Source organism: Devosia elaeis (genome assembly GCF_001650025.1).
GTDB classification, from domain to species: Bacteria; Pseudomonadota; Alphaproteobacteria; order Rhizobiales; family Devosiaceae; genus Devosia; species Devosia elaeis.
The window spans coordinates 1-47,584 of record NZ_LVVY01000141.1; the positions used below are offsets into that span (position 1 = coordinate 1).

Consider the following 47,584-nt stretch of genomic DNA (forward strand, 5'->3'; position numbering starts at 1 on the left):
GCCGTGGCCTCGCGGCGGGTGCGCGAGCCGGTGGCGCGGGGCAGCATGCCATATTCGGCGGTGACCCAGCCCTGGCCCTTGCCGCGTAGCCAGCCCGGCACGCTGGTCTCCACCGAGGCGGTGCACAGGACCTTGGTATTGCCGAAGGCGACCAGGCAGGAGCCCTCGGCCTTCATGGCGACATTGCGCTCGAGGGTCACTGCCCGCATATCGGAAGGCTGTCGGCCGGATGGGCGCATCATGATTCCAGTCGTTCTTGGCGTTAACCGCCTCTTAACCCTCATCGGGGCGGCTCACAAGCGCCGGGCGCTTGGCGGCTGGGGAGGAAGGGCTTAAATGAGAGAGCAGGGTTAAAGTGACGAGTTTATTCAAACCATCATGACCAGAGCGGCCGAAGACTTTCTCTCCGTGCTCAATGCGCGCAGCCAGGAGATTTTCCGCCGCCTGGTGGAGCGCTATCTCGATACCGGGCTGCCGGTGGGCTCGCGCGATCTGAGCCGGTTGCTGCAGGTGGAGCTGTCGCCGGCCTCGGTGCGCAATGTGATGGCCGATCTCGAGGATCTGGGATTGATCGCGGCGCCGCATACCTCGGCGGGACGCGCCCCCACCCAGCAGGGCCTGCGCTTTTTCGTCGATGCCATGCTGGAAATGGGGAGCGTGGACGAAAGCGAGCGGACGCAAATCTCCCGCCATATCGAGGGCAGCGCGGGGCATGGACAGGTGGAGGACCTGCTCACGGAGGCCTCCTCGCTCCTGTCCGGGCTGAGCCAGGGGGCGGGCGTGGTCATCGCGGCCAAGGCCGACATGGTGCTCAAGCATATCGAATTCGTGCGGCTGGATGCGAGCCGGGCCATGGCCATCCTGGTGGGGGAGGACGGGCAGGTGGAAAACCGCATCCTCGACCTGCCGCCGGGCTTTACCGCCAGCGCCCTGGCCCAGGCCGGCAATTACCTGGCCCATTACGTGGTGGGGCGGACGCTGTCGGAGGCGCGGCGCGTGCTGCATGAGCGGCGCGCCGAACAGCGGGCGGAGCTGGACGAGCTGACGCAGAAACTGGTCGAGGCCGGCATCGCCACCCTGACCGATACCAAGGGCAATGGCGCCCCGACCGTGATCGTGCGGGGCCGCGCCAACCTGATCAACGACGCCATGGCGAGCGACGAATTGATGCGGATGCGCCAGCTCTTCGACGAGCTGGAAAGCAAGGACGGGCTGCTGGACCTCCTCGGCGACGCCGAGCGGGCGCAGGGGGTGCGCATCTTCATCGGCTCGGAGAACAAGCTGTTCTCGCTCTCGGGTTCATCGGTGATCCTCAGCCCCTACAAGGACGCCAATGACCGGATCGTGGGGGTTCTGGGGGTGATCGGGCCGACGCGGCTCAATTATGCGCGCATCGTGCCGGTGGTGGACTACACCGCCAATGTCATCTCCGCCATGATGGCGCGCAAGCGTCAATGACCGCCATTCGATCAGAGCTCATATGGCCTTATCGCCTGAAATTGGTCCACCGGACCAATTTCTGAACGGCGACAAGCTTGAATTAGGATGCCGCTTGGCCGATATGGCGGGCAAGACTTTTACCTTTTCACGGAAGATGACGAAATGAGCGACGAAAACGCCGCCCAGGGCGAAACGCCGGAAATCGAAGTGCCGGAGACAGAAGCGCCCGAAGTCGATCCCGTCGAAGCGCTGACGGCGGAAAACGCCGACCTCAAGGACAAGCTGCTTCGCACCATTGCGGAGATGGAAAACCTGCGCAAGCGCACCGAGCGGGACGTGGCCGATACGCGCGCCTATGCCATTGCCGGCTTTGCCCGCGACATGCTCTCCGCCACCGATGCGCTGAGCCGGGCGCTGGTGGTGATCCCGGCCGAGACGCGCGAAAATGCCGAAGGCACGCTGAAAAGCCTGATCGAGGGCATCGAGCTGGCCGAGCGGGAAACCCATCGCCTGCTGGCCAAGCACGGCGTCAAGCCGATCGAGGCGGCGGGGCAGAAATTCGACCCGCACAGGCACCAGGCCATGTTCGAGGTGCCGAACCCCAATGTGCCCGAGGGCACGGTGGTGCAGGTGGTGCAGGAAGGCTTCGCCATCGGCGAGCGCGTGCTGCGGCCGGCCATGGTCGGGGTGGCCAAGGGCGGGGCGGCTCCCGCTGCGCCGGCGGATGGCGAGGGCGTCGACAAGAGCGCCTGAGGCTTTCGGGATTTTAGGGAAAAGGGCGCCGATGGGCGCCCTTTTTGTTTTGGGAAGGCTGAGCCGTCCCCCTCATCCGGCCCTTCGGGCCACCTTCTCCCCGAGGGGGAGAAGAATGGTCCGGTGACCACCTCTTATTCCTCTCCCTCTCGGGGAGAGGGTGGATCGGCCGAAGGCCGAGACGGGTGAGGGGGCCACCCCGCCTTCGCTAACCGACCTAGCCGAGAATTTCCCGGCTCATCACCCGCTCCACCCCGGCCTCTTCCATGTCCGCCCAGGCCTGTTCGAGGGAGCCATCGGCGTCGATGGGGCGGGTGGCGTCTTCGATGACGGTGACGTCGAAACCGCCGGCAGCGCCGTCGAGGGCGGTCCAGGCGACGCAGAAATCGGTGGCGAGGCCGGTGACGAAGAGCCGGCCGACATCGCGCTCGTTGAGATAGCCGGCGAGGCCGGTCAGGGTCTCGCGATCGGCCTCCTGGAAGCCGGAATAGGAATCGATGGCGCGGTTAAAACCCTTGCGGATGACGAGCTGGGCGTGGGGGATGCGCAAATCCCGGCTGATCTCGGCGCCATGGCTGTCCCAGACGCAATGATCGGGCCAGAGCACTTGGGGGCCGTAATCGAGCGCAACGCTCTCAAAGGGCGCCTTGCCGGGATGCTGGCTGGCAAAGGAGATGTGATCGGCCGGATGCCAGTCCTGCGTCAGCACGACATTGCGAAACCTGGTCGCCAGCTTGTTGATCAGCGGCACGATCTCGTCGCCGCCCGCCACCGCCAGGCTGCCGCCCGGCAGGAAGTCATATTGCACATCCACGACGAGCAGGACGTCATCGGGCCGGATTTCAATCATGGTCTTGGTTCCTTACCCATTCGGCCGGCACCAGGCCGCGCACGGAATTGCCCAGGAAGATTGCCTCGGCCCGGGCGAGATCGGCAAGGGTCAGCACACGCTCTTCCGCCCGGCCGGACGCCAAAAGCTCGGCGCGCAGGGTGCCGGGCAGGAGGCCCGAAGCGAGGGCCGGCGTCAGCAATCGGCCGTCCCGCTGGAGAAAGAGATTGGTGAAACTGCCCTCGGTCAGCTCGCCGCGCTCGTTCCGAAAAACCACCTCGTCCAGCCCATGGGCGTCATGGGCGCGCTGGCGCGGCTCGTCGTAGAAGGCGCGATTGGTGGTCTTGTGGGCCAGCCAGAGCGAGGTCGAATCGAGTTTTTCCGCGGCGATGGCGAAGCGGAATTTTTCCGGGCTGGGGGGCAGGGGCACGGCGCTGAGGTCAAGGCCGGTTTCGGCCAGGGTCAGGCGGACGCGCATGGGGCCGGTCCAATCCCGGGCCCGGTCATCGAGATAGGCATGGGCCTGCTCGCGAGTGACGGGCAGGGCGAAATAGGCGGCCGAATCGATGAGGCGATCGAGATGCCTGTCGCGCAGGGCAAAACCCTGTTCCGGCGTCCATTTGAAGGTTTCAATCAGGGTGACGGGCGGCGCCGGATCGGCGAGAAAGCGCAATTTGAGCAGGGCCTCCTGATATTCGTCCGCGGCCAGCGAATCGGCGACGATGCCGCCGCCGATGCCGATTTCGCCCCGGCCGGCCGAATCGATGATGGCGGTGCGGATGGCGACGTTGAAGGCGAAATCGCCATTGGGGGCAATATAGCCGATCGAACCGGTATAGAGCCCGCGCGGGCCGGCTTCGACCTCATGGATGATTTCCATGGCCCGCAATTTGGGCGCGCCGGTGATGGAGCCGCAGGGAAAGAGATTTTCCAGCAATGCATGCATGCCGATGCCCGGCCGCGTCCGCGCCTCGATGCCCGAGGTCATGGTGTGGAGGCTGCGATAGGTTTCGACACTGAACAGGTCCGTGACCCGCACCGATCCGGTTTCGGCGATGCGGCCGAGATCGTTGCGCAACAGATCGACGATCATCAGGTTTTCGGCGCGGTTCTTCTCGTCGCGGGCGAGGGCCAGGCGGCCGGCTTCGTCCTCGGCCCTGGTGCGGCCGCGCTTCAGCGTTCCCTTCATCGGTCGCGCCTTCAAGAGGCCATCGGTGCCGGAGACGAACAATTCGGGCGAGCGGGACAGGACGTGGTGATCGCCGGCATGGATATAGGCGCCATAGGCGGTGGGCTGGCTCTGCGCCAGAACCCGGTAAAGGCCCAGGGGATCGCCGTGGAGCCGGAAATCGGCCTTGAGAGTGAGATTGACCTGATAGGTATCGCCGGCGGCAATGAGGCTTTTGACGCGCTCGAAGGCCCGTCTATAGGTGTCGAAATCGAGCCTCGGTTCGATATCGGTGGCCAGGCCCTGGCCAGCGCCGGCCAGAAGGGCATCGGTCTCGGCCCGGTCCGGACGCCGGGGGGCGTCGTAAAGGCCGAACCAGAGCAGCGGCGTCTCGCTATATTCGGGCAGGCGGGGCGCCAGGCGCTCCTCGAACAGGAAACCCAGTTCATAGGCGAGATAGCCCGCCGCCCAGAGCCCTTGGCCGGCAGCGGCGGAGAGCCGACGCAGCGCCGCGCGGGCCGCAGCCGAATCATAGGCGACCAGCACTTCGCGCGGCGCGGTGAAGAGCAGGTTCTGGCCTTGCGGAGCGAGATTGTCGTGCAACAGCACGGTGCCGGGGGCGAACATGGCGTCAGATTTAGGAGATTTCGGCGTCAAGCGGAATCACCCCGGCGCGCAAAGAGCGGAAATCTCGGCAAGGCCATGCTTGAAGCCCTTCCCGCACCCCCCTATATACGCCCCGAGGCCCGGCAACGGGCGAAGGTAAAACCTACGAGGGACCCGACCCGAGAGGGGCACGAAGCTGCTTTGAAGGGCTTCGCCGCGGGTTCGCTGAAAGAGAGGCTAGTTTAATGGCAAAAGTTATCGGTATCGACCTCGGTACGACCAATAGCTGCGTCGCCGTGATGGACGGCAGCAATCCCAAGGTCATCGAAAATGCGGAAGGCGCGCGCACCACGCCCTCCATGGTCGCCTTTTCCAAGGACGGCGAGCGTCTGGTCGGCCAGCCGGCCAAGCGGCAGGCCGTGACCAATCCGGAAAATACCCTGTTCGCGGTGAAGCGCCTGATCGGCCGCCGTTTCGACGACAAGGTCGTCGCCAAGGACAAGGACCTGGTGCCCTTCAAGATCACCAAGGCGGACAATGGCGACGCCTGGGTCGAAGCCAATGGCGAAAAATATTCGCCCAGCCAGGTTTCGGCCATGGTGCTGCAGAAGATGAAGGAAACCGCCGAAAGCTATCTCGGCGAGACCGTTACCCAGGCGGTGATCACCGTTCCCGCCTATTTCAACGATTCTCAGCGCCAGGCCACCAAGGACGCGGGCAAGATTGCCGGCCTTGAAGTGCTGCGCATCATCAACGAGCCCACCGCGGCCGCGCTGGCCTATGGCCTCGACAAGAAGAACAGCGGCACCATCGCGGTCTATGACCTGGGTGGCGGCACTTTCGACGTGTCGATTCTCGAAATCGGCGACGGCGTGTTCGAGGTGAAGTCCACCAATGGCGACACCTTCCTGGGTGGTGAAGACTTCGACATGCGCCTGGTCGATTACCTGGCCGACGAATTCAAGAAGGAACAGGGCATCGACCTGCGGAGCGACAAGCTCGCCCTGCAGCGCCTCAAGGAAGCCGCCGAAAAGGCCAAGATCGAGCTTTCGAGCGCCACCCAGACCGAAATCAACCTGCCCTTCATCACCGCCGACGCCTCGGGCCCCAAGCACCTGACGCTGAAGCTGAGCCGCTCCAAGCTCGAATCGCTGGTCGACGACCTGATCGCCCGCACCATCGAGCCGTGCAAGCAGGCCATGAAGGATGCCGGCGTTTCGGCCAGCCAGATCGACGAGGTCGTCCTGGTGGGCGGCATGAGCCGCATGCCCAAGGTGCAGGAAGCGGTCAAGCAGCTCTTCGGCAAGGAACCCCACAAGGGCGTCAACCCGGACGAAGTGGTGGCGCTCGGCGCGGCCATCCAGGGCGGCGTCTTGCAGGGCGACGTCAAGGACGTGCTGCTGCTCGACGTGACCCCGCTGAGCCTGGGCATCGAAACCCTGGGCGGCGTGTTCACGCGCCTGATCGACCGCAACACCACGATCCCGACCAAGAAGAGCCAGACCTTCTCGACCGCCGAGGACAACCAGAGCGCCGTGACCATCCGGGTGTTCCAGGGTGAGCGCGAAATGGCGGCGGACAACAAGCTGCTCGGCAATTTCGACCTGGCCGGCATTCCGCCGGCGCCGCGCGGCGTGCCGCAGATCGAGGTGACCTTCGACATCGACGCCAACGGCATCGTCAACGTGTCCGCCAAGGACAAGGGCACCGGCAAGGAGCAGCAGATCCGCATCCAGGCCTCGGGTGGCCTCAGCGACGCCGATATCGAGAAGATGGTGAAGGACGCCGAGGCCAATGCCGAGGCCGACAAGCGCAAGCGCGAGGCGGTGGAAGCCCGGAACCAGGGCGAATCGCTGATCCATTCGACCGAGAAGTCGGTCAAGGATTACGGCGACAAGGTCTCGGCCGAGGACAAGGCCGCCATCGAGACGGCAATCGCCGACCTCAAGGGCGTGCTGGATGGCGACGATCCCGAAGCCATCAAGGAAAAGACCGCCAGCCTGGCCGAAGTCTCGATGAAGCTGGGCGAGGCCATGTACAAGGCCAGCCAGGAAGAAGCCGAGGCCAAGGCCAATGGCAGCGCCGACGACGATGACGACGACGTGGTCGATGCCGACTTCGAAGAGGTCAAGGACGACGACGACAAGAAATCGGCTTAAGCCTGTTTCGCGTGATTGCGAGGCCCGGTGGCGACACCGGGCCTTTTTTTGCTGCCTTGGCCTTCCCTCTCCCCTTGTGGGAGAGGGTGGATCGCGCGCAGCGCCCGAAGACTGGATCACACCCCCTCATCCGCCCTTCGGGCACCTTCTCCCACGAGGGAAGAAGGGAAGAGAGGAGGGCTTCGGGACAAATGTTCCACGTGAATCCGTCTCGGTTGATCCCGGTGCCTCCCCTTGCTAAGACGCGGCTTCCTGCCCATATGCGGGACAAGAGGCCGGCAAAGCCGGCTTTGTTCGTTTCATTCCAGCGCGACGACCGGACCGGCGCGACCCAAGAAGAGAGTTTACCTTGGCCAAACGCGATTTCTACGAGGTGCTCGGCTGCCAGAAAGGCGCCGATGATGCCGCCCTCAAGAGCGCCTATCGCAAGCTCGCCATGCAATTCCACCCCGACCGCAATCCGGGCAATACGGAGGCCGAGCACCAGTTCAAGGAAATCAACGAGGCCTATGACACGCTGAAGGACCCCCAGAAGCGCGCCGCCTATGACCGGTTCGGCCATGCCGCCTTCGAGAATGGCGGACCGCGCGGCGGCCCCGGCTTCGGACCGGAATTCGCTTCCTCCATGTCCGACATCTTCGAGGATATCTTCGGCGATTTCATGGGCGGCGGGCGGCGCAGCGGCGGGGGTGGCGCGGCGCGGATGCGCGGCTCGGACCTGCGCTACAATCTCGAAATCGACCTCGAGGAGAGCTTCGAGGGCAGCACGGTGGAAATCGACGTGCCGACGCTGGCCAGCTGCGAGACCTGCGAGGGCTCGGGGGCCAAGCCGGGCACCGGCACCCATACCTGCCGGCAATGCAATGGCCATGGCAAGGTGCGCGCGGCGCAGGGCTTCTTCACCATTGAGCGCACCTGCCCGGTCTGCCAGGGACGCGGGCAGATGATGGACCAGCCCTGCACCGATTGCGGGGGGCAGGGTCGGCGCCAGCAGAACCGCAAGCTTTCGGTCGATATTCCGCAGGGCATCGAGGACGGCACCCGCATCAGGCTGGCCAATGAAGGCGAGGCCGGGCTGCGCGGCGGACCGCCGGGCGATCTCTATATCTTCGTCTCCATCCGGCCGCACCAATTGTTCCAGCGCGACGGGGCGGATCTGTTCGCCCGCGTGCCCATCGCCATGACCACGGCGGCGCTGGGCGGGGAATTCGAAGTGCCCACGCTCGACAATGCCCGCGCCAAGGTGAAGGTGCCGGCCGGCACCCAGCCGGGCCAGCGCGTGCGCCTCAAGGGCAAGGGCATGCCGGTCCTGCGCAGCAAGGATGTGGGCGACCTCTATGTGCAGCTCGACATCGAGACGCCGCAGAACCTCTCCCGCCGGCAGCGCGAATTGCTGGAGGAATTCGCCCAGCTCGAGACCGCCGATACCAGCCCCAATTCGGGCGGCTTCTTCGACAAGCTCAAGAAAATGTTCGAGGCTTGAGCCCGGCGCTTCGCGCCAAATCACGCCGGTGGCGTGATTTGAGGGCTCAAGGCCTGGAGAGCTAAGCTCGGAAGGCTGGCCGTAAAAATCGCCCAATGGAGCGATTTTAGGCTTTAAAGCCATGAGAGCTATGCTCGAATGGCACGGAGATCGCGGCTTTCCAGAAGCACGCTCGAATACCTCATGGTGAGCTTGTCGAGAACTCGCCACGACCTCGTCCTTCGACAAGCTCAGGATGAGGTCTGCTGAAGCAACGTGCTATGCTTCCGGCGCGCCGTTCATGTCCATCCAGACATATTCCCAGACATGGCCATCCACGTCGGCGACGGCGCGGGAATACATGAAGCCCATGTCCTGGCGCTCGCGCACTTCGCGGCCTCCGGCCTTGAGCCCGGCATCGGCTATGGCGTCGACCGCCTCGCGGCTGTCGCGCGACAGGGCGTAAAGCGCCTGGGTCTCGGCCTTGGGATCGGGGATGGGCAGAGGCGAGAATTCCTTGAACTTGGCATGGGTCAGCACCATCACGAAAATGGTGTCGCTGATGACGATGCAGGCGGCGGTCTCGTCGGTGAAGTCGGGATTGTGGTCGAAGCCCAGGGCCTTGTAATAGGCCATGGAGGCGGCGAGGTCGCGAACCGGGATATTGACGAAGATCATGGAGGACATTTGGCGTTCCCTTATGCTTAAGTCATTACTTAAGTGACTAGGACATTGCGGCTTTTCCGTCAATGCTCTTGCCTAGACGAATGAGGCGGGGCACTTTCGACAGGCTCGGCCAGATGGAGGCAAAATGAAGACGGCGCTGACCCTGTCCGGGTCGATCCGCAAGGGATCGGACAATCGCAAATTGCAATTGCATATGGGGCGCAAGCTGGCGGAGGCGGGGGTGGAAGTCACCGATCTCGACCTGGGCGATTTCCCCATGCCGATCTTCAACGAGGACCTGGAGCCGGACCATGTGCCGGAAGCGGCGCGGGAACTGGCCGCGCTCTGGCGCAGCCATGACATCATCTTCATCGCCACGCCCGAATATAATGGCGGCCTGCCGCCGCTCCTGGTCAACACAATCGCCTGGCTCAGCCGGCAGAGACCCAGCCCGTTCCGGCACGCCATATTCGGCATTGGCGGGGTCAGCTCGGGCAAATACGGGACCATCTGGTCGCTGAGCCATCTGCGCGACAGCCTGAGCAAGATCGGCGCGCTGGTGGTGCCGGGCCTGCTCGGCATCGGGCCGGCCGAAGAGGCTTTCGACGAGAATGGCGACCCTGTGGAGCCGGCCATTATCCGCAAGGTCGAGACCATGGTGCACGACCTCACCCATTTCAGCCGGGGCTAGAATGCGCGCGCTCTATCTCACCCATCCGCAGGTGAAGATGGACCCGAACGTGCCGGTGCCGCTCTGGGGCCTGTCCGATATCGGCCGGGCGCGCGCCGAGGCGCTGGTGGCCCGCAGGATCGTGCCGGGCGGCGCCGTGGTTTTTGCCAGCCGCGAGGCCAAGGCGCTGGAGCTGGCCGAAATCATCGCCGGGGCCACCGGGACGCCGGTGCTGACCGATCACGACATGGGCGAGAACGACCGCAGCGCCACCGGCTTCCTGCCGCCCGCCCTGTTCGAGGAACATGCCGACCAGTTCTTCGCCCATCCCGACCGGAGCATCAGTGGCTGGGAACGCGCGATCGACGCGCAAAGACGGATCGTGGGCAGCGTCCGGACGGCTTTGGACAGCGTGCCGGCCGATGCCCAGGTGATCTTCTGCGGCCATGGCGCGGTGGGCACGCTGCTCAAATGCCATGTGGGCAAGAAGCGGATTTCGCGTGACGAAGACCAGAGCCGCATCGGCGTGCTGGGCGGGGGCAATGGCTTTCTCTTCGACCTGGCGGCAGGGGAATTGGTGACCGACTGGACGCCGATGGAGGCGATCGGACCGGACTGGTTTGCATGATCCGCCTTGCCGAAACCGGACTTTTGGTCTAGGCGAGGTGGAATACGGACATCGCGGGAGAGAAGAATGGCCAGCCAGTTGATCGTGGGCCTCGACGTTTCGACGCGCGCCCGGGCCGAGGAGATCGTGGCCCTGCTCGGTGACGATGTCGATTTCTACAAGATCGGCTATCAATGCTTCTACGGCGCCGACGGCTATGCGCTCGGCAAGGCGCTGCTGGCGGCAGGCAAGAAGGTGTTCTTCGACCTCAAGCTGCTGGATATCGACAATACGGTCGAAAAGGGCGTGGCCGCCATCGCCGAAACCGGCGCGACCATGCTCACCGTCCATGCCTATCCCAAGGCGATGCGGGCGGCGCAGAAGGCGGCCTCGGGCTCCAATCTCCGTGTCCTGGGCGTCACCGTTCTGACCTCGATGGACGATGCCGATGTCAAGGAAGCCGGCTATGAGCGCGATGCGGCCGGGCTCGTCGCCCTGCGTGCGCAGCAGGCGCGCGAGGCGGGAATCGGCGGCGTGGTCGCCTCGCCGCATGAAGCGGAAATGGTGCGCACCATCGTGGGCCCGAAAATGGCCGTGGTGACGCCCGGCATCCGCCCGGCTGGCAGCGCCAGGGGCGACCAGAAGCGGGTGATGGGCCCGGCGGAGGCGCTGGCCGCCGGCGCCAGCCATTTGGTGGTGGCCCGCCCGATCATCGAGGCTTCCGATCCCGCCGCCGCGGCGCGGGCGATCCTGGCGGAAATGGCGGGGAACAGGGTGAGCGTCGCCTGAGGACCGGTCCGAGTCGGAATTCTCTCTCCTTCGCCCCCAGGGAGACGTGAGGATCCTTCGGCAGGTTCTCCAAGCTGAATTCCTCATCCGGCCCTTCGGGGCATCTTCTCCCCTCAGGGGAGAAGGAAGAGGGGCTATCCGGCAAGGCCGTGCTGCTTGCTCAGGTCCTCGAGATCGAGCAGCGGCCTTGCACCGATATGGGAGATAACCTCGGAGGCGGCCAGGCACCCGGTCTTGAGCGCCGAATCGATATTCTGGCCGCGTGCCAGGCCGAGCAGGAAGCCGGAGGCGAAGAGGTCGCCGGCGCCGGTGGCGTCCACCACCTTGTCGACGGGGAAGGCGGGAACCGAAACCACTTCGCCATTGAACACGGCCATGGCCCCGTCGGCGCCCATGGTGATGGCGGCGACTTCCGCATCCTTGGCGATTTCGCGCACCGCCTCGCCCAGGTCGTCGGTCTGGTAGAGCGATTTCAGCTCATGCACATTGGCGAAGACGTAATCGATGGTCTTGGAGCGGATCAGGTCGAGGAATTCGGCGCGGTAGCGATCGACGCAGAAGGGATCGGAGAGGGTGAAGGCGGCGGCGCGCTCATGCTTGTGGGCGTAATGGGCGGCCAGAACGAAAGCCTTCTTGGCCTCGACCGGGTCCCAGAGAAAGCCTTCCATATAGGTGACGGCGGCGGCCCCGATCTCATCGGGCTTGATATCGCGCTCGGTCAGCTCGTGGCAGGCGCCCAGATAGGTGTTCATGGTGCGCTCGCCATCTTCGGACAGGAAGATCATGGAGCGGGCGGTCAGCGCCCCGTTCTTGAGGCGGGACGTGGCATAATGGACCCCGATATCGGTGAGGTCGGCCTCGAAGACGTCGCCCAGGGGATCGTCGGCGACCTTGCCGACAAAGGCGGCGCGACCGCCCAGGGAGGCCACGCCGGCGGCGGTATTGGCGGCGGAACCGCCAGAAATCTGCTGCCGGGACAGCGGCATCTTGGCGTAAAGGTCCTCGGCCCGATCGGTATCGATCAGGTGCATGATCCCTTCCTGCATGCCTTCGCGCGCGATGAAGCCCGGCTCCACCGGTGCGATGATGTCGACAATCGCATTGCCGATGGTCAGGACGTCGAAGCGGGTCTGGGTCATGTGCAGGGAGTCCGGCGCGTTGCTGAAAAGGCCGTCAGCCGGTTTAGAGCAAGAGCGGCCAGCGGGCAATCTTTTCGGGGCAGGGCGGGGCACGGCTTCGCCCTTGGAGACGGCGCTACGCGCCTCCTCGGGATGAGGTCTGCTGGTGCCCATGCGAATGGCAATGAATCTAGAGCGAGCCGATGATCTCGGCGACCAGGGCTTCGCTGTCCTCGCCGGCGCGGATGGCGATCTGGCCGTCGAGCAGCAGCACGGCCAGGCCATGCACCTTGGCCCAGGCGGCCAGGGCACGGATGCGACCGTCCAGGGCCGTGCCGCCCACGGCCTGGCGCAGGGTATCGAAGGCGGCGTCGGCGGCCATGCGCAGGCCCGGCCGGGCATCCTTCTTCAATTGCGGCGAAAACATCAGCCGGAAGAGATTCGGATTCTGCAGGGCGAAGACCACATAGGTCTTGCCCATGGCGGCAAGAGGATCGTCGGGCGCGCTCGCCATGACTGCCTGCATGCGGGCAGTAAAGCGCTGGAAACCGGTGACCGCCAGGGCCTCGAGCAGGGCGGCGCGGCTGTCGAAATGCCGATAGGGCGCAGCGGGGGAGACGCCGACCGCCCGCGCCAGATCGCGCAGGCCCAGGCCGGCCTCGCCCTGCTGTTCCAAGAGGCGCAGGGCCGCTTCGAGCAAAGCCTGGCGCAGATTGCCGTGGTGATAGGGGGCATTGGGCAATGTTGACATTGTTCACATTCTGGTCGAGAATGTAAGCGTTGTCAACATGAGGGGACGCAATTGGACTGGGATTTCCTTCTCGCTTCGGCGCATCACCTGGCGGTGTTCACGCTTGTGGCTTTGTACGCGGCCGAATTCGCGCTGGTGCGGCCGGGACTTTCGGGCCCGAGAATAAGCCAATTGGCCCGGCTCGACGCCTTTTATGGCGGCGTGGCGGGGCTGGTCATCGTAGTGGGTGTGCCGCGCATCTTCTTCGGATCGGTGGATGCCTCCTATTATTGGGGCAATCACGCCTTCTGGGGCAAAATGGCCGCCTTCCTGATCCTGGGCCTGCTCACCATTCCGCCGACCCTGGCGTTCCGGCGCTGGGTCAGGGCAGGGGCGGGCGCCGTGGATTATGCGCCGCCGGCCGAGGACATCGCCCGCAGCCGGCGCTTCATCCGTCTCCAGGCGGCGGTGCTGGTGCTGATCCCGATCTTTGCCGCGGCGATGGCGCGGGGTTACGGGAGCTAGCAGCCTGAAGCATGCAAGACTTATCGGGCCGGGGCAGACCGCCCCGGTGGCGGCGTCTTGGGCTCGAAGCGGCAATATTGGCTGATCGGGCAGCGCCAGCATTCGGGCTTGCGCGCCTTGCAGATATAGCGGCCGTGCAGGATCAGCCAGTGATGGGCATGGAGCAGGAATCGCGCCGGCACCTGTTTCTGCAAAGCCTTTTCCACTTCGAGCGGGGTCTTGCCGGGAGCGAGGCCGGTGCGGTTGCCGACGCGGAAGAGATGGGTATCCACCGCGATGGTGGGCTGCTTGAACCAGATATTGAGCACCACATTGGCGGTCTTGCGGCCGACGCCGGGCAGGGCTTCGAGCGCCTCGCGATCCTCGGGCACTTCGCCGCCATGCCGGTCGATGAGGATTTGCGAGAGGGCATGGACATTCTTCGCCTTGCCGCGAAACAGGCCGATGGTCTTGATCTGCTGCTCGATGCCCTCGACCCCCAGGGCCACCATGGCGGCGGGCGTGGGGGCCAGTTCGAACAGGCGCTTGGTCGCCTTGTTGACGCCGGCATCGGTGGCCTGGGCCGAGAGCACCACCGCCACGAGCAGGGTAAAGGCGTTGATGTAATCGAGCTCGCCCTTGGGCTCGGGCTCGATCTCGTGGAACCGGGTGAAGATCGCCTCGGCATCGGCCCGGCTCAACGCTTTCACTTTTTTGGCCGCTGCCATTCTCTCGCCCTCGAATCTCTGCCAGTATTTCAGGGAAGAGAGTTTGCGATGCAAGTCACCAAAACCACGCCCCTGTTTGCGGCGACGCTGCGCCCGGACCGATCGCTGAAAACGGCGGGCGGCTGGCTGGCCTTCGCGCTGGCGGCCATTGTCGGCACCCCGTTCCTTCTCGCCATTCCCGACTTCCTGGTGCCAGGCCTGATCGCCTATGGCCTGGCCGCGGGCGGGCTCATCGCCCTGGGCCTGCGGCAGGCGCGGCGCGGCAAGCATTATCAGCAGGTGACGCTCTGGCCCGACCAGCTCGAAATCAAGACCGCCGCGCCCGGCCAGGAAAAAGTGCTGCAGCGCTTCGCGCCGGGCGGGGTGAAATTGCGGCTGGAGCGGGACGGCTTCGAGCGCACGACCGGCATATTCGTGCGCCACGAACAGGGTGAGATCGAGCTGGGCGCATTCCTGGCGCGCGACGACAAATCGAGCTTTGCCCGCGCCTTCGGCGCCGCCCTGCGGCAGGCGCGCCGCGCCGGCTGAATTTCCGCGTCAAATCCGGGTCGCCAGCGGGCCGGCGCCGGCTCTAGATAGGGGCGACAGACAGGAGACCCGGCGATGAACCAGATGCAGAGCCTTGTGCCGGACAGCGATTACGACATCATCCGCGCCGCCATCCGCTATCTGAGCGAGACCGGCCCCGACGAAACCGACCTGCCCGGCTTCGCGCGGGCCCTGGGCCTCAGCGAGCGGCAATTGACCGATCTGTTCCGCCGCTGGTGCGGGCTCAGCCCCAAGAGCTTCGCCCAGGCCGTAGCGCTGGACCATGCCAAGAGCCTGCTGCGCGACCAGGTCAGCGTGCTGGACGCCACCTATGAGGTGGGCCTCTCCTCCACCTCGCGGCTGCACGATCTGTTCGTAGCCTATGAAGCCATGCCACCCGGGATTTTCCGCGCCGGCGGCGCCGGCATCGACATGGTCTGGGGCGCCGCGCCCTCGCCCTTCGGCACGGCGGTGGTGACGGCGACCGAATATGGCATTTCCGGCCTCGGCTTCGCCGATGGGGAGACCAGCATCGAGGCCGCCTTTGCGGACCTGGCCAATCGCTGGCCGCTGGCGCGCTTTACCCGCGACGATACCCGCATCGCCCCGATGGTGCGGCATATCTTCGATCCGGCGCATTGGTCGGCGGAGCGACCGGTGCGCGTCGTGCTGATCGGCACCGATTTCGAGGTCAAGGTGTGGGAGACGCTGTTGAAGATCCCGGTGGGCCGGGCCACGACCTATTCCAGCGTCGCCCGCCATATCGGCCGACCCAGCGCCTCGCGCGCCGTTGGCGCCGCGGTGGGCAAGAACCCGATCAGCTTCGTGGTGCCCTGCCACAGGGTGGTGGGCACGTCCGGCGCCCTGACCGGCTATCACTGGGGTGTGCCGCGCAAGCGCGCCATCCTGGGCTGGGAAGCCGGCATCGTTTCCGCGGCGCATTGAGCAATCGGCAGTGGCGCGGAACCCTTCGGGCGTGCGAAGCTTTGGCCTGAAGCTCGCCAAAGCGGAGGACATATGCCGTCACATACGCGCGCCGTCGTCACCGGGGTCATCGTGGCCGCCGGCCTCATCCTCGCCTGGCATCTCTCGCATACATTGCTGATCATCTTTGCCGGCGTGCTGATCGCCTGCGTGCTCGATGCGGCGGTGCGGGGGCTGAGTCTGATCCTGCCCGGGCCGCGGCCGCTGCTGCTGACCATCGTGAGCGTGCTGATCTTCCTCCTGGTGATCGTGGCTCTATCGCTGGGCGGGGTCAGCCTCATTCTCAGCCTCCAGGATCTCTGGCGGCTGCTGACCCGGGAAGTCAGCCGGCTCTATGGCCTGGCGGTGGAAAGCGGCGTGGTCGGCGATCTCGACCGGGCGCAGGTGGAAGCCATGCTGCAGAATTTCTTCCCCGATCCGGGCGGCATCTTCAACGAGGCGCGGTCCTTTTTCGGCAGCACGGTGGGCGTGGTCGGCGATATCGTGATCGTGGTGTTTCTCGGCCTGTTCTTCGCCATCAATCCCAAGGCCTATCGCGATGGCTTCCTGCTGCTGATGCCGCAGAAGCGGCGGCCGCTGCTGCTCGAAGCGCTCAGCGCCACCGGCGAGGCGCTGCGCGGCTGGATGGTGACGCAATTGGCGATGATGGTGCTGATCGGCTCGCTGGTGGGCGCGCTGCTCTGGGTGCTGGACGTGCCCAATGCACCGATCCTGGCGCTATTGTCGGGCGCGCTCAATTTCATCCCGTTCCTGGGGCCGATCTTTTCGGCCGTGCCGGTGCTGCTGACCCTGGCGGCTCTGGACACCAACACGCTGATCCTGGGCGCCATCGGCCTGCTGCTAATCCAGAACCTGGAAGGCTATGTGCTTACCCCGATGTTGCAGCAACGGATCATCAAGCTGTCTCCGGCCTGGTCGCTGAGCATCATGGCCATCATGGGGACCCTGTTCGGCATTGTCGGCATCGCCCTGGCCACGCCGGTCTATGCGGTGCTGCGGGTGCTGACGCTCAAGCTCTATGTCGAGCCGCGCGAAGGCCGCTCGGTGCTGTTCGACGATGCCGGCAAGGCCACCGCGCGGATCGAAGGCTAGATTTCATCGTCATTGCCGGGCTTGTCCCGGCCATCCATCGCGCGGAGGTGTGGACCACCGGGACAAGCCCGGTGGTGACGGCGGGGCGGGAAGCAGCGCTCCTATGAGCGCTTTGACGGTTCAGATCCAAACGATGCCTACAGCGTAACCCGCTCGACCAGTTTGCCGTCCGGGCCGATCCTGTAGACCGTGGGCTCGCCGGTGGCGATTTCGCGGGCGAGGATCTGCTCGGGGGTCAGGCCCTCGATGGCCATGACCAAGGCGCGCAGCGAATTGCCATGGGCGGCGATCAGCACGGTCTTGCCCTGCTGCAGGCGCGGCAGGATTTCGGCCTCGTAATAGGGCAGGGTGCGGGCGGCCGTGTCCTTGAGGCTTTCGCCGCCCGGGGGCGGCACGTCATAGGAGCGGCGCCAGACATGGACCTGTTCCTCGCCCCATCTGGCGCGGGCATCGTCCTTGTTGAGGCCGGACAGGTCGCCGTAATCGCGCTCGTTGAGGGCGATATTGCGGGTGATGGTGACGTTGAGGATATCCATTTCCTCCAGCATCAGGTCCAGCGTGTGCTGGGCCCGGCGCAGGGCGGAGGTGTAATAAAGATCCGGCACGATGCCCGCGGCCTTGAGCGCCTTGCCGGTAGCGCGCGCCTCCCCCTCACCCTGTTCGGTCAGGTTGGGATTGCGCCAGCCGGTGAAGAGATTCTTGAGGTTCCATTCGCTCTGGCCATGGCGGACCAGGATCAGCGTGCCGGTCATTGTGTCGATCCTTTGACTGTCAGTCGTTGAGGCCGAGCACGTCGGCCATGGAATAGAGTCCGGCCGGCTGTGCGGCCGCCCAGAGCGCGGCGCGCAGGGCGCCATTGGCGAAAATGGTGCGATCCTGGGCGCGGTGGCCGAGCTCGATGCGCTCGGCGGGGCCGGCCAGGATGATGGTGTGATCGCCGATGACCGTGCCGCCGCGCAGGGTGGCGAAGCCGATCGATCCGGCTTCGCGCGGCCCGGTATGGCCGTCGCGCACGCGCACGGCATGGCTCCTGAGGTCGATGTCGCGCCCTTTCGCGGCGGCCTCGCCCAGCATCAGGGCGGTGCCGGAAGGGGCATCGACTTTGAGATTGTGGTGCATTTCGAGCACTTCGACATCGTAGTCGGGCAGGGCGCGGGCGGCCTTTTCCACCAGCGCCGCCAGGGTGACGACGCCGGGCGAGAAATTGCCGGACTTGACGATGCGCGCGCCATTGCGGCCCGCCTCGGCAATGGCGGCGTCCTCGTCCTCGAGGCAGCCCGTGGTGCCGATGACATGGACCAGGCCCTTTTGCGCCGCCATGCGGGCCAGAGTGACGCTGGCGGCGGGGGCGGTGAAATCGATGATGGCGTCGGCGCCGGCAAGGAGCGTTTCGGCGCTTTCGACCACCGGAACATCCAGCGCCTCGATGCCGGCCAGGAGACCGGCATCCTTGCCGATGGAGGCGGCGCCGGGCCGATCGAAAGCCCCGGCCAGGACGATATCGGGATGGGCGGCCGCGGCACGGATATTGGCCTGGCCCATGCGCCCGCCGGCGCCGGCAATGATGATGCGCAGCCTGGTCATGGCGCAAACTCCCTCGAACTCATCCCGCCTATAGCAGTGCGGCGCCGCGCCGCCAACCATGGTGCCCCCTGCGCCCGCACTGTGCTACGATTCGCCGAAGCAAGACGAAAATACGGACCTGTCCATGACCCTCACCAATGTGCTGGCCGGCCTCGCCGTGGAGGATCTCGGCAATTCGCTGGTCTGGTACGAATATCTATTCGGCCGCCCGGCCGATGCGCGAACCATGGCCGACGTGGCCGAATGGAAACTGCCCGGCGGCGGCTGGGTGCATGTGATGACCGACGAGGACCGCGCCGGCGCCAGCGTCATCGTGCTGATCGTCGACGACCTGGCCGAGGAATTGGCGCGTCTCGACACGTTCGGCATCAAGCCGGTGGCCAAGGCCATGGGCGATTTCTTCAAGACGGCGAAATTGCGTGACCCGGACGGCAATCTCATCGTCCTCAGCCAGCCGCAGCAGGGGACGTATTAGTCCCGCTTTCCCCGCGCGCGTGGCGATATGGATTGCCCGGACAAGCCGGGCAATGACGAAAGATAATTGGCTTCGTGCAACTCAGATCCATCCCACATCGTCACCACCCGGCTTGTCCGGGTGGTCCACGACCGACGCTGGCCTATAACCTTTTCAGCTTCACTTCCTCGACCCGGTGGTCCTTGCCCTTCTTGAGGATGAGATCGGCGCGGCCCCTGGTGGGCAGGACGTTTTCGAGCAGATTGGGCAGGTTGATGCTCTGCCAGACATTGCGGCCGAAGGCGCCGGCCTCTTCCTCGCTCATTTCGGAGAATTTGCGGAAGAAGGAGGTGGGATCACGGAAGGCGGTGTCGCGCAGGCGGAAGAAGCGGGTGATGTACCAATCGCGCAAATCCTCGACATCGGCGTCGATATAGATCGAGAAATCGATGAAATCCGAGGCAAAGAGGATGGGCGCGCCATCCCGGGGCAGGTCGCCGGGCTGCAGGATATTGAGGCCTTCCACGATGAGGATGTCGGGGCGGTCGATGATGACCTGCTCGCCGGGCACTACGTCATAGACCAGGTGCGAATAAACCGGCACGGCGACGTCACCCTTGCCCGATTTGATGTCGGCGAGGAAATTGACGAAGCGGGCGCGATCATAGCTTTCCGGAAAGCCCTTGCGCTGCATCAGCCCGCGCTCTTCCAGCACCCGATTGGGGTGGAGGAACCCGTCGGTGGTGACGAGATCGACCTTGGGGCTGGAGGGCCAGCGCGACAGCAGGGCCTGGAGAATGCGCGAGGTGGTGGACTTGCCCACCGCCACCGAGCCGGCAACGCCGATGATGAAAGGCACCTTGTCATTGGGGGCATTGAGGAAGCGGGTGGAGACCCGGTTCAGGCCCTGGATGGCTTCGACGTAATAGGCCAGCAGGCGGGAGAGCGGCAGGTAGATTTCCTCGGCCTCGGCCAGCGAGATCGGATCGGTCAGGGCGCGCAGGCGCTGGATATCGGCTTCGGTCAGCGTCATGGGCTGGCCGTTGCGCAGGTCGCTCCATTGCTGCTTGGTAAAATGGCGATAGGGATCGAGAGCGGGCGGGCGCTTGGCCATTCAGGAATTGTCCTTGCGGGAGGCCTTCTCGGCGAGGCCCGATTGGGCGGTGCGGGCATCGAGCTCGGCCATGATGTCCGAGAGCGGCACATCGGCGGCCCGGAGCACGACCAGCAGGTGATAGAGCAGGTCTGCGCTTTCCTTGATCAATTCGGCCCGGTCGCCGGTGACGGCAGCAATGACGGCTTCATTGGCTTCCTCGCCCAGTTTCTGAGCCGCCTTGTTCATGCCGCGGGCGATCAGCTTGGCCGTATAGCTTTCCTCGGGCGAGGCCGCGGCGCGCAGCGCGATACGGGCTTCGAGTTCTTCGAGCGTCATGGGCTGGGAAGGCTCCTCGTCCTGGGTGTCGTGTGCGCTGACAGGCTTAGAGCAAACTTTCGGCCTGCCGTCATCCGCGACTTAAGCCGCGTCAGCTGCTGCCCGGTCGAGCCGCATGGCAATGCCGTGCTCGGCCATATAGGCCTTGGCCTGGGGGATGGTGAAGGTGCCGAAATGGAAGATCGAGGCGGCCAGAACGGCGCTGGCATGGCCCTCGGTGACGCCTTCGACCAGGTGCTGTAACGTACCGACGCCGCCCGAGGCGATGACCGGCACTTCGACGCTATCGGCAATGGCGCGGGTGAGTTTCAGATCGAAGCCGGACTTGGTGCCGTCGCGGTCCATGGAGGTGACCAGCAATTCCCCGGCGCCGCGCTCGACCATGCGGGCGGCGAATTCCACCGCGTCGATGCCTGTCGGCTTCCGGCCGCCATGGGTATAAATTTCCCATTCGCTGCGGTTGTCGCCGCCGACCTTTGCGTCGAGGCGCTGCTTGGCGTCCACCGAAACGACGATGCATTGATTGCCGAACTTGTCGGCGGCCCGGGCGATGAAATCGGGATCGTTCACGGCGGCGGAATTGATCGCCACCTTGTCGGCGCCGGCCAGGAGGAGCTTGCGGATATCCTCGATGGTCCGCACGCCGCCACCAACGGTCACCGGCATGAAGCAATGCTCGGCCGTGCGCGCCACGACGTCGAAAATAGTGTCGCGGCCTTCATGGCTGGCGGTGATGTCGAGAAAGGTCAATTCGTCCGCGCCGGCCGCGTCATAGGCCATGGCCGCCTCGACCGGATCGCCGGCATCGACCAGATCGACGAAATTTACGCCCTTGACCACACGGCCGCCGGCGACGTCGAGGCAGGGGATGATACGAGTCTTGAGGCTCATGAGCGTTTGACCTTCTGCATCTGGCCCCAGCCGATGCGGTGGATGACGAGGCTGGCGAGCCAGACGAGCAGCGCACCGCCGCCCAGGGGCAGGGTGGCCAGCATGAACCAGCCCATCACGCCGGTGAAATAGAGCAATTCGCCCAGATCCATGCCCATCACGATGCAGGGATGGACCGTGGCTTCATTGACGGTGCAGCCATTGGCATCGGCCACGAGATAGGTGAAATAGACCGAGATGACCGGCGCCAGGGCAAAGAGCAGGATGATGGCCAGCGCCAAGAGATAAGCCCAATAGGGGAACCTGTCGGGCCGAACCGCGCTCATGCCGCCCTCAGCAGAGCCAGTGCTTCACGTGAATCAATGCGTCCGTCATAGAGCGCGCGGCCGGAAATGGCGCCTTCAAGCACCTGGTATTCGGGCCGGGTCATGCGCTCGATATCGGCCATGGAGGCGAGCCCCCCCGAGGCGATCACCGGAATGGCGGTGGCGCGGGCGAGCTCGAGCGTTGCGTCCCAATTGATGCCGGCCAGGACCCCGTCGCGGTCGATATCGGTATAGATGATGGCGGCGACGCCGGCGCCTTCGAAGCGCCTGGCCAACTCGATGACCGAAAGCTCGGAGGTCTCGGCCCAGCCTTCCACCGCCACCATGCCCTGGCGCGCATCGATGCCGACGGCGACCTGGCCGGGCCATTTTGCGGCAGCCTCTTTCACCAAAGCCGGATCGCGCACGGCGACGGTGCCGAGAATGACACGGGCCAGGCCCTTATCGAGCCAGCTCTCGATATGGCCGAGATTGCGAATGCCGCCGCCCAACTGCACCGGGAATTTCACATTTTTGAGGATCGCGTCCACCGCCGCGCCATTGACGCTCTCGCCGGCAAAGGCGCCGTTGAGATCGACGACATGGAGATAATCGAAACCCTGGTCCTCGAAGCTTTTGGCCTGCGCGGCGGGATCGTCATTGAACACGGTGGCCTGGTCCATGTCGCCCAGCTTGAGGCGCACGCATTGGCCGTCCTTGAGGTCGATGGCAGGAAAGAGGATCATGGATTGCTCCGGCTATTCTTCTCCCCAAGGGGGAGAGGAAAGGAGGGGGCGCCCGTCATTGTCACGGCGTCCATCCCAGAAAATTCTCGATCAGCTTGAGGCCCAGCGCCTGGCTCTTTTCGGGGTGGAACTGGGTGCCGAAGATGTTGTCGCGGCCGACACAGGCGGTGAGCGCGCCGCCGTAATCGGTGGTGGCGACGAGATGGGCCGGATCGTCGGTCTTCAGATGATAGGAATGGACGAAATAGGCATGGAGCCCATCAGGGCCGTCGGCAATGCCGGCGAGCAGGGGATGGGGGTGGGTGATGGAAATATTGTTCCAGCCCATATGCGGGATTTTGAGCGCCGGATCGGATGGGGCGATCTTTTCGACGGCGCCGGGAATCCAGCCCAGGCCCTGGGTCACGACCTTTTCGCGGCCCTCGGTCGCCAGCAATTGCATGCCGACGCAGACGCCGAGAAAGGGCGTACCGCCTCTGATCACCTTTTCGTCGAGCACTTCGATCATGCCCGGCACGGCGTTCAGCCCGGCCATGCAATCGGCGAAGGCGCCGACGCCGGGCAGCATGATGCGGTCGGCGCGGCGGACGATTTCGGGATCGGCGGTGACGGTGATGGCGTCACCCTGGCCGCGCTCATGGGCGACGCGCTCGAAGGCCTTGGCAGCCGAACGCAGGTTGCCGGCGCCGTAATCGATGATGGCGATGGTGCTCATGGGCCGCCTCGGGAAGGAGTACGGCGCTGATCTAGTGCAAAAAACCACATGGGGGAAGGGCGGGATGGTTCCCGGAACGCGATCGGCTCCCTCTCCCTTTTTAGGGGAGAGGTGACAATCAGAGCATTCCCTTGGTGCTCGGCACCGAATCGCTCACGCGCGGATCGATTTCCAAGGCCGTGCGCAGGGCGCGGGCCACGGCCTTGAACATCGACTCGGCCAGGTGGTGGTTATTGTCGAAATAGAAATTCTCGATATGCAGCGTGATGCCGGCATTGACCGCGAAGGCCTGGAAGAATTCGCGGAACAATTCGGTGTCGATCTCGCCGATCTTGCCCTGGCTGAATTCGGCCTTGAAAACCAGGAAGGCGCGGCCGGACACGTCCAGCGCCGCCCGGGTCAGCGTGCCGTCCATGGGCAGGTCGCACGAGGCGTAGCGGCGAATGCCCTTCTTGTCGCCCAAGGCCTCCTTGATCGCCTGGCCCAGCGCGATGCCCACGTCCTCGACACTGTGGTGGCTGTCGATATGCAGGTCGCCCTTGCAGGTTACCTCCATGTCGATCAGCGAATGGCGCGCCAGCTGGTCGAGCATGTGGTCGAAAAAGCCGATGCCGGTGTTCATGGCGTGCTTGCCCGTGCCATCGAGATCGATCGAGACGGCAATCTCGGTCTCGTTGGTCTTGCGGGCGATCTGTGCGGTGCGCATGGCAATTCTCCGGCGTTCGGCGGTGATTAGCAGATGCGCACAAGCGCGTGAAGATTGGGTTAGGGCGCCATCGGTTGCAATCGCAGCGGCGGAGCCTAAATATCATCCAACAGTTCGGAGTACTTCCCCCAATGAGTGAACACACAAATCCCGGCTGGCACGGGACGACCATCGTTTCCGTGCGCAAGGGCAACAAGGTCGTGGTGGCCGGCGATGGCCAGGTGTCCATGGGCCAGACGGTGATGAAGCACGGCGCCAGGAAGGTGCGCCGGCTCGCCGGCGGCAAGGTGATCGGCGGCTTTGCCGGCTCCACCGCCGATGCCTTCACGCTCTTCGAGCGACTGGAGGCCAAACTCGAGCAATATCCCGACCAATTGATGCGGGCGGCCGTGGAACTGGCCAAGGACTGGCGCACCGACCGCTATCTGCGCAAGCTGGAAGCCATGATGATCGTGGCCGACAAGACCGATACGCTGGTGCTGACCGGCAATGGCGACGTGCTGACGCCGGACCATGGCGTCATCGCCATCGGCTCGGGCGGCAATTACGCGCATTCGGCCGCCCTGGCCCTGCACCAGGCCACCGAACTCGATGCCGAAGACATCGCCCGCCGCGCCATGAAGATCGCCGAGGAAATCTGCGTCTATACCAATGGCAATGTGACGGTCGAAACCATCGAGCTCGACGCGTGAACGGCCTGGTCCGCCAATTGACCGAGGCGGATGCGGAGGCTTTCCGCGCCATCCGGCTCGAAGCTCTGGCGGACAGTCCCGACGCCTTTGGCGGCGATCTCGCCGAGGAAAGCCGTCAGGGGCTGGAGGCCTTTACCCGCCAGATCACCCAAAGCGCCATTTTCGGGGCTTTTACCGGGGACGAGCTGCGCGGCGTGGTGGGCCTGTTCTGGAACGACAGCGCCAAACGCCGGCATCTGGACCATCTCTATACGGTCTATGTGACGCCAGCGGCGCGCGGCACCGGGATCGGATTGCCGCTCATTGAAACGGCCCTGGACCATGCGCGCGCACGCGGCCTCGTCCAGGTGCTCCTGGGCGTGGCCACCCATAATGGCCCGGCCATCGCGCTCTACCGCAAGGCGGGCTTTGACATCTACGGGACCGAAAAGCGGTCCCTCTTCGTGAACGGTCGATATATCGACGAACACATGATGGTGCGCTTCCTGGACCATGAACCGGTCCAACAGCAAGGCGCCACGGAAAGTGACAAAAGTGAGTGAAACCAATTTTTCCCCGCGCGAGATCGTTTCAGAGCTCGACCGCCACATCGTCGGCCAGGCCGATGCCAAGCGCGCCGTGGCGGTGGCCCTGCGCAATCGCTGGCGGCGCCAGCAGCTTTCGCCGGAACTGCGGCGCGAGGTGACGCCGAAGAATATCCTGATGATCGGGCCCACCGGCGTCGGCAAGACCGAGATTTCGCGGCGGCTGGCGCGGCTGGCCCAGGCACCCTTCGTCAAGGTGGAAGCCACCAAGTTCACCGAGGTGGGCTATGTCGGCCGCGACGTCGAGCAGATCGTGCGCGACCTGGTCGAGGCCGGGATCACGGTGCTGCGCGACAAGCGCCGCCGCGACGTGCAGGCCCAGGCCCATCACAATGCCGAGGAACGGGTGCTCGATGCGCTGGTCGGCACCTCCGCCACGCCGTCGACGCGCGATTCGTTCCGCAGCAAGCTGCGCAGCAACGAGCTGGACGACAAGGAAATCGAGATCGAGATGCAGCCCAATCCGGGCACGGGCGGTTTCGAAATCCCCGGCATGCCCAATGGCGGCATCGGCATGATCAACCTCAGCGACATGTTCAAGCAGGCCATGGGCGGGCGCGGGGTGAAGCGCAAGATCAAGGTCAAGGATGCCTATGAACCGCTGATCGCCGAGGAAGCCGACAAGCTGCTCGATCAGGACCAGCTCAAGAGCGAGGCCATCGAGCTGGTGGAAAATCACGGCATCGTCTTCATCGACGAGATCGACAAGGTGGCCCATCGGGAAGGCGGCGCCCAGGGCGGACCCTCGCGCGAAGGCGTGCAGCGCGATCTGTTGCCGCTGATCGAAGGCACGACCGTCGCGACCAAATATGGCCCGGTCCAGACCGACCATATCCTGTTCATCGCCTCGGGCGCCTTCCACGTCTCCAAGCCGTCCGACCTGTTGCCGGAGCTACAGGGCCGCCTGCCGATCCGGGTGGAGCTCAAGGCGCTGACCCGCGAGGATTTCATCGGCATTCTCAGCGACACCGAAGCGAGCCTCATCAAGCAATATGTAGCCTTGATGAGCACCGAAGGCGTGTCGCTCGAAGTGACCCCGGACGCCATCGAGGCCATTGCCGACGCGGCGGTGACGGTCAATTCATCGGTCGAGAATATCGGCGCGCGGCGCCTGCAGACGGTGATGGAACGGCTGGTCGAGGAAATCTCCTTCGACGCACCGGACCGGGCCGGGCAGGCCGTCAAGATCGACGCCGCCTTCGTGCGGGAGAAAGTGGGCGTGCTGGCCGGAGACACGGACCTGAGCAAGTTCGTGCTGTAGGGCCGGACTTCCCACCATCACTGAACGTCACCCTCGGGGCGAGCCCGAGGGTGACGATTGGCGGCGGTGAAGTGTCCGCGTTCTACCGCTTCCGCCCCGCCCGCTTTACCAGCTCATCGCGCAGAAATTTCAGGTCCTCTGGCGCCAGCTTTCCGATATCGTCGCGCAGGCGGTTGGCGAGTTCGGTGGCCTCGGGCGCCAGCCCGCCGGTATCGATGCTCACCTTGGGGTCGGAAATCTCGGCCAGGCGCTGCAGTTCTTCCGCCTCGTCCCAGATGACATTGAAAAAGGCGATGATGCGATGGAGCAGGAAAGAGGTGGGCTGGCCACGCTTGCCGTGTTCGAGGGCCGAAAGATAGGCGGAGGAGACGTTGAGCGCCTTGGCCATGTCCTTGAGCGAAATGCCGCGCGCCTCGCGCATGGCCCGCAATTTGGCGCCGAGCGGGGTCATTGCCGGCGCAGGCGCACATAATATGCGCCCTCCCCGCCATGGCCCCGCGCGGCCGTGCTCCAGCCGGAAATCAGGTGCGACAGGCCCGGTTCGCTGAGCCAGATCGGCAGCATGGTGCGCAAGATGCCCCGCTCGCTCATGGCCGCAATGTAGTCATTGTCGGTCTTGGCCCCCTTGCCGGTAATGACCAGGATCGTCCGGTCGCCCCGCGCGGCCCGCGCGCCGATATAGCGGCGCAGCGCCTCGCGGGCCTGGTTCTGCGTCATGCCGTGCAGGTCGATCGTGCCGTCGATATCGATACGGCCGCGCCGGACCTTCTTGTGAATGGCCGGATCGACCGCCCGTTCCAGCAGGCCCCCGCCGGGCGGGGGCGCCTGGTAGGGCGGCAGAAAGGGCCGCCCGGCGCCCAGTTTTTTCGGCGGCGCCTTGATCTCCGGTATCGGCTCGGATTCCGGCACGGGCAGGGGACCTGCCCCAAGCTTCAGGAGCCCCTTGCGGCGCAGGGGTTCCACCGTCTCGGCCACATGCGTCCAGAGGTGGAAATCGTGCGGCAGGCGCTTGGCGTCGCGCTTGGACATGGGAAACAGGCCTGCCGCCTCGGATCAGTCGAGCTGGCTGGTGGAAACCACCTTCCAATTGGGATCGCGCGATTTGGGATTGCGGGCAAAGGTCCATTCGTCGGCGATGGTCTGCACCTGGTCGGCATTGCCCTCGACCAGATTGCCGTCCTTGTCGCGGGTGGCCGAAACCACCTCGGCGTGGAAATCGACCGTCACCAGCACGTTCTTCTTGTCATATTCGGCATCGACGATGGCGATCTTGGGCAGGCCGACAAAGGTGAAATCGACCTTGTGGCCCGCTGCCTCGCGGTCGGCGATGGCGCGCTGGAAGCCCTCGAACACGTCTTTTTCGAGCAGGTTCTTGAGCATCTGGCGGTCGCCTTCGGCAAAGGCGGTGACGATCATCTCATAGGCCTGCTTGGCGCCGTCGAGGAAGGATTTAGGGGTAAAGGTCGGATCGGCCTCGGCCACCGCCTTGAGGCCGGCCGCGAGCTGTTCGTTGCCGGAAGAAGCCTGCTCGATTTCCGCCTCGAGCTTGCGGGCGCGGCGCTCGTCATCGAGATCGGGCTGCGCGGCAGCGGGGCGGGGGCGCATGGGCACGACGGTATCGTCATTGCCGGCATTTTTCTCCACCGGTGTGGAGCGGCTGCGATCGACGGGCGGGCGTTCGTTGCCGGTGCGGGTGCCCAGCACCGAGCGCAGCCGGAACAGCACGAAAACGGCTACGACAATGGCAATGAGGGTCGGCAGGTCGAGAAAATCGTCCATGAAAGAGGCACCTTGCGCGAGAGGCGTCGACAAAAAAGCGATGTGGCGCTCGTTTCGCGCCGATGTGGTCCTATATATAGGCAAAGCTTTAGCTCAAAACCAGTTCACGATGGGGCGAGTTGCATTTTGCCGCCGCCGCCCCCGCCATCACCAGACGAGGACCCGCCCTTGGCCCGCTTTTTCGCTCTTGGTTTCCTGCTGCTGCCGCTCGTGGAAATTGCCCTGTTCATCCTGGTGGGCAGGACGATCGGGCTGTTTCCCACCCTGGCGCTGGTCATCCTGGCGGCCATTGCCGGGGCCATGCTACTGCGCCAGCAGGGGCTGGGCGTGGTCGAGCGCCTGCGCTCCAACATGAATGCCGGCACCATTCCCGGCCGCACCATGTTCGACACCATGCTGATCGGGCTGGCGGGGCTGCTGCTGATCCTGCCGGGCTTCCTCAGCGACGCCATCGCCCTGGTGCTGCTGGTGCCGGCGGTGCGGGACCGAATCTTCTCGGCCCTGGCGGGGCGGCTTCGGGTGGTGGAAACGACGACGAGCTATCGCCGCTATGCCGATCCGGACGATGCCGATGCGGTCCCACCGCAGATCATCGACGGCACTAGCCAGGAACGGCCCGACGAGCGGCCATGATCGGCTTGGCTTGTTCGCCCGGGCCAAAAATGCTAGCCAGCCGGCCAGAATTCTTTGAAATTCCGCATCGAAAAGGACCAATCAATGGCCGACGACAATCAGGGCGCGGCAGCGCCGCAGCCCGGACCCGCGCCCAGCATGAATCTGGTGGGCCAGTATATCCGCGATCTTTCCTTCGAAAATCCGGGTGCGCCGGCGGCGCTGCTGGCGGGCGGCGGGAACCCGGCCTTCAACGTTTCCATCGCGGTCGGCGTCAAGAAGCAGAACGACGAGATCTACGCGGTCGAACTGACGCTCAATGCCAAGGCCAATCGCGAGGACAATGTCCTGTTCAATGTCGAACTGGTCTATGGCGGCATTTTCCGGCTCAAGAACGTGCCGGAAGCCCAGCTGTCGCCGCTGCTGATGATCGAGTGTCCGCGCCTGGTCTTCCCGTTCGCGCGCCAGGTGTTGGCCAGCGTGACCCAACAGGGCGGCTTCCCGCCATTGATGATGGAGCCGGTGGATTTTGCCGCCATTTACCGCCAGAACCTGGCCAAGCTCGCCGCGCAGGGCGGCGCTCCGGGTGCAGCTCCGGCCCCGGCCAATGCCGAGGGCGAAAAGCTCAACTGAGCTCCATGTTTTCAATGAAAAGCCCCGGTCCCGCCGGGGCTTTTTTCATTCCGCGGCCACCGCATCCTCATATTGCGCCCAGATGGCGACGTCGCCCATCTTGGCGATGAAGGCGGCATGGGCTTCGGCTTCCGCCGGGCTGATCCGGCCCGGCAGCGGCACGGGGCGGGGACGCACCGGAATCCGGTCGACGGCGATATCGACGGCGCCGGTGTCCTCGTCGGCCATGAGCGCCAGACTCACCTGCTTGCCGCCGATAAGCTCGAGATAAACTTCGGCCAGGATTTCGCTGTCGAGCAGCGCGCCGTGCAGGGTGCGGCGGGAATTGTCGATGCCGTAATGCTTGCAGAGCGCATCGAGGCTGACGCGCGCCCCGGGATGCTTGCGGCGCGCCACCATGACGGTATCGATCACCTCATTGGTGAGGCGCGGCAGGCCGGCCCATTCGAGCTCGGCATTGAGAAAGCCCATGTCGAAGGGCGCGTTGTGGATCACCAGCGTCGCATCGCCGACAAAGGCGCGAAACTCTTCGGCGACAGCCTTGAACAGGGGCTTGTCGGCCAGGAAATCGTCGCCCAGGCCATGCACCCGGAACGCTTCCTCCGGCATGCTGCGCTCGGGGTTGATATAGACGTGGAAATGCTGGCCGGTGGGGATGTGGTTGATCAGCTCGACACAGCCGATTTCCACCAGGCGATCCCCGCCCTGGGGCGACAGACCGGTGGTTTCGGTATCGAGCACGATTTCCCTGATCATGGTTTTCCCGCTTCCGCCTCAATATCGGCCACCAGGGCCGCGACCGCCCGCTCGATCCGGTCCGGCGGCTGCGCCGTGTCGAAGCGCCAGGTGGCCCTCCTGATCTTTTCGGCCTGCGGCAGCTGGCGGGCAAGCAAAGTCTGCATCTTTTCCACGCTCATGCCCGGCCGGGCGAGGATGCGTTGCTGCTGGATGGCATCGGCGACATGGGTAACGGCGATATCGGTGAAACCGTAATCGTGACCGCTTTCGAAGAGGAGCGGAACCTCGACCGCGGCGGCGGCATGCCCGGCCTGTTCCGCCGCATCGAGAAAGGCGGCGATCCGCGCCCGCACCAGCGGATGCACCAGGGCTTCGAGCCGGGCGAAACCTGAGGGATCGGCGGCCAGGCGCCGGGCCAGGTCCTGCCGGTCGATGACGCCGTTTCGCGCCACGCCGCGAAACAGCGCTTCCACCGGGGCCACCGCTTCGCCCTGATACAGCTCGGCCACCACCACATCGGCCGAAAGCACCGGTATGCCGGCCTTGGCGAAGGCGGCCAGGAGGGTAGATTTTCCCGTGGCGATGGAGCCGGTAATGCCGATGCGGCGCATGCTCAATGCTCGAGGCTCCCCTCGATGCGGGCCCGCAATTGCGGGGTCACCTCGGGCGTGACGCTGAACCAGGCGGCAAATCCCGGCACGGCCTGGTGCAGCAGCATGCCCAGCCCGTCCACCACCGGCAGGCCGCACGCTCGCGCATCGGCCAGGAGCGGGGTGACGAGGGGCGCATAGACGATGTCGGTCACCAGGGTTCCGGGCGCAAGCAGGCTCATGTCCAGCCAGTCGAAGCGGCTGCCATGCATGCCGACGGAACTGGTATTGACCACGAGCCCGATCCGCGGCGCCAGGGCGGGGAAAGCGTCGAAGCCATGGGCCTCGAAGGGGCCGTCGATTTCCGCCACCAGGGCCTGGGCGTTGGCCAGGGTGCGATTGAGCACATGGACCGTGCCACGGAGCCGTTCGCGCAGGGCCACGAGCACGGCCCGGGCGGCGCCGCCGGCGCCGATGACCAGGGCATCCGTCACCCCTTCCGACCAGTGCGGCGCGCCGGCATCGAGATTGCCGAGAAAGCCCAGATAATCGGTATTGGTGCCGTATATCCTGCCGTCCCGAACCGCGATCGTATTGACCGCGCCGATGGTGCGGGCCAGATCGTCGACACTGTCACAGAGGTCGAAAACCATTTCCTTGTGCGGAATGGTGACATTGCCGCCGGCGAATTCGCCATTGCGCAGGCGGTCGAAGAAAGCGGGCAGGGCCGCCGGCGCCACGTCGATGGCTTCATAGGAACCGTCGATCCCGTACTCGGCCAGCCAGGTGCCGTGAATCAGGGGCGAGCGGGAATGGGCGATAGGATGCCCGATGACGAAGGCCTTCTTGGTCACGATTTCATTCCGGGAACAGGAGATCGGGCGCGATGTCGCGCAGGGCGGCGAGCAGCGGCAGGAGCGGCAGACCCAGAATGGTGAAATAGTCGCCGCTGACGCTTTCGAACAGGCGGATGGAGGGGCCTTCGAGCCGGTAGGCACCGACCGAATTCAGCACCGCATCGCCCTCCAGGTCCAATATGCTGTCCCGCTCGGCCGCCGAAAAGTCACGCATGGTGAGCTCGGCCGTCTGCACGTCGGACCAGAGCAGGGCGCCGTCGCGCACCAGGGTCACGGCGGCATGAAGCCGGTGGGTCTTGCCGCGCAGGTGATCGAGCTGGCGGATGGCCGCCTCGCGGCTGTCGGGCTTGTGCAAAAGTTCGGGGCCCAGGGCCAGGGTCTGGTCGGCGCCGATCACAATGTCGCCGGGATGGGTGCGCGATACCGCCTCTGCCTTGGCGCGGGCGAGGAGCAGAGCCAGGTCGCGACCATCGGCGCCGACCGCCTGGGCCTCCGCTTCGATCCGCCGTTCATCGATAGGGGCCTGGACCGTTTCGAAGGACAGGCCGGCCTTGTCCAGCAAGGCTTTGCGGGTGGCGCTGCTTGAAGCAAGGATAAGCATAGGGCCATGTTTTCCACACACTCATCCCCAGCTCAAGCGCCATCTGTGGGCAAGACTCGTAACTTTACCACCCGGCCTGACTTGTTCGACATAGCTAATAAAACATTAACAGCCTGACCCGAGGCCAGGGCCGCTGCGGCCTTTGGAAAGCTCTGGGGATAAGCCCGCCGGCGCTCGATGGCTTGTTCGGCGCGCCATCCACAGGGGGAATCGAATCGTTGACTCGGCAGGCGCCTGATTAAGCTTTCGTTAAGGAATTGGGCGGGCCGACTCCCATGCCGGCGCCCGAGTGAAATTCACATCTCGTTAACTATGACGCTGCGCGCAAGTGTCACCCGGCACGGCGATTGTGGAGTGCGATGAATTGCAGCTAAACACCGGCATAAAGATAAAGAAGCTAAGAAAGAAAGATTCCTTTTGGGAATTGGAAGGGTCGAAACCATGAGCCCGGTGGCACACAAGCCTCTTCTGGCAACCGTTCTTGGCCAGCGCCAGGAACGCCCTCCTGTCTGGATCATGCGGCAGGCGGGACGCTATCTGCCCGAATATCGCGAAACCCGGAAACAGGCCGGCAATTTCCTCGATCTCTGTTACACACCCGAACTGGCCGTGGAAGTGACACTACAGCCTTTGCGGCGCTTCGACCTCGATGCGGCGATCCTGTTTTCCGACATTCTGGTCATTCCCGACGCGCTGGGTCAGCCGGTCCGCTTCGAAACAGGCGAAGGACCGTTGCTCGAGCCGGTCGATGTCGCCGGCATCGACCGGCTGGACCGGGCCCGGGCTGCCGATCATCTTGCCCCGGTCATCGAAACCGTGCGGCGTCTCCGCGCCACCCTGCCGGCCGAAAAGACCCTGATCGGGTTCTGCGGCGCGCCCTGGACCGTTGCCACCTATATGCTCAATGGACGCGGCTCCCCCGATCAATGGACGGCCCGGCGTTTCGCTCTCGAGCATCCCGCGGCTTTCGAGCGGCTGATGGATATCCTGGTCGAAACCAGCGTGAATTACCTGGCGGCGCAATTGGAAGCAGGCGCCGATGTGGTGCAGATCTTCGAAAGCTGGGCGCTCAATCTCGATGATGCTGCCTTTGCCCGGCAGGTGATCGAGCCGAACCGCCGCATCGTCGAAGGCCTGCGCCGGATTATCCCCGATGCGCCCGTCATCGGCTTTCCCAGGGGTGCGGCGGGGAATCTGGCGCGATTTGCCGCCAATACCGGCGTCAATGCGCTGGGAATCGATTATTCGACGCCGCTGGATTTCATTCGCACCCACTTGCCGCCGGATTTGCCGGTGCAAGGCAATCTCGATCCGCTGCGGCTTGTGGTGGGCGGCGAAGCGATGGACAATCAGGTGCGCGCGATTCTGGAAGCCTGCGCCGGCCGGCCGCATATCTTCAATCTCGGCCATGGCATCGTGCCGGACACCCCGATCGCCCATGTCGAACGGCTGATCGCGCTGGTCAAGGAAGGCTAGGAACGGACAAATGGTGGAATGGTTCAAGGCGCTGCATGTGATCTCGGTCATCGCCTGGATGGCCGGCATGCTCTATCTGCCGCGGCTTTTCGTCTATCATTCGGTGGCCGAGATCGGCTCGGTCCAATCCGAAACCTTCAAGATCATGGAGCGGCGGCTTTATCGCGCCATCACCACGCCGGCCATGATTGCGACCTGGATTTTCGGCCTGGCCATGATCGGCCACGGCATTGTCGATTGGGGCTCGGTCTGGCCCTGGGTCAAGGCCGCCTTCGTCATCGCGCTTTCCGGGGTCCACGGGCTTTACGGCCGGCATCTCAAGGCTTTCGCCCAGGACCGCAACGACAAGCCGCAAAAATATTTCCGCATGCTCAACGAGGTGCCCACCGTGCTGATGATCGTCATCGTCATCATGGTGATCGTGCGGCCGTTCTGACAGGACCATTGGTGCTCAATTGCCAGGGGGTTTCACGTGAATCCCCGGTCGAGCAGCGGTCTCGAGGCCGCAGATCCGGTATTCCCGGTCCCGGCCAGGGACGAATTTTGCGGCGAAACGGCCGGCTGGAGATGTTTCAATCTTGAATCGAGGACCGGATCACGCTACATGGGGGCAAGGCATCCCTTCCTTGCGCGACCGCCCGGTTGCTGCGCGGTGCCGAACCTTCCCCAGCTTCTAGACTCTCCCTTCACCGATATTCCCTCAAGGGTCCATCGCATACATGCAGAATATCAAGCTCAGCGAGCTCAAGGCCAAATCTCCGGCTGAACTCTTGGCATTTGCCGAGGAATTGGAGGTCGAAAACGCCTCCACAATGCGCAAGCAGGAGCTGATGTTCGCCATCCTCAAGGAATTGGCGGCCCAGGATATCAATATTGTCGGGGAAGGCGTGGTCGAGGTATTGCCCGACGGCTTCGGTTTCCTCCGCTCGCCGGACGCCAATTACCTGCCCGGACCCGATGATATCTATGTCAGCCCGAGCCAGATCCGGCGCTTCGGGCTGCGGACCGGCGATACGGTCGAGGGCGAAATCCGCTCTCCCAAGGAAGGCGAGCGCTATTTCGCGCTGCTGAAGGTCTCCACCATCAATTTCGAGGACCCCGAGGCGGTCCGGCACAAGGTCAATTTCGACAATCTGACCCCGCTCTATCCTGAAGAACGGCTGCGGATGGAATTGCCCGATCCGACGCTCAAGGATCGCTCGGCGCGGCTTCTCGACCTGGTGGCGCCGCTCGGCAAGGGACAGCGTGCCCTGATTGTTGCGCCGCCGCGTACCGGTAAGACTGTATTGTTGCAGAATATCGCACAATCGATCGCCACCAATCATCCTGAATGCTATCTCATCGTCTTGCTGATCGATGAGCGCCCGGAAGAAGTGACGGACATGCAGCGCTCGGTGCGCGGCGAGGTCATTTCCTCGACCTTCGATGAACCCGCCAGCCGGCACGTCCAGGTCGCCGAAATGGTGATCGAAAAGGCCAAGCGCCTGGTCGAACACAAGCGCGACGTGGTGATCCTGCTCGATTCCATTACCCGTTTGGGCCGCGCCTACAACACCGTCGTGCCAAGCTCTGGCAAAGTGCTGACCGGCGGTGTCGACGCCAATGCGCTGCAGCGCCCCAAGCGTTTCTTCGGCGCTGCCCGCAATATCGAGGACGGTGGTTCGCTGACCATCATTTCCACGGCGCTGATCGATACCGGCAGCCGCATGGACGAAGTGATCTTTGAAGAATTCAAGGGCACCGGCAATTCGGAAATCATCCTCGACCGCAAGGTTGCCGACAAGCGCATCTTCCCGGCGCTGGACATCACCAAGTCCGGTACCCGCAAGGAAGAACTCCTGGTCGAGCCCGATATTCTCAAGAAGATGTATGTGCTGCGCCGTATCCTCAATCCGATGGGGACGATCGACGCCATGGAATTCCTCATGGACAAGGTCCGCCAGACCAAGACCAATTCCGACTTCTTCGATTCGATGAACACCTAGAAGGTCGCGGGGCGCTTCATGCAGGTGGGCGACACGATCATGGCGCTCTCCTCGGGAGCGCTTCCCTCCGGAGTGGCGGTGATCCGCCTCTCCGGGCCGCTCGTCCGGTCAAGCCTGGACTCGCTTGCGGGAAATGTGCCGGAGCCGCGCCTCATGGCGCTTCGTGCCATCGGCTCGGATCGGCGGCTCGATCAGGGCCTTGTGGTGTTCTTTCCTGGACCGCATAGCTTTACCGGCGAAGATTGTGCCGAACTGCATGTTCACGGCTCCGCCGCCGGCGTCAAAGCCATCCTCGCCGAATTGCGCGCCCTCGGCCTCCGGCTGGCCGAGCCCGGTGAATTCACCCGGCGCGCTTTTGAAAACGGCAAGCTGGACCTGCTCGCGGTCGAGGGGCTTGGAGACCTGCTCGCCGCCGACACCGAAAAGCAGCGGCAACAGGCGCTTGCCCGCTATGACGGGCGCCTCACGCAGGATATCGAGCAGTGGCGGGAAATGCTGCTCGATCTGCGGGCCGAGATCGAAGCGCGCCTCGACTTTTCCGACGAAAGCGATGTGACCGAGGATTTGCCGGAGGATTGGCTGACGCAATTGGCCGATCTCGAGATCGCCATTGCCGGCGCCTTGGCCTCGGTGGATAGCGGCCGCATCGTTCGCGAAGGGATCAGGGTGGCTTTGGCGGGCGCGCCCAATGTCGGCAAATCCAGCCTGCTCAATGCCTTGGCGAAATCCGACATCGCCATCGTGTCCGAAGAAGCGGGCACGACGCGCGATGTGCGGGAAATGCCGCTGGACATTGGCGGGCAATTGTTCGTGCTTCTCGATCTCGCCGGCTTGCGCGAGACCGAAAGTGTCGCGGAGGCGGAAGGCGTCCGCCGGGCGCAGCAGGCCATTGAAAGCGCCGATATCGTGCTCTGGCTCAAGGCGCCCGATATAGAGGATGCCGACCGACCGGCGCAGGCCGCCCGGATGCTTATCGTCGGGACGAAAGCCGATATCGGGTTGGTTCCAGACGCTGACCTTGCCCTTTCCACCAAGACCGGGGCGGGGCTGGAAGAGCTCGTCACGCGTCTTGGCGCGCTAGCGCAGGCCTTGGCGGGCGGAGAGCCGTCGCTGCTTAGCCACGAGCGCGATCGGGATAGCCTGACCCAGGCCTTGGAGGCGCTTGCCGAGGCGCGGACAGCCCTTGGGGACTGGGAATTGGCGGCCGAGTCGCTGCGGCGGGCATCGGCAGCGCTCGAACGGTTGATCGGCCGGCTGGATGCTGAAAAGGTTCTGGACCGGCTTTTTGCCAGTTTCTGCATCGGCAAATGATTCACGTGAAACAATGCCGGAGCTTCGGCATCCGGCCCCGCGATTGATTCACGTGAAACATTGGCTTATGTCAGGGCCTTCTGGAGACATGCCATGACAGAATATGCCGTCATCGTCGTTGGCGGCGGTCACGCCGGCGTTGAGGCCGCTGCCGCCGCGGCGCGGCTTGGTGCGCCGACCGCGCTCGTCACTCATCGCTTCGCCACAATCGGCGAGATGAGCTGCAATCCCGCCATTGGCGGGCTGGGTAAGGGCCATCTGGTGCGGGAAATCGATGCCCTGGACGGATTGATGGGCCGCGTCGCCGACGCCGCCGGCATTCAATTCCGCGTGCTCAACCGCCGCAAGGGCCCGGCCGTGCGCGGCCCGCGTGCCCAGGCCGACCGCAAGCTCTATCGGCAGTCTATGCAGGCAGCGATTTCGACCCAGCCCAATCTCGATGTCATTGAAGGCGAGGTGGACGATATCATTGTGCGCGACGGTGCGGTCAGCGGCGTCGTGCTTCTGGATGGACGCCAGTTGTCGACCAAGGCTGTCGTCCTTACCACCGGAACGTTCCTGCGCGGCCTTATCCATCGTGGCGAGGAAACGATCCCGGCCGGTCGGGTCGGGGAGAAGCCCGTCCTGGGCTTGTCGACGCGGCTCGAAAATCTCGGCCTGCGCCTGGGTCGCCTCAAAACCGGCACCCCGGCTAGACTAGATGGCACCAGCATCGATTATTCCGTGCTGGAAGAGCAGCAGGGCGATCATCCGCCCGAAGCGTTCTCGGCGCTGACTGCGGCGATCACCAATCCGCAGATTTCCTGCCATATTACCCGCACCCTGGCGGAGACACATCGGATCATCAGCGACAATCTGCATCGCTCGGCCATGTATTCCGGCCGGATCCAGTCGCGCGGGCCGCGCTATTGTCCGTCGATCGAGGACAAGGTCGTCCGCTTTGCCGACCGCGACAGCCACCAGATCTTCCTCGAGCCCGAAGGGCTGGATGACAGCACTGTTTATCCCAATGGGCTCTCCACCTCGCTGCCGGCGGAGGTGCAGGAAGCCTTTCTGCGGTCGATGCCGGGCCTGGAGAATGTCCAGATCGTTCGACCCGGCTATGCCATTGAATATGATTATGTCGATCCGCGCGAATTGCGGCCGACGCTGGAGGTCAGGCGGCAGCCCGGTCTCTATCTTGCCGGCCAGATCAACGGTACGACCGGTTATGAAGAAGCCGGGGCCCAGGGCGTGCTGGCCGGCGCCAATGCAGCCTTGGCAGCGAAGGGCGCGCCGGCGCTGGTGCTGTCGCGCACGGAAAGCTATCTGGGCGTGATGATCGACGATCTGGTGACGCGAGGCGTCAGCGAGCCCTATCGCATGTTCACTTCGCGAGCGGAATTCCGGCTACATTTGCGGGCGGATAACGCCGATCAGCGCCTGACGCCACTCGGCCTCGAAATTGGCCTGGTCGGGGGGGAGCGGGCCTCTTTCTATGCGCAGAAGGCGGAGGCGCTGGAGAAGGGCCGGCATCTGCTGCATCATCTGACGGCCTCGCCCAGTGAAGCCCGCAAGGCCGGTTTGGCGGTTAACGAGGATGGCCGCCGCCGCAGCGCCTTCGAATTGCTGTCCTATCCCGATCTGGATGTCGCCGATCTGGCGCGGCTTTGGCCGGAGCTCGACACGCTCGATAAGGACGTGCTGGATCAGGTCGGCATCGATGCGCAATACGCCGTTTATCTCGATCGTCAAAAGGCCGATATTGCCGGCATGCGGCGGGATGAGCAGCGGGCAATCCCCGATGATCTCGATTTCATGAGCATTCCCGGTCTCTCCATGGAATTGCGCCAGAAGCTGTCCCAGCAGCGGCCGCAAACCATTGCCCAGGCTCAGGCCATGGACGGCATGACGCCGGCTGCGATCACGCTGCTCCTGGCTATCATCCGGCGCGGTGCGCTGCAAAAGGCCGGATAATGGCCGACCTCCAAGCTATTACCCCCTATGCACCGCATTTCGAGCGAGGCCTCGACGCTGTCGCCGCTGATCTGGAATCCTATGCCAATCTGCTGCGCAAATGGCAGGTCGTGCAGAATCTGGTTTCACGTGAAACATTGGACCAGGTCTGGACCCGCCATTTCGCCGATAGCCTGCAGCTATTGACGCTAACGCAGGCGGATGATGTCAATTTTCTCGATCTCGGCAGCGGCGGCGGCTTCCCGGCGCTCCCACTTGCCATTGCTGGTAAGGGTAGCAAACGCCGCTTCGTCCTGGTCGAACCCAATGCGCGCAAAGTCAGCTTTCTGCGGACGGTCGCGCGGGAACTCGAGCTCAATGTGCTGGTCATCGGGCGGCGCAGCGATGAAATTGATTCACGTGAAACAGGTGCCCCGGACGTGATCACCTCCCGCGCTTTGGCGGGTTTGCCGCAATTGTGCCAATGGATGGAGCCGTTTTTTGCCGAAAATTCCCGTGCCATCCTGCATAAGGGGCGGGAACATGTTGAAGAGCTCGCCGAATCGGGTGCGCAATGGCTTTACGATGTGTTAATAAGGCCCAGTGACACCGATCCGGGCGGCGTGATCCTGACGATTACGAATCTGCGGCGGAAATCAGCGAGTTAGCGGCATACGGAGGCCAATTTGGCACCCCGGATTTTGACTTTGGCCAACCAGAAGGGCGGCGTCGGCAAGACGACCACCGCAATCAATCTGGCAACGGCTTTGGCGGCGATCGGCGAGCGTGTTCTGATCGTCGATCTCGATCCGCAAGGCAATGCGTCGACCGGGCTGGGTATTTCGCGCACCGATCGCAGCGTATCGGCCTATGATGTGCTGGTGGGCGAGGCGAGCGTGCCCGAGGCCGCCATCATGACCGGCGTACCCAATGTCGCCATCGTCCCTTCGACCATGGACCTGCTCGGCGTCGAACTCACCATCGCCGATCAGGCCGACCGTGCCTTCAAATTGCGCAATGCGTTCAAGGAGTTAGGCGCATTGCGGATCAATGAGCAGCCGGTGAGCTATATCCTCATCGATTGCCCGCCCTCACTCAACCTGCTCACCGTCAATTCGCTGGTGGCCGCCGATGCGGTCCTGGTGCCGCTGCAATGCGAATTCTTCGCGTTGGAAGGCCTGAGCCAGCTTTTGCAGACCATCGAGCAGATCCGCTCGACGCTCAATCCGCGCCTGTCCATTCAGGGCGTGGTGATGACCATGTTCGACAAGCGCAACAATCTTTCCGAGCAGGTGCTGGCCGACGTGCGCAGCGAAATGGGGGAGCTGGTCTATGAGACCGTCATCCCGCGCAATGTCCGGCTGTCCGAGGCGCCGTCCTATGGCAAGCCGGCTTTGCTCTATGATCTCAAATGTGCCGGCAGCCAGGCCTATCTGCGCCTCGCCACCGAAGTAATCCGCCGGGAACGGCGTTTGAATGCAGCCTAGGAGCTCGAGATGACCGACAAACCGACGCGATTGGGGCGGGGCCTGGCGGCATTGATCGGCGACATGGCCGTGATGGAGGGCGCGCGAGTCACCGAATCGGCCTCCGGCAGCAAGCGACTGCCGGTGGATTTCATCATCGCCAATCGCGCCAATCCGCGCCGCACCTTCGATCCGGACCAGCTCGAGGAGCTGACCAATTCGATTCGCGAAAAGGGCGTCATGTCGCCGCTGCTGGTGCGGCCGACCGATGATCCCAATATTTTCGAGCTGATCGCCGGCGAGCGACGCTGGCGCGCGGCGCAGAAGGCTGGCCTGCACGACGTTCCCGTCATCATCCGCGAGGTCGATGACAAGGAAGCGCTGGAACTAGCGATCATCGAGAATGTGCAGCGCGCCGACCTCAATCCGCTCGAAGAGGCGATGGGGTATGGCCAGCTGATCGAGCAATTCGACTATACGCAGCAGGATCTGGCGCAGGTGATCGGCAAGAGCCGCTCGCATGTCGCCAATACGCTGCGTCTCCTGCGCCTGCCCGAGGATGTGCGTGGCATGGTGGCCAGCGGTACGCTGACGGCCGGGCATGCCCGCACGCTGATCACCGTAGAGGATCCGGCGGCTTTGGCGCGGCAGATCGTCGACAAGGGCCTGTCGGTTCGCGAAGCCGAGGCGCTGAGTCAGCAGCGTGACCTGCCCAGGCGCAAGCCGCCCGTCGATACGAACGACGCCCGTGATGCCGATACATTGGCGCTGGAACGGCGCCTGGCCGACGCGCTGGGGCTTAGCGTAGCGCTCAATCATTCCGAGCGTGGCGGCAAGCTCGAAATCCGCTATCGGACGCTGGAGCAGTTGGACGATATCTGCATGCGGCTGACGGGGCGGGCCAGCTAAGAGCCTGAACTCATTGCTGTTCCACGTGAAACCTGCTCTTGGCAGGTTATTGCGTGGCGGCAATCATGCAGAGTGCCAGCGTGGTGCGGCGCAATATGGTTTCCGCCAGGATCGGACGCCGGCGCGAATCGGAAGTGGCCTGCAAAAGGCGCTCGCTGGCCGTGGCGAGGCTGTTGTCGCCCCATAGACGCACCTGCTGTTCCAAGGCTGCCATGCGGGAGAAATGCGGCCGCGGCTTGACCGATTCCAGTACTGCCCGAGCGGTCTTTCCCTTGTCCATTTCCGTGCGCCAGCGGCGCAGATTGGCGAAATGATTGGTCAGCATGGCCAGCAATTGCTGCGGGTTGACATTGGCGGAGAGGGCACGATTGAGGGCGAGGTCGAGCTTCTCGGCATGGCCGCTGCCCGTAGCATCGAGAATAGCGTCTATGGCCAAAGCACCATTGTCGGCGCAGAGCAGCAGCACGTCGTCGCGTGTCAGCGTCTTGCTGCCGGCAGCGTAGAGGCAGAGCTTTTCCAGTTCGCGCCGGGTGATCTCGCGATCGTTGCCGAGGATTTCGCGAAGCGTCGGGATGACGTCGGAATCGGCGCGGATGCCGGCCTGGTTGAAGGTTTCCCGCATCAGCGCCATCAGGGTTTCGTCTGAATCCGGATAGCAGGGCAGGGCGCGGCCCAGCTTGGCTGCCTCCACCAGGGCCCGGAGCGCGTCGCGCGGCGGCAGATTGTCGGCTTCGAGCACGATGGCGGTGCCGCCGGGATCGTCGCGCAATTCCGTCAGCGGCATGACCAGGGCCTTGGTGGCGTTGCGGACCCGGATAATGCGCTTGCCGCCGAACAGCGAATTGGAGCGCGCTTCCAGCGGCAATTGCGTCGGGTCGGAGGCCAGGTCCGGCCCGTCGAAGATCGTGATATTGGCCGAAGCCGGATCGTCACCGCTCAAATGCCGGATCAGGCGCTGGGCGGTTTCCCGCACCAGGCCTGTATCGGGCCCATAGGCGAGGAAAATACCCTCGCTGAGATCGGGGCGTGCCAGGAAGCGCGCCACCTCATGAGCCTTGAGCGCCGTCATGCCTAAACGACGACGTTGACGATGCGGTCGGGTACGACCACGATTTTCTTCGGCGTCTTGCCGTCCAGCGCCTTCTGTACAGCGTCCAAGGCAAGGACCAGCGCTTCCACCTCGGCCGCAGGCGTGCCCTTGGCGACGGTGATTTCCGCCCGGCGCTTGCCATTGATCTGGATCGGCAGGGTCACCTCATCATCGACGAGGAGCGCGGGATCGACATCGGGCCAATTGGCGTCTGCGACCAGCCCTTGTTTTCCAAGCGCTTCCCAGCAGCTTTCGGCCAGGTGCGGCATCATCGGATTGATGAGCAGGACGAGCTTCTCGATCCCTTCGCGCAGGGCAGCGCGCATGGCCGGGCCGGGACTACCCTCCTTGGCCTTGGCCAGGGCATTGGTCAGTTCGTAGATGCGGGCCACGGCGCGGTTGAAGCCCAGGCCCTCGATGTCCTGGCCGATGCCCGCCACCGCGCGATGGATGACCTTGCGCAGCCCCAGGGCATTATCATCAGAACTGGCAACAGTTTCTTTCGGCTGTTCATTCAACGCAAGAATATCGTGCATCAGCCGCCAGACGCGCTGCTGGAAGCGGCTGGCGCCTTCGACGCCGGCCTCAGTCCATTGCACGTCGCGCTCCGGCGGGGAATCCGACAGCATGAACCAGCGCGCCGTGTCGGCGCCATAACTGGCGACGATCTCGTCGGGATCGACCACGTTCTTCTTGGATTTGCTCATCTTTTCCACCGAGCCGATGGCAATCGGCTCGCCGGAGGTGATGTGCCGCGCCGAGCGCTGCTCGCCATTGGCTTCCACCACCACTTCGGTGGGCGGCACCCATTCGCCCGTGGGGGATTTATAGGTCTCGTGCGTCACCATGCCCTGGGTGAACAGGCCCTTGAAGGGCTCGTCCAGATCCACGTGGCCGGTTGCCTTCATGGCGCGGGTGAAGAAGCGCGAATAGAGCAGGTGCAGAATGGCGTGCTCCACCCCGCCGATATACTGGTCCACCGGCAGCCAGCGATTGGCCACGGCGGGAATGGTCGGCGTCTCGGCCTGGGGCGCGGTAAAGCGGGCGAAATACCAGGACGAATCGACGAAGGTATCCATGGTGTCGGTTTCGCGCCGCGCCGCGCCGCCGCATTGCGGGCAGTTCACGTGCTTCCAGGTCGGGTGATGGTCCAGCGCATTGCCCGGTTTGTCGAAACTGACATCGGCGGGCAGCACCACCGGCAGGTCCTTCTTGGGCACGGGAATGGTGCCGCAGGTCTCGCAATGGATGATCGGAATGGGGGCGCCCCAATAGCGCTGGCGCGACAGGCCCCAGTCCCGCAGGCGGTAATTGACCTCCACCTTGCCCTGCGGCTTGCCGTCGACGCTGCGGGCGGCGAAATGCTCGGCAATGGCCTTCTTGGCGGCTTCCACCGTCAGCCCGTCGAGGAAGCCGGAATTGTAGATCAGGCCGGGATCGGTCACGGCCTCGTCGGCAATGGCGAAGCTCGTGGCATCGGCGCCGTCGGGCAGCACCACGGGCACCACCGGCAGATCATATTTGCGGGCGAAGTCCAGGTCGCGCTGGTCATGCGCCGGGCAGCCGAAAATGGCGCCGGTGCCGTAATCCATCAGCACGAAATTGGCGACATAGACGGGCAGGGTGGCGCCCTCGATGACGGGATGCTTCACCGAAAGCCCGGTGAACACGCCTTTCTTTTCCGCCTTTTCCAGCGTTTCGGTTGCCGTGCCCTGGCGATGGCATTCGGCGACGAATTCGGCCAGGGCCGGATTGTCACTGGCCAGTTCGGCGGTCAGGGCATGATCGGGCGACAGCGCGATGAAGGAGGCGCCGAAAATGGTGTCCGGCCGCGTGGTGAAAACCTCCACGCTGGTCGCCGTCGTGATCGCGCTGGGCACCAGTTCGAACAGCAGGCGCAGGCCTTCGGACTTGCCGATCCAGTTGCGCTGCATGATGCGCACTTTCTCGGGCCATTCGGTCAGCCCGTCCAGCGCCTCCAGCAGGTCTTCGGCATAGTCGGAAATCTTGAAGAACCACTGGGTCAGCTCGCGCTGTTCCACGACGGCGCCCGAGCGCCAGCCCTTGCCGTCGATGACCTGCTCATTGGCCAGCACGGTCATGTCCACGGGATCCCAGTTGACCTTGGATTTCTTGCGCGTCACCAGGCCCGCCGCCATCATGTCGATGAACATGGATTGCTGATGCTTGTAATATTCGGGTTCGCAGGTGGCGATCTCGCGCGTCCAGTCGATGGAGAGGCCCATGGACTTGAGCTGGGCCTTCATCGCCTCGATGTTCTGGCGGGTCCAGGTGCCCGGATTCATGCCGCGCTCGATGGCGGCGTTCTCCGCCGGCAGGCCGAAGGCGTCCCAGCCCATGGGGTGGAGCACGTTCTTGCCCCGGGCGCGGTGATAGCGGGCCACCACGTCGCCCATGGAATAATTGCGCACATGGCCCATATGGATGCGGCCGGAGGGGTAGGGGAACATCTCGAGGACGTAATAGGGCTCGCGCGGATCGTCATTGGCGGTGACGAAGCTCTTGCGCTCGTCCCATACCTTCTGCCATTTCGGTTCGCTTTCGCGCGGATTGTAGCGTTCGCCGCTCACGTTGTTCGTCCTTGCAAGATTGGCGCTCGCCCGTGCCGCAAAGGCGCGGCTCAGCTTGCGTTTTTGAGGGATTTTGGCTACCGGACCATCATCAGAAATCCCCCATCAGGTCAACAGAAACGGGGCCGCCTTATGGCCGAGAGCCTTGCCGGCGCCCAAACGGCGCTCGATTATATCCGCAATCGCATGGAAAAGGCCCGCCGCCGCTTCGGCGCGCCGCCCGAGGCGGTGGAGCTGGTCGCCGTGTCCAAGACCTTTCCGGCCGCGGCGATCGAGCCGTTCCTGCTGGCGGGGCAGCGCGTCTTCGGGGAGAACCGCGTGCAGGAGGCCAAGGAGAAATGGCCGGGCCTGCGGGCGAAATATCCCGATATCGCGCTGCATCTCATCGGTCCGCTGCAGACCAACAAGGCGCGGGAGGCGGTGGAACTGTTCGACGTGATCGAAAGCGTCGACCGGGACAAGCTGGCCGGCATCCTGGCGCGGGAAATGGCGCGGCAGGGCCGGAGCCTGCCCTGCTTCGTGCAGGTCAATATCGGCGGCGAGGCGCAGAAGGCCGGCATCGCGGTGTCCGAAGCGGTGGATTTCGTCCGCCGCTGCCGGGCCGAGCACGGGCTCGATATCGTGGGGCTGATGTGCATTCCGCCCGACGGCCAGCCGCCTGGGCCCTATTTCGCCCATCTGGCGCAACTCGGCCGGGAGGCGGAGGTGCCGCGATTGTCCATGGGCATGAGCGGGGATTTCGAGACCGCCATTGCCATGGGCGCCACCTCCGTGCGGGTGGGATCGGCGCTGTTCGGCCGCCGCACCACCCCCGCATGAACCGGCCGCTGCAACTTTTCCAACGGCTTCCGCGTTCGGATCGTTGAATAACGCCGAAGTGATTGGCTGGCCAAAAAGGGGTCGCAATATTGTGACCCTTGGTCGGTCTGGGACGGAAAAGACCGGAGAAAACAATGAACAAGCGACGCATCCTTGTCGTGGACGACGACGCGGACTTGCGCCAGACCCTGGTGGAACAGCTCCGGGGCGAGCCGGACTTCGAGATCCTTCAGGCCGGAACGGCCAATGACGCCCTGACCGTCCTGCGCGAGAACAATATCGAGCTCACCATTCTCGACGTGGGCCTGCCCGACATGGACGGCCGCGACGCGGTGAAGCTGATGCGCGAGGAAGGCTATACCAGCCCGGTGCTGATGCTGACCGGCCACGATACCGATGCCGACGAGATCAAGGGCCTCGAGGCCGGCGCCAATGATTATCTGACCAAGCCCTTCCGCTATCCGGTGCTGCTGGCCCGCATCAATGCGGCTTTGCGCCAGCGCGACCAGAGCGAGGACGCGGTCTTCACCATCGGCCAATACAGTTTCCAGCCGGCGGCCAAGATGCTGGAGACCAATGACGGGATCAAGGTGCGCCTGACCGACAAGGAAACCTCGATCCTGAAATATCTCTACCGGCAGGGTCCCAAGACCATCACCCGCGACGTGCTGCTCAAGGAAGTCTGGGGCTACAATAATCGCGTCACCACCCATACGCTGGAAACTCATATCTACCGGCTGCGGCAGAAGATCGAGCGCGATCCCTCCAATGCGCGATTGCTGGTCACCGAGGATGGCGGCTACCGGCTTGTCCCCTGATTAAGGGGGCGTGCTGTTCATTTCCGGCCCGAACTGACTTATAGCTGTGCCCAAGGCCGCCGGCGCGATGCGGGCGGCCCTGGTTTGGCGGCGTGATCGCAGCGAGGGCATCGCCTTCGCCGATCCCGCCCAGCGCGTGCGGGCTGGTTCTGATGAGAATGGACGATGCGGCCGGGGTGCTGGCCCGGGCCGAATTTTTCGACATCTGCGACGATGAACAATTGCGCATGCTCGGCTTTGCCGGCGATCGGCAGCATGTCGAGGCCGATGCGATCATCTACAAGGCCGGCGACGTGCCCCAGGGCGCCTATGTGCTGATCGAGGGCACGGTCAAGGCGCGGCATGAAGGGGCCGAGGCCGGCAAGCCCTATGCCCTCAGCGAGCCGGGCAGCGTCATCTCCCCCACCGCGCTCATTCTCGACAAGCCGCGTCCGGTGACCTTCACCGCCGTGACCGATTGCGAATTGCTGTTCGTGCCGCGCAGCGCCTTCCTGAAACTGGCGCGGCAATCGCCCGACCTGGCCGCCCGCGCCGCGCAGCGCATCGAGCAGGATCTGGGGCGCTACATGCATGCGCTCGAACCGCTGAAGCGGAAGATGAAGGGCGCCTAGTTCGGTGCTGTGACGGTCTCCGATGTCAAAGAGCCTTCCGCGGCGCTCGCGCGTGCCGAAGTGCCGGCCGGTCTAAAAACCTCCGGGTTTGAAACGTCGATGGAAGCCCCGAGGCGGATTCCGCCTCTGAGTATAAAAACGAGACGCAAACCGCCCCGGGGCGCCTGCCATTCGCGCATAGCGCTCATGGCCTTCTCCCCTCAAATCTCTCCACCGGAGAGATTTGCCCTGCGGGACGGATCGAAGTCCGGCAGGGGGTTTCCTAGGGCCGGCTCTCACCGGAATTTCCCATCCCCGGACCCAGCCTCCGTTAACGATGCAGAGGCCTCCCGACTGTCGCCGGACGGTTGATCGTTGCAACCCCATCTCCACCCGGCTGATGGGGGGAGGATAATATGGGGTGATGGGGGCGGGGATAAGTTTTCCGGGAAGACGCGATGCAGCACCCTCCCCCTTGCGGGCTTCCCGCTGGCCGCAGGCAAATTCGCTCCAGTGGAGCGAATTTAAGCGGGAAGGCCATGAGAGCTATGCTCGAATGGCTGGCTGGGGTGGGGGACGGG

Annotated in this window: 52 protein-coding genes and 1 pseudogene; 28 read left to right on the forward strand and 25 right to left on the reverse strand. The window is 64.2% G+C overall.

The window, feature by feature from the left end; genetic code table 11:
• A pseudogene (locus A3840_RS18210) lies at window positions 1–239 on the reverse strand (ribonuclease PH); the annotation flags it as partial.
• A 139-nt stretch (window positions 240–378) separates the two neighbouring features.
• On the opposite strand from A3840_RS18210, the gene hrcA reads away from it, so the two are divergent.
• Window positions 379–1,458 (forward strand): heat-inducible transcriptional repressor HrcA, encoded by a 1,080-nt coding sequence (gene hrcA, locus A3840_RS18215; protein WP_067460433.1) that lies wholly within the window; start codon window positions 379–381, stop codon window positions 1,456–1,458.
• Window positions 1,459–1,602: 144 nt separating this feature from the next.
• A complete protein-coding gene (gene grpE / locus A3840_RS18220) occupies window positions 1,603–2,193 on the forward strand; it encodes a nucleotide exchange factor GrpE (protein ID WP_067460577.1) in 591 nt (196 codons plus the stop codon).
• Between the two features lie 217 nt (window positions 2,194–2,410).
• Here grpE and pncA read toward each other — a convergent pair whose 3' ends face one another.
• Both pncA and A3840_RS18230 read right to left on the reverse strand, forming a co-directional pair.
• Window positions 2,411–3,043 carry a bifunctional nicotinamidase/pyrazinamidase gene (pncA, locus tag A3840_RS18225; protein ID WP_067460436.1) on the reverse strand — a complete coding sequence of 211 codons (633 nt, stop codon included), beginning with the start codon at window positions 3,041–3,043 and terminating at the stop codon, window positions 2,411–2,413.
• A complete protein-coding gene (locus A3840_RS18230; RefSeq protein ID WP_205633413.1) occupies window positions 3,036–4,847 on the reverse strand; it encodes an aminodeoxychorismate synthase component I in 1,812 nt (603 codons plus the stop codon). The genes pncA and A3840_RS18230 overlap by 8 nt, the downstream gene beginning before the upstream one ends.
• Window positions 4,848–5,041: 194 nt before the next feature.
• On the opposite strand from A3840_RS18230, the gene dnaK reads away from it, so the two are divergent.
• The gene (gene dnaK / locus A3840_RS18235; RefSeq protein WP_067460442.1) at window positions 5,042–6,955 is read left to right on the forward strand and encodes a molecular chaperone DnaK; all 1,914 of its coding nucleotides are present in this window, start codon (window positions 5,042–5,044) and stop codon (window positions 6,953–6,955) included.
• A 349-nt stretch (window positions 6,956–7,304) separates the two neighbouring features.
• Window positions 7,305–8,438: a molecular chaperone DnaJ gene (dnaJ, locus tag A3840_RS18240; protein WP_067460445.1), complete on the forward strand. Its 1,134-nt coding sequence runs from the start codon at window positions 7,305–7,307 to the stop codon at window positions 8,436–8,438.
• Window positions 8,439–8,696: 258 nt separating this feature from the next.
• Here dnaJ and A3840_RS18245 read toward each other — a convergent pair whose 3' ends face one another.
• Window positions 8,697–9,104 (reverse strand): VOC family protein, encoded by a 408-nt coding sequence (locus tag A3840_RS18245; RefSeq protein WP_067460448.1) that lies wholly within the window; start codon window positions 9,102–9,104, stop codon window positions 8,697–8,699.
• 124 nt (window positions 9,105–9,228) lie between these two features.
• On the opposite strand from A3840_RS18245, the gene A3840_RS18250 reads away from it, so the two are divergent.
• The 3 genes from A3840_RS18250 (at window position 9,229) to pyrF (ending at window position 11,149) form a co-directional block, all read left to right on the forward strand.
• Entirely contained in the window at window positions 9,229–9,774 is a 546-nt protein-coding gene (locus tag A3840_RS18250; protein ID WP_067460450.1) for an NADPH-dependent FMN reductase, read from the forward strand.
• Window position 9,775: 1 nt separating this feature from the next.
• Window positions 9,776–10,381, forward strand: coding sequence for a histidine phosphatase family protein (locus tag A3840_RS18255; protein ID WP_067460452.1), 606 nt, complete (start codon window positions 9,776–9,778; stop codon window positions 10,379–10,381).
• 66 nt (window positions 10,382–10,447) lie between these two features.
• Window positions 10,448–11,149, forward strand: coding sequence for an orotidine-5'-phosphate decarboxylase (pyrF, locus tag A3840_RS18260; protein WP_067460455.1), 702 nt, complete (start codon window positions 10,448–10,450; stop codon window positions 11,147–11,149).
• A 134-nt stretch (window positions 11,150–11,283) separates the two neighbouring features.
• Here the strand turns inward: pyrF and A3840_RS18265 are convergent, their stop codons facing one another.
• Together A3840_RS18265 and A3840_RS18270 are read right to left on the reverse strand one after the other, a co-directional pair.
• Window positions 11,284–12,288 carry an adenosine kinase gene (locus tag A3840_RS18265; protein WP_067460458.1) on the reverse strand — a complete coding sequence of 335 codons (1,005 nt, stop codon included), beginning with the start codon at window positions 12,286–12,288 and terminating at the stop codon, window positions 11,284–11,286.
• Window positions 12,289–12,457: 169 nt separating this feature from the next.
• On the reverse strand, window positions 12,458–13,018 hold the full coding sequence (locus A3840_RS18270; RefSeq protein WP_067460460.1) for a TetR/AcrR family transcriptional regulator: 561 nt from the start codon (window positions 13,016–13,018) through the stop codon (window positions 12,458–12,460).
• 51 nt (window positions 13,019–13,069) lie between these two features.
• Here A3840_RS18270 and A3840_RS18275 point away from each other — a divergent pair, with 51 nt between their 5' ends.
• Window positions 13,070–13,522, forward strand: a complete 453-nt coding sequence (locus A3840_RS18275; RefSeq protein ID WP_067460463.1) for a DUF2214 family protein — start codon at window positions 13,070–13,072, stop codon at window positions 13,520–13,522.
• A 20-nt stretch (window positions 13,523–13,542) separates the two neighbouring features.
• Here A3840_RS18275 and nth read toward each other — a convergent pair whose 3' ends face one another.
• On the reverse strand, window positions 13,543–14,229 hold the full coding sequence (gene nth / locus A3840_RS18280) for an endonuclease III (RefSeq protein WP_067460466.1): 687 nt from the start codon (window positions 14,227–14,229) through the stop codon (window positions 13,543–13,545).
• 48 nt (window positions 14,230–14,277) lie between these two features.
• Between nth and A3840_RS20080 the strand changes: the two genes are divergently transcribed.
• The 3 genes from A3840_RS20080 (at window position 14,278) to A3840_RS18295 (ending at window position 16,833) form a co-directional block, all read left to right on the forward strand.
• A complete protein-coding gene (locus A3840_RS20080; RefSeq protein WP_067460469.1) occupies window positions 14,278–14,757 on the forward strand; it encodes a DUF2244 domain-containing protein in 480 nt (159 codons plus the stop codon).
• Between the two features lie 75 nt (window positions 14,758–14,832).
• Complete coding sequence (locus tag A3840_RS18290) at window positions 14,833–15,702, forward strand: methylated-DNA--[protein]-cysteine S-methyltransferase (protein ID WP_067460472.1); 870 nt, start codon at window positions 14,833–14,835, stop codon at window positions 15,700–15,702.
• Between the two features lie 72 nt (window positions 15,703–15,774).
• Window positions 15,775–16,833 (forward strand): AI-2E family transporter, encoded by a 1,059-nt coding sequence (locus tag A3840_RS18295; protein WP_067460475.1) that lies wholly within the window; start codon window positions 15,775–15,777, stop codon window positions 16,831–16,833.
• A 137-nt stretch (window positions 16,834–16,970) separates the two neighbouring features.
• Here A3840_RS18295 and A3840_RS18300 read toward each other — a convergent pair whose 3' ends face one another.
• Both A3840_RS18300 and dapB read right to left on the reverse strand, forming a co-directional pair.
• A complete protein-coding gene (locus A3840_RS18300; protein WP_067460478.1) occupies window positions 16,971–17,585 on the reverse strand; it encodes a 2,3-bisphosphoglycerate-dependent phosphoglycerate mutase in 615 nt (204 codons plus the stop codon).
• 19 nt (window positions 17,586–17,604) lie between these two features.
• Window positions 17,605–18,417 (reverse strand): 4-hydroxy-tetrahydrodipicolinate reductase, encoded by an 813-nt coding sequence (gene dapB, locus A3840_RS18305; protein ID WP_067460481.1) that lies wholly within the window; start codon window positions 18,415–18,417, stop codon window positions 17,605–17,607.
• Between the two features lie 124 nt (window positions 18,418–18,541).
• Between dapB and A3840_RS18310 the strand changes: the two genes are divergently transcribed.
• Window positions 18,542–18,892, forward strand: a complete 351-nt coding sequence (locus A3840_RS18310) for a VOC family protein (RefSeq protein WP_067460579.1) — start codon at window positions 18,542–18,544, stop codon at window positions 18,890–18,892.
• Window positions 18,893–19,034: 142 nt separating this feature from the next.
• Here A3840_RS18310 and coaA read toward each other — a convergent pair whose 3' ends face one another.
• The 7 genes from coaA to hisB form a co-directional block, all read right to left on the reverse strand.
• Window positions 19,035–19,985: a type I pantothenate kinase gene (coaA, locus tag A3840_RS18315; protein ID WP_067460484.1), complete on the reverse strand. Its 951-nt coding sequence runs from the start codon at window positions 19,983–19,985 to the stop codon at window positions 19,035–19,037.
• Entirely contained in the window at window positions 19,986–20,303 is a 318-nt protein-coding gene (locus A3840_RS18320; RefSeq protein WP_067460487.1) for a phosphoribosyl-ATP diphosphatase, read from the reverse strand. It abuts the gene before it with no gap.
• An 81-nt stretch (window positions 20,304–20,384) separates the two neighbouring features.
• Window positions 20,385–21,194, reverse strand: coding sequence for an imidazole glycerol phosphate synthase subunit HisF (gene hisF, locus A3840_RS18325; RefSeq protein WP_067460490.1), 810 nt, complete (start codon window positions 21,192–21,194; stop codon window positions 20,385–20,387).
• The gene (locus A3840_RS18330) at window positions 21,191–21,520 is read right to left on the reverse strand and encodes a hypothetical protein (RefSeq protein ID WP_067460493.1); all 330 of its coding nucleotides are present in this window, start codon (window positions 21,518–21,520) and stop codon (window positions 21,191–21,193) included. Before A3840_RS18330 ends, hisF begins: the two co-directional genes overlap by 4 nt.
• Window positions 21,517–22,245 carry a 1-(5-phosphoribosyl)-5-[(5-phosphoribosylamino)methylideneamino]imidazole-4-carboxamide isomerase gene (gene hisA, locus A3840_RS18335; protein WP_067460496.1) on the reverse strand — a complete coding sequence of 243 codons (729 nt, stop codon included), beginning with the start codon at window positions 22,243–22,245 and terminating at the stop codon, window positions 21,517–21,519. The genes A3840_RS18330 and hisA overlap by 4 nt, the downstream gene beginning before the upstream one ends.
• 61 nt (window positions 22,246–22,306) lie before the next feature.
• Window positions 22,307–22,960: an imidazole glycerol phosphate synthase subunit HisH gene (gene hisH, locus A3840_RS18340; protein ID WP_067460499.1), complete on the reverse strand. Its 654-nt coding sequence runs from the start codon at window positions 22,958–22,960 to the stop codon at window positions 22,307–22,309.
• Between the two features lie 118 nt (window positions 22,961–23,078).
• Window positions 23,079–23,666, reverse strand: coding sequence for an imidazoleglycerol-phosphate dehydratase HisB (gene hisB / locus A3840_RS18345; protein ID WP_067460502.1), 588 nt, complete (start codon window positions 23,664–23,666; stop codon window positions 23,079–23,081).
• 131 nt (window positions 23,667–23,797) lie between these two features.
• Here hisB and hslV point away from each other — a divergent pair, with 131 nt between their 5' ends.
• From hslV to hslU, 3 genes are read left to right on the forward strand one after another with little or no spacing between them, the layout of a single operon-like run.
• Window positions 23,798–24,358 carry an ATP-dependent protease subunit HslV gene (gene hslV, locus A3840_RS18350; RefSeq protein ID WP_067460505.1) on the forward strand — a complete coding sequence of 187 codons (561 nt, stop codon included), beginning with the start codon at window positions 23,798–23,800 and terminating at the stop codon, window positions 24,356–24,358.
• Window positions 24,355–24,900, forward strand: a complete 546-nt coding sequence (locus tag A3840_RS18355) for a GNAT family N-acetyltransferase (RefSeq protein WP_165603224.1) — start codon at window positions 24,355–24,357, stop codon at window positions 24,898–24,900. Before hslV ends, A3840_RS18355 begins: the two co-directional genes overlap by 4 nt.
• Window positions 24,893–26,203 carry an ATP-dependent protease ATPase subunit HslU gene (gene hslU / locus A3840_RS18360; protein ID WP_425388860.1) on the forward strand — a complete coding sequence of 437 codons (1,311 nt, stop codon included), beginning with the start codon at window positions 24,893–24,895 and terminating at the stop codon, window positions 26,201–26,203. Before A3840_RS18355 ends, hslU begins: the two co-directional genes overlap by 8 nt.
• An 82-nt stretch (window positions 26,204–26,285) precedes the next feature.
• Here the strand turns inward: hslU and A3840_RS18365 are convergent, their stop codons facing one another.
• Genes A3840_RS18365 through A3840_RS18375 form a run of 3 tightly spaced genes read right to left on the reverse strand, consistent with a single transcriptional unit; the run spans window position 26,286 to window position 27,982 of the window.
• On the reverse strand, window positions 26,286–26,654 hold the full coding sequence (locus A3840_RS18365; RefSeq protein ID WP_067460511.1) for a helix-turn-helix domain-containing protein: 369 nt from the start codon (window positions 26,652–26,654) through the stop codon (window positions 26,286–26,288).
• Complete coding sequence (locus tag A3840_RS18370; RefSeq protein WP_067460514.1) at window positions 26,651–27,232, reverse strand: Smr/MutS family protein; 582 nt, start codon at window positions 27,230–27,232, stop codon at window positions 26,651–26,653. Before A3840_RS18370 ends, A3840_RS18365 begins: the two co-directional genes overlap by 4 nt.
• Before the next feature lie 24 nt (window positions 27,233–27,256).
• A complete protein-coding gene (locus A3840_RS18375; RefSeq protein WP_067460517.1) occupies window positions 27,257–27,982 on the reverse strand; it encodes a Tim44/TimA family putative adaptor protein in 726 nt (241 codons plus the stop codon).
• Between the two features lie 168 nt (window positions 27,983–28,150).
• Here A3840_RS18375 and A3840_RS19795 point away from each other — a divergent pair, with 168 nt between their 5' ends.
• Together A3840_RS19795 and secB are read left to right on the forward strand one after the other, a co-directional pair.
• Window positions 28,151–28,615, forward strand: a complete 465-nt coding sequence (locus A3840_RS19795; protein ID WP_067460520.1) for an FxsA family protein — start codon at window positions 28,151–28,153, stop codon at window positions 28,613–28,615.
• 84 nt (window positions 28,616–28,699) lie between these two features.
• Window positions 28,700–29,227, forward strand: a complete 528-nt coding sequence (gene secB / locus A3840_RS18385) for a protein-export chaperone SecB (RefSeq protein ID WP_067460585.1) — start codon at window positions 28,700–28,702, stop codon at window positions 29,225–29,227.
• A gap of 45 nt (window positions 29,228–29,272) precedes the next feature.
• Here secB and dnaQ read toward each other — a convergent pair whose 3' ends face one another.
• Genes dnaQ through A3840_RS18405 form a run of 4 tightly spaced genes read right to left on the reverse strand, consistent with a single transcriptional unit; the run spans window position 29,273 to window position 32,013 of the window.
• Window positions 29,273–29,980: a DNA polymerase III subunit epsilon gene (gene dnaQ / locus A3840_RS18390; RefSeq protein ID WP_067460588.1), complete on the reverse strand. Its 708-nt coding sequence runs from the start codon at window positions 29,978–29,980 to the stop codon at window positions 29,273–29,275.
• On the reverse strand, window positions 29,980–30,576 hold the full coding sequence (gene coaE / locus A3840_RS18395; RefSeq protein ID WP_067460523.1) for a dephospho-CoA kinase: 597 nt from the start codon (window positions 30,574–30,576) through the stop codon (window positions 29,980–29,982). The genes dnaQ and coaE overlap by 1 nt, the downstream gene beginning before the upstream one ends.
• A 2-nt stretch (window positions 30,577–30,578) precedes the next feature.
• A complete protein-coding gene (locus tag A3840_RS18400) occupies window positions 30,579–31,409 on the reverse strand; it encodes a shikimate dehydrogenase (RefSeq protein ID WP_067460525.1) in 831 nt (276 codons plus the stop codon).
• Between the two features lie 4 nt (window positions 31,410–31,413).
• On the reverse strand, window positions 31,414–32,013 hold the full coding sequence (locus tag A3840_RS18405) for a Maf family protein (protein WP_067460528.1): 600 nt from the start codon (window positions 32,011–32,013) through the stop codon (window positions 31,414–31,416).
• Window positions 32,014–32,454: 441 nt separating this feature from the next.
• On the opposite strand from A3840_RS18405, the gene hemE reads away from it, so the two are divergent.
• The 8 genes from hemE to A3840_RS18445 all read left to right on the forward strand — a co-directional run bounded on the left by hemE (window position 32,455) and on the right by A3840_RS18445 (window position 41,095).
• Window positions 32,455–33,489, forward strand: coding sequence for a uroporphyrinogen decarboxylase (hemE, locus tag A3840_RS18410; RefSeq protein ID WP_067460531.1), 1,035 nt, complete (start codon window positions 32,455–32,457; stop codon window positions 33,487–33,489).
• A gap of 10 nt (window positions 33,490–33,499) precedes the next feature.
• Entirely contained in the window at window positions 33,500–33,925 is a 426-nt protein-coding gene (hemJ, locus tag A3840_RS18415) for a protoporphyrinogen oxidase HemJ (RefSeq protein WP_067460534.1), read from the forward strand.
• A 283-nt stretch (window positions 33,926–34,208) separates the two neighbouring features.
• Entirely contained in the window at window positions 34,209–35,474 is a 1,266-nt protein-coding gene (gene rho / locus A3840_RS18420) for a transcription termination factor Rho (RefSeq protein WP_067460537.1), read from the forward strand.
• Window positions 35,475–35,492: 18 nt separating this feature from the next.
• Window positions 35,493–36,785, forward strand: a complete 1,293-nt coding sequence (gene mnmE / locus A3840_RS18425) for a tRNA uridine-5-carboxymethylaminomethyl(34) synthesis GTPase MnmE (protein ID WP_067460540.1) — start codon at window positions 35,493–35,495, stop codon at window positions 36,783–36,785.
• 93 nt (window positions 36,786–36,878) lie between these two features.
• Window positions 36,879–38,741: a tRNA uridine-5-carboxymethylaminomethyl(34) synthesis enzyme MnmG gene (gene mnmG / locus A3840_RS18430; RefSeq protein ID WP_067460543.1), complete on the forward strand. Its 1,863-nt coding sequence runs from the start codon at window positions 36,879–36,881 to the stop codon at window positions 38,739–38,741.
• On the forward strand, window positions 38,741–39,388 hold the full coding sequence (gene rsmG, locus A3840_RS18435; RefSeq protein WP_082904030.1) for a 16S rRNA (guanine(527)-N(7))-methyltransferase RsmG: 648 nt from the start codon (window positions 38,741–38,743) through the stop codon (window positions 39,386–39,388). Before mnmG ends, rsmG begins: the two co-directional genes overlap by 1 nt.
• A gap of 18 nt (window positions 39,389–39,406) precedes the next feature.
• On the forward strand, window positions 39,407–40,207 hold the full coding sequence (locus A3840_RS18440) for a ParA family protein (protein WP_067460546.1): 801 nt from the start codon (window positions 39,407–39,409) through the stop codon (window positions 40,205–40,207).
• 9 nt (window positions 40,208–40,216) lie between these two features.
• Window positions 40,217–41,095, forward strand: a complete 879-nt coding sequence (locus A3840_RS18445; protein WP_067460549.1) for a ParB/RepB/Spo0J family partition protein — start codon at window positions 40,217–40,219, stop codon at window positions 41,093–41,095.
• A 46-nt stretch (window positions 41,096–41,141) separates the two neighbouring features.
• Here A3840_RS18445 and holA read toward each other — a convergent pair whose 3' ends face one another.
• On the reverse strand, window positions 41,142–42,164 hold the full coding sequence (gene holA / locus A3840_RS18450; protein WP_067460552.1) for a DNA polymerase III subunit delta: 1,023 nt from the start codon (window positions 42,162–42,164) through the stop codon (window positions 41,142–41,144).
• 2 nt (window positions 42,165–42,166) lie between these two features.
• A complete protein-coding gene (leuS, locus tag A3840_RS18455; RefSeq protein WP_067460555.1) occupies window positions 42,167–44,776 on the reverse strand; it encodes a leucine--tRNA ligase in 2,610 nt (869 codons plus the stop codon).
• Between the two features lie 132 nt (window positions 44,777–44,908).
• Here leuS and A3840_RS18460 point away from each other — a divergent pair, with 132 nt between their 5' ends.
• From A3840_RS18460 to A3840_RS18470, 3 genes are all read left to right on the forward strand, one after another.
• A complete protein-coding gene (locus A3840_RS18460) occupies window positions 44,909–45,595 on the forward strand; it encodes a YggS family pyridoxal phosphate-dependent enzyme (protein WP_067460558.1) in 687 nt (228 codons plus the stop codon).
• Window positions 45,596–45,729: 134 nt separating this feature from the next.
• Window positions 45,730–46,413, forward strand: a complete 684-nt coding sequence (locus A3840_RS18465; RefSeq protein WP_067460571.1) for a response regulator transcription factor — start codon at window positions 45,730–45,732, stop codon at window positions 46,411–46,413.
• 152 nt (window positions 46,414–46,565) lie between these two features.
• Window positions 46,566–47,024, forward strand: a complete 459-nt coding sequence (locus tag A3840_RS18470) for a Crp/Fnr family transcriptional regulator (protein WP_082904031.1) — start codon at window positions 46,566–46,568, stop codon at window positions 47,022–47,024.
• The last annotated feature ends 560 nt before the right edge of the window (window positions 47,025–47,584 follow it).

What these genes read in the sequence shown, in the direction of transcription:
- A3840_RS20080 (WP_067460469.1), top strand. Translation starts at nt 14,278, where the DNA reads ATGCAAGTCACCAAAACCACGCCCCTGTTTGCGGCGACGCTGCGCCCG.
- dnaK (WP_067460442.1), top strand. Translation starts at nt 5,042, where the DNA reads ATGGCAAAAGTTATCGGTATCGACCTCGGTACGACCAATAGCTGCGTC.
- A3840_RS18470 (WP_082904031.1), top strand. Translation starts at nt 46,566, where the DNA reads ATGAGAATGGACGATGCGGCCGGGGTGCTGGCCCGGGCCGAATTTTTC.
- dapB (WP_067460481.1), bottom strand. Translation starts at nt 18,417, where the DNA reads ATGACCAGGCTGCGCATCATCATTGCCGGCGCCGGCGGGCGCATGGGC.
- mnmE (WP_067460540.1), top strand. Translation starts at nt 35,493, where the DNA reads ATGCAGGTGGGCGACACGATCATGGCGCTCTCCTCGGGAGCGCTTCCC.
- A3840_RS18250 (WP_067460450.1), top strand. Translation starts at nt 9,229, where the DNA reads ATGAAGACGGCGCTGACCCTGTCCGGGTCGATCCGCAAGGGATCGGAC.
- secB (WP_067460585.1), top strand. Translation starts at nt 28,700, where the DNA reads ATGGCCGACGACAATCAGGGCGCGGCAGCGCCGCAGCCCGGACCCGCG.
- holA (WP_067460552.1), bottom strand. Translation starts at nt 42,164, where the DNA reads ATGACGGCGCTCAAGGCTCATGAGGTGGCGCGCTTCCTGGCACGCCCC.
- A3840_RS18365 (WP_067460511.1), bottom strand. Translation starts at nt 26,654, where the DNA reads ATGACCCCGCTCGGCGCCAAATTGCGGGCCATGCGCGAGGCGCGCGGC.
- A3840_RS18265 (WP_067460458.1), bottom strand. Translation starts at nt 12,288, where the DNA reads ATGACCCAGACCCGCTTCGACGTCCTGACCATCGGCAATGCGATTGTC.
- A3840_RS18405 (WP_067460528.1), bottom strand. Translation starts at nt 32,013, where the DNA reads ATGCTTATCCTTGCTTCAAGCAGCGCCACCCGCAAAGCCTTGCTGGAC.
- A3840_RS18370 (WP_067460514.1), bottom strand. Translation starts at nt 27,232, where the DNA reads ATGTCCAAGCGCGACGCCAAGCGCCTGCCGCACGATTTCCACCTCTGG.
- hrcA (WP_067460433.1), top strand. Translation starts at nt 379, where the DNA reads ATGACCAGAGCGGCCGAAGACTTTCTCTCCGTGCTCAATGCGCGCAGC.
- A3840_RS18465 (WP_067460571.1), top strand. Translation starts at nt 45,730, where the DNA reads ATGAACAAGCGACGCATCCTTGTCGTGGACGACGACGCGGACTTGCGC.
- hisA (WP_067460496.1), bottom strand. Translation starts at nt 22,245, where the DNA reads ATGATCCTCTTTCCTGCCATCGACCTCAAGGACGGCCAATGCGTGCGC.
- hisH (WP_067460499.1), bottom strand. Translation starts at nt 22,960, where the DNA reads ATGAGCACCATCGCCATCATCGATTACGGCGCCGGCAACCTGCGTTCG.
- A3840_RS18245 (WP_067460448.1), bottom strand. Translation starts at nt 9,104, where the DNA reads ATGTCCTCCATGATCTTCGTCAATATCCCGGTTCGCGACCTCGCCGCC.
- coaA (WP_067460484.1), bottom strand. Translation starts at nt 19,985, where the DNA reads ATGGCCAAGCGCCCGCCCGCTCTCGATCCCTATCGCCATTTTACCAAG.
- A3840_RS18290 (WP_067460472.1), top strand. Translation starts at nt 14,833, where the DNA reads ATGAACCAGATGCAGAGCCTTGTGCCGGACAGCGATTACGACATCATC.
- nth (WP_067460466.1), bottom strand. Translation starts at nt 14,229, where the DNA reads ATGGCAGCGGCCAAAAAAGTGAAAGCGTTGAGCCGGGCCGATGCCGAG.
- A3840_RS18330 (WP_067460493.1), bottom strand. Translation starts at nt 21,520, where the DNA reads ATGAGCGCGGTTCGGCCCGACAGGTTCCCCTATTGGGCTTATCTCTTG.
- hemE (WP_067460531.1), top strand. Translation starts at nt 32,455, where the DNA reads ATGAGCCCGGTGGCACACAAGCCTCTTCTGGCAACCGTTCTTGGCCAG.
- A3840_RS18300 (WP_067460478.1), bottom strand. Translation starts at nt 17,585, where the DNA reads ATGACCGGCACGCTGATCCTGGTCCGCCATGGCCAGAGCGAATGGAAC.
- pncA (WP_067460436.1), bottom strand. Translation starts at nt 3,043, where the DNA reads ATGATTGAAATCCGGCCCGATGACGTCCTGCTCGTCGTGGATGTGCAA.
- A3840_RS18445 (WP_067460549.1), top strand. Translation starts at nt 40,217, where the DNA reads ATGACCGACAAACCGACGCGATTGGGGCGGGGCCTGGCGGCATTGATC.
- A3840_RS18255 (WP_067460452.1), top strand. Translation starts at nt 9,776, where the DNA reads ATGCGCGCGCTCTATCTCACCCATCCGCAGGTGAAGATGGACCCGAAC.
- pyrF (WP_067460455.1), top strand. Translation starts at nt 10,448, where the DNA reads ATGGCCAGCCAGTTGATCGTGGGCCTCGACGTTTCGACGCGCGCCCGG.
- grpE (WP_067460577.1), top strand. Translation starts at nt 1,603, where the DNA reads ATGAGCGACGAAAACGCCGCCCAGGGCGAAACGCCGGAAATCGAAGTG.
- rho (WP_067460537.1), top strand. Translation starts at nt 34,209, where the DNA reads ATGCAGAATATCAAGCTCAGCGAGCTCAAGGCCAAATCTCCGGCTGAA.
- A3840_RS18375 (WP_067460517.1), bottom strand. Translation starts at nt 27,982, where the DNA reads ATGGACGATTTTCTCGACCTGCCGACCCTCATTGCCATTGTCGTAGCC.
- A3840_RS18460 (WP_067460558.1), top strand. Translation starts at nt 44,909, where the DNA reads ATGGCCGAGAGCCTTGCCGGCGCCCAAACGGCGCTCGATTATATCCGC.
- hisB (WP_067460502.1), bottom strand. Translation starts at nt 23,666, where the DNA reads ATGCGCACCGCACAGATCGCCCGCAAGACCAACGAGACCGAGATTGCC.
- rsmG (WP_082904030.1), top strand. Translation starts at nt 38,741, where the DNA reads ATGGCCGACCTCCAAGCTATTACCCCCTATGCACCGCATTTCGAGCGA.
- A3840_RS18270 (WP_067460460.1), bottom strand. Translation starts at nt 13,018, where the DNA reads ATGTCAACATTGCCCAATGCCCCCTATCACCACGGCAATCTGCGCCAG.
- hisF (WP_067460490.1), bottom strand. Translation starts at nt 21,194, where the DNA reads ATGAGCCTCAAGACTCGTATCATCCCCTGCCTCGACGTCGCCGGCGGC.
- A3840_RS18320 (WP_067460487.1), bottom strand. Translation starts at nt 20,303, where the DNA reads ATGACGCTCGAAGAACTCGAAGCCCGTATCGCGCTGCGCGCCGCGGCC.
- hslV (WP_067460505.1), top strand. Translation starts at nt 23,798, where the DNA reads ATGAGTGAACACACAAATCCCGGCTGGCACGGGACGACCATCGTTTCC.
- coaE (WP_067460523.1), bottom strand. Translation starts at nt 30,576, where the DNA reads ATGCGCCGCATCGGCATTACCGGCTCCATCGCCACGGGAAAATCTACC.
- mnmG (WP_067460543.1), top strand. Translation starts at nt 36,879, where the DNA reads ATGACAGAATATGCCGTCATCGTCGTTGGCGGCGGTCACGCCGGCGTT.
- A3840_RS18295 (WP_067460475.1), top strand. Translation starts at nt 15,775, where the DNA reads ATGCCGTCACATACGCGCGCCGTCGTCACCGGGGTCATCGTGGCCGCC.
- hemJ (WP_067460534.1), top strand. Translation starts at nt 33,500, where the DNA reads ATGGTGGAATGGTTCAAGGCGCTGCATGTGATCTCGGTCATCGCCTGG.
- A3840_RS18310 (WP_067460579.1), top strand. Translation starts at nt 18,542, where the DNA reads ATGACCCTCACCAATGTGCTGGCCGGCCTCGCCGTGGAGGATCTCGGC.